Source organism: Pseudomonas sp. TE4620, from assembly GCF_056279045.1.
This window is the reverse complement of sequence record NZ_JBWBQO010000001.1, coordinates 1-57,671: the sequence shown is the minus strand read 5'-3', so window position 1 is coordinate 57,671 and position 57,671 is coordinate 1. Positions and strand designations below refer to the sequence as shown.

The 57,671-nt window shown below is 62.8% G+C and carries 43 protein-coding genes, 2 tRNA genes, 3 rRNA genes and 2 pseudogenes (1 of these 50 running past the window's edge); 22 read left to right on the top strand and 28 right to left on the bottom strand.

All coding sequences use genetic code 11. The annotated features are described in order from the left end of the window. Positions 1–974 carry the 3' portion of an MFS transporter gene (locus ACZ9A3_RS00250; protein WP_476252025.1) on the top strand. The gene continues 244 nt to the left of window position 1, outside the view, so 974 of the gene's 1,218 nt are visible here — the last part of the coding sequence; its start codon lies beyond the left edge, outside the window; the stop codon is at positions 972–974. A 32-nt stretch (positions 975–1,006) separates the two neighbouring features. Here the strand turns inward: ACZ9A3_RS00250 and ACZ9A3_RS00245 are convergent, their stop codons facing one another. Together ACZ9A3_RS00245 and ACZ9A3_RS00240 are read right to left on the bottom strand one after the other, a co-directional pair. Then, positions 1,007–1,555, bottom strand: a complete 549-nt coding sequence (locus tag ACZ9A3_RS00245; RefSeq protein WP_045195885.1) for a DJ-1 family glyoxalase III — start codon at positions 1,553–1,555, stop codon at positions 1,007–1,009. 39 nt (positions 1,556–1,594) lie between these two features. Then, a complete protein-coding gene (locus tag ACZ9A3_RS00240; RefSeq protein WP_213602496.1) occupies positions 1,595–2,074 on the bottom strand; it encodes a GNAT family N-acetyltransferase in 480 nt (159 codons plus the stop codon). Positions 2,075–2,282: 208 nt separating this feature from the next. Here ACZ9A3_RS00240 and ACZ9A3_RS00235 point away from each other — a divergent pair, with 208 nt between their 5' ends. Both ACZ9A3_RS00235 and trmA read left to right on the top strand, forming a co-directional pair. After that, positions 2,283–3,578, top strand: coding sequence for an NCS2 family permease (locus tag ACZ9A3_RS00235; protein WP_045195880.1), 1,296 nt, complete (start codon positions 2,283–2,285; stop codon positions 3,576–3,578). Beyond that, on the top strand, positions 3,575–4,660 hold the full coding sequence (trmA, locus tag ACZ9A3_RS00230) for a tRNA (uridine(54)-C5)-methyltransferase TrmA (RefSeq protein WP_045195878.1): 1,086 nt from the start codon (positions 3,575–3,577) through the stop codon (positions 4,658–4,660). The genes ACZ9A3_RS00235 and trmA overlap by 4 nt, the downstream gene beginning before the upstream one ends. A gap of 41 nt (positions 4,661–4,701) precedes the next feature. Here the strand turns inward: trmA and ACZ9A3_RS00225 are convergent, their stop codons facing one another. After that, the gene (locus ACZ9A3_RS00225) at positions 4,702–5,874 is read right to left on the bottom strand and encodes an alkaline phosphatase family protein (RefSeq protein WP_476252024.1); all 1,173 of its coding nucleotides are present in this window, start codon (positions 5,872–5,874) and stop codon (positions 4,702–4,704) included. A 171-nt stretch (positions 5,875–6,045) separates the two neighbouring features. On the opposite strand from ACZ9A3_RS00225, the gene ACZ9A3_RS00220 reads away from it, so the two are divergent. Then, a complete protein-coding gene (locus tag ACZ9A3_RS00220) occupies positions 6,046–6,906 on the top strand; it encodes a shikimate dehydrogenase (RefSeq protein WP_476252023.1) in 861 nt (286 codons plus the stop codon). A 59-nt stretch (positions 6,907–6,965) separates the two neighbouring features. Here the strand turns inward: ACZ9A3_RS00220 and ACZ9A3_RS00215 are convergent, their stop codons facing one another. Together ACZ9A3_RS00215 and quiC are read right to left on the bottom strand one after the other, a co-directional pair. After that, positions 6,966–7,634 (bottom strand): TetR/AcrR family transcriptional regulator, encoded by a 669-nt coding sequence (locus ACZ9A3_RS00215; RefSeq protein WP_045195875.1) that lies wholly within the window; start codon positions 7,632–7,634, stop codon positions 6,966–6,968. A 77-nt stretch (positions 7,635–7,711) separates the two neighbouring features. Further along, the gene (gene quiC / locus ACZ9A3_RS00210) at positions 7,712–9,622 is read right to left on the bottom strand and encodes a 3-dehydroshikimate dehydratase QuiC (RefSeq protein WP_093387831.1); all 1,911 of its coding nucleotides are present in this window, start codon (positions 9,620–9,622) and stop codon (positions 7,712–7,714) included. Positions 9,623–9,831: 209 nt separating this feature from the next. Here quiC and ACZ9A3_RS00205 point away from each other — a divergent pair, with 209 nt between their 5' ends. Further along, positions 9,832–11,172: an MFS transporter gene (locus ACZ9A3_RS00205; protein WP_045195868.1), complete on the top strand. Its 1,341-nt coding sequence runs from the start codon at positions 9,832–9,834 to the stop codon at positions 11,170–11,172. On the opposite strand, the gene ACZ9A3_RS00200 is transcribed toward ACZ9A3_RS00205, so the two are convergent. The 3 genes from ACZ9A3_RS00200 to ACZ9A3_RS00190 all read right to left on the bottom strand — a co-directional run bounded on the left by ACZ9A3_RS00200 (position 11,169) and on the right by ACZ9A3_RS00190 (position 13,760). Beyond that, positions 11,169–12,047, bottom strand: a complete 879-nt coding sequence (locus ACZ9A3_RS00200; protein WP_045195866.1) for a DMT family transporter — start codon at positions 12,045–12,047, stop codon at positions 11,169–11,171. The two genes, ACZ9A3_RS00205 and ACZ9A3_RS00200, sit on opposite strands and share 4 nt — an antisense overlap. Positions 12,048–12,065: 18 nt before the next feature. Next, complete coding sequence (locus tag ACZ9A3_RS00195) at positions 12,066–12,872, bottom strand: sugar phosphate isomerase/epimerase family protein (protein WP_195885636.1); 807 nt, start codon at positions 12,870–12,872, stop codon at positions 12,066–12,068. A gap of 111 nt (positions 12,873–12,983) precedes the next feature. Beyond that, a complete protein-coding gene (locus ACZ9A3_RS00190) occupies positions 12,984–13,760 on the bottom strand; it encodes an IclR family transcriptional regulator (protein ID WP_476252022.1) in 777 nt (258 codons plus the stop codon). Between the two features lie 171 nt (positions 13,761–13,931). Between ACZ9A3_RS00190 and ACZ9A3_RS00185 the strand changes: the two genes are divergently transcribed. From ACZ9A3_RS00185 to ACZ9A3_RS00175, 3 genes are all read left to right on the top strand, one after another. Then, positions 13,932–15,644: an FAD-dependent oxidoreductase gene (locus tag ACZ9A3_RS00185; protein ID WP_476252021.1), complete on the top strand. Its 1,713-nt coding sequence runs from the start codon at positions 13,932–13,934 to the stop codon at positions 15,642–15,644. A gap of 107 nt (positions 15,645–15,751) precedes the next feature. Beyond that, on the top strand, positions 15,752–16,264 hold the full coding sequence (locus ACZ9A3_RS00180; RefSeq protein WP_476252020.1) for a hypothetical protein: 513 nt from the start codon (positions 15,752–15,754) through the stop codon (positions 16,262–16,264). Between the two features lie 9 nt (positions 16,265–16,273). After that, the gene (locus tag ACZ9A3_RS00175) at positions 16,274–18,502 is read left to right on the top strand and encodes a hypothetical protein (protein ID WP_476252019.1); all 2,229 of its coding nucleotides are present in this window, start codon (positions 16,274–16,276) and stop codon (positions 18,500–18,502) included. A gap of 55 nt (positions 18,503–18,557) precedes the next feature. Here ACZ9A3_RS00175 and pcaG read toward each other — a convergent pair whose 3' ends face one another. After that, the gene (gene pcaG / locus ACZ9A3_RS00170) at positions 18,558–19,163 is read right to left on the bottom strand and encodes a protocatechuate 3,4-dioxygenase subunit alpha (protein ID WP_476252018.1); all 606 of its coding nucleotides are present in this window, start codon (positions 19,161–19,163) and stop codon (positions 18,558–18,560) included. Between the two features lie 15 nt (positions 19,164–19,178). After that, positions 19,179–19,898, bottom strand: coding sequence for a protocatechuate 3,4-dioxygenase subunit beta (pcaH, locus tag ACZ9A3_RS00165; protein ID WP_045195856.1), 720 nt, complete (start codon positions 19,896–19,898; stop codon positions 19,179–19,181). 200 nt (positions 19,899–20,098) lie between these two features. Here pcaH and ypfJ point away from each other — a divergent pair, with 200 nt between their 5' ends. From ypfJ to ACZ9A3_RS00150, 3 genes and pseudogenes are all read left to right on the top strand, one after another. Next, on the top strand, positions 20,099–20,983 hold the full coding sequence (gene ypfJ, locus ACZ9A3_RS00160; RefSeq protein ID WP_093387823.1) for a KPN_02809 family neutral zinc metallopeptidase: 885 nt from the start codon (positions 20,099–20,101) through the stop codon (positions 20,981–20,983). Positions 20,984–21,181: 198 nt separating this feature from the next. Then, positions 21,182–22,246, top strand: a pseudogene (locus ACZ9A3_RS00155) (methyl-accepting chemotaxis protein); the annotation flags it as partial. Beyond that, positions 22,238–23,101 carry a methyl-accepting chemotaxis protein gene (locus ACZ9A3_RS00150; protein WP_371128692.1) on the top strand — a complete coding sequence of 288 codons (864 nt, stop codon included), beginning with the start codon at positions 22,238–22,240 and terminating at the stop codon, positions 23,099–23,101. The pseudogene ACZ9A3_RS00155 and the gene ACZ9A3_RS00150, both read left to right, overlap by 9 nt. A gap of 69 nt (positions 23,102–23,170) precedes the next feature. Here ACZ9A3_RS00150 and ggt read toward each other — a convergent pair whose 3' ends face one another. The 3 genes and pseudogenes from ggt to mdaB all read right to left on the bottom strand — a co-directional run bounded on the left by ggt (position 23,171) and on the right by mdaB (position 26,511). Next, on the bottom strand, positions 23,171–24,838 hold the full coding sequence (ggt, locus tag ACZ9A3_RS00145) for a gamma-glutamyltransferase (protein WP_476252017.1): 1,668 nt from the start codon (positions 24,836–24,838) through the stop codon (positions 23,171–23,173). 117 nt (positions 24,839–24,955) lie between these two features. After that, a pseudogene (locus tag ACZ9A3_RS00140) lies at positions 24,956–25,853 on the bottom strand (LysR substrate-binding domain-containing protein). Between the two features lie 67 nt (positions 25,854–25,920). Continuing rightward, entirely contained in the window at positions 25,921–26,511 is a 591-nt protein-coding gene (mdaB, locus tag ACZ9A3_RS00135) for an NADPH:quinone oxidoreductase MdaB (protein ID WP_045195845.1), read from the bottom strand. A 191-nt stretch (positions 26,512–26,702) separates the two neighbouring features. Between mdaB and ACZ9A3_RS00130 the strand changes: the two genes are divergently transcribed. Further along, positions 26,703–27,017: a putative quinol monooxygenase gene (locus ACZ9A3_RS00130; RefSeq protein WP_093387814.1), complete on the top strand. Its 315-nt coding sequence runs from the start codon at positions 26,703–26,705 to the stop codon at positions 27,015–27,017. Here ACZ9A3_RS00130 and ACZ9A3_RS00125 read toward each other — a convergent pair. Then, positions 27,007–27,771: a sulfite exporter TauE/SafE family protein gene (locus tag ACZ9A3_RS00125; RefSeq protein ID WP_045195841.1), complete on the bottom strand. Its 765-nt coding sequence runs from the start codon at positions 27,769–27,771 to the stop codon at positions 27,007–27,009. The genes ACZ9A3_RS00130 and ACZ9A3_RS00125 overlap by 11 nt on opposite strands. 77 nt (positions 27,772–27,848) lie before the next feature. Here ACZ9A3_RS00125 and ACZ9A3_RS00120 point away from each other — a divergent pair, with 77 nt between their 5' ends. From ACZ9A3_RS00120 to ACZ9A3_RS00090, 7 genes are read left to right on the top strand one after another with little or no spacing between them, the layout of a single operon-like run. Next, positions 27,849–28,781, top strand: a complete 933-nt coding sequence (locus tag ACZ9A3_RS00120) for a LysR substrate-binding domain-containing protein (protein WP_476252016.1) — start codon at positions 27,849–27,851, stop codon at positions 28,779–28,781. A gap of 47 nt (positions 28,782–28,828) precedes the next feature. After that, positions 28,829–29,434: a CDP-alcohol phosphatidyltransferase family protein gene (locus tag ACZ9A3_RS00115; protein WP_045195837.1), complete on the top strand. Its 606-nt coding sequence runs from the start codon at positions 28,829–28,831 to the stop codon at positions 29,432–29,434. Between the two features lie 30 nt (positions 29,435–29,464). After that, entirely contained in the window at positions 29,465–31,219 is a 1,755-nt protein-coding gene (locus ACZ9A3_RS00110; RefSeq protein ID WP_476252015.1) for a bifunctional alpha/beta hydrolase/class I SAM-dependent methyltransferase, read from the top strand. Continuing rightward, positions 31,219–32,538, top strand: coding sequence for a phosphatase PAP2/dual specificity phosphatase family protein (locus ACZ9A3_RS00105; protein WP_476252014.1), 1,320 nt, complete (start codon positions 31,219–31,221; stop codon positions 32,536–32,538). The genes ACZ9A3_RS00110 and ACZ9A3_RS00105 overlap by 1 nt, the downstream gene beginning before the upstream one ends. Next, the gene (locus tag ACZ9A3_RS00100; RefSeq protein WP_476252013.1) at positions 32,535–32,993 is read left to right on the top strand and encodes a hypothetical protein; all 459 of its coding nucleotides are present in this window, start codon (positions 32,535–32,537) and stop codon (positions 32,991–32,993) included. Before ACZ9A3_RS00105 ends, ACZ9A3_RS00100 begins: the two co-directional genes overlap by 4 nt. Before the next feature lie 11 nt (positions 32,994–33,004). Beyond that, the gene (locus tag ACZ9A3_RS00095; protein WP_093387795.1) at positions 33,005–33,628 is read left to right on the top strand and encodes a lysophospholipid acyltransferase family protein; all 624 of its coding nucleotides are present in this window, start codon (positions 33,005–33,007) and stop codon (positions 33,626–33,628) included. Position 33,629: 1 nt separating this feature from the next. Further along, entirely contained in the window at positions 33,630–34,562 is a 933-nt protein-coding gene (locus ACZ9A3_RS00090; protein ID WP_045195828.1) for a phosphatidate cytidylyltransferase, read from the top strand. A gap of 3 nt (positions 34,563–34,565) precedes the next feature. Here ACZ9A3_RS00090 and ACZ9A3_RS00085 read toward each other — a convergent pair whose 3' ends face one another. Then, a complete protein-coding gene (locus tag ACZ9A3_RS00085) occupies positions 34,566–35,324 on the bottom strand; it encodes a sulfite exporter TauE/SafE family protein (RefSeq protein ID WP_045196566.1) in 759 nt (252 codons plus the stop codon). A 102-nt stretch (positions 35,325–35,426) separates the two neighbouring features. Here ACZ9A3_RS00085 and ACZ9A3_RS00080 point away from each other — a divergent pair, with 102 nt between their 5' ends. Then, positions 35,427–36,335 (top strand): LysR family transcriptional regulator, encoded by a 909-nt coding sequence (locus ACZ9A3_RS00080; RefSeq protein ID WP_476252012.1) that lies wholly within the window; start codon positions 35,427–35,429, stop codon positions 36,333–36,335. Positions 36,336–36,440: 105 nt separating this feature from the next. Then, positions 36,441–36,785, top strand: a complete 345-nt coding sequence (locus ACZ9A3_RS00075; protein WP_045195824.1) for a cupin domain-containing protein — start codon at positions 36,441–36,443, stop codon at positions 36,783–36,785. A gap of 101 nt (positions 36,786–36,886) precedes the next feature. Here ACZ9A3_RS00075 and mmsB read toward each other — a convergent pair whose 3' ends face one another. Continuing rightward, positions 36,887–37,774 carry a 3-hydroxyisobutyrate dehydrogenase gene (mmsB, locus tag ACZ9A3_RS00070; protein WP_045195822.1) on the bottom strand — a complete coding sequence of 296 codons (888 nt, stop codon included), beginning with the start codon at positions 37,772–37,774 and terminating at the stop codon, positions 36,887–36,889. Positions 37,775–37,784: 10 nt separating this feature from the next. Beyond that, a complete protein-coding gene (locus ACZ9A3_RS00065; protein WP_093387789.1) occupies positions 37,785–39,311 on the bottom strand; it encodes a CoA-acylating methylmalonate-semialdehyde dehydrogenase in 1,527 nt (508 codons plus the stop codon). Positions 39,312–39,447: 136 nt separating this feature from the next. Here ACZ9A3_RS00065 and ACZ9A3_RS00060 point away from each other — a divergent pair, with 136 nt between their 5' ends. Next, on the top strand, positions 39,448–40,395 hold the full coding sequence (locus ACZ9A3_RS00060) for a LysR family transcriptional regulator (protein WP_045195818.1): 948 nt from the start codon (positions 39,448–39,450) through the stop codon (positions 40,393–40,395). Here ACZ9A3_RS00060 and yfiB read toward each other — a convergent pair whose 3' ends face one another. The 11 genes from yfiB to ACZ9A3_RS00005 all read right to left on the bottom strand — a co-directional run bounded on the left by yfiB (position 40,396) and on the right by ACZ9A3_RS00005 (position 57,369). After that, positions 40,396–40,887, bottom strand: a complete 492-nt coding sequence (gene yfiB / locus ACZ9A3_RS00055; RefSeq protein ID WP_371128691.1) for an outer membrane lipoprotein YfiB — start codon at positions 40,885–40,887, stop codon at positions 40,396–40,398. It lies immediately after the preceding gene. A 12-nt stretch (positions 40,888–40,899) separates the two neighbouring features. After that, a complete protein-coding gene (gene dgcN, locus ACZ9A3_RS00050; RefSeq protein WP_045195816.1) occupies positions 40,900–42,171 on the bottom strand; it encodes a diguanylate cyclase DgcN/YfiN in 1,272 nt (423 codons plus the stop codon). Beyond that, positions 42,168–42,743, bottom strand: coding sequence for a regulatory sequestration protein YfiR (gene yfiR / locus ACZ9A3_RS00045; protein ID WP_045195814.1), 576 nt, complete (start codon positions 42,741–42,743; stop codon positions 42,168–42,170). Before yfiR ends, dgcN begins: the two co-directional genes overlap by 4 nt. Before the next feature lie 113 nt (positions 42,744–42,856). Beyond that, positions 42,857–44,938: an exodeoxyribonuclease V subunit alpha gene (recD, locus tag ACZ9A3_RS00040; RefSeq protein WP_258596298.1), complete on the bottom strand. Its 2,082-nt coding sequence runs from the start codon at positions 44,936–44,938 to the stop codon at positions 42,857–42,859. Further along, positions 44,935–48,624, bottom strand: a complete 3,690-nt coding sequence (recB, locus tag ACZ9A3_RS00035) for an exodeoxyribonuclease V subunit beta (RefSeq protein WP_476252011.1) — start codon at positions 48,622–48,624, stop codon at positions 44,935–44,937. Before recB ends, recD begins: the two co-directional genes overlap by 4 nt. Continuing rightward, positions 48,621–52,100, bottom strand: coding sequence for an exodeoxyribonuclease V subunit gamma (recC, locus tag ACZ9A3_RS00030; RefSeq protein ID WP_476252010.1), 3,480 nt, complete (start codon positions 52,098–52,100; stop codon positions 48,621–48,623). Before recC ends, recB begins: the two co-directional genes overlap by 4 nt. Positions 52,101–52,227: 127 nt before the next feature. Then, positions 52,228–52,343 (bottom strand): 5S ribosomal RNA (gene rrf / locus ACZ9A3_RS00025). A 136-nt stretch (positions 52,344–52,479) separates the two neighbouring features. After that, positions 52,480–55,370 (bottom strand): 23S ribosomal RNA (locus ACZ9A3_RS00020). 214 nt (positions 55,371–55,584) lie between these two features. After that, positions 55,585–55,660: transfer RNA gene (locus ACZ9A3_RS00015), tRNA-Ala, on the bottom strand. A 29-nt stretch (positions 55,661–55,689) separates the two neighbouring features. Further along, a tRNA-Ile gene (locus ACZ9A3_RS00010) sits at positions 55,690–55,766 on the bottom strand. A gap of 66 nt (positions 55,767–55,832) precedes the next feature. Beyond that, a 16S ribosomal RNA gene (locus ACZ9A3_RS00005) occupies positions 55,833–57,369 on the bottom strand. Together the 16S, 23S and 5S rRNA genes with 2 tRNA genes alongside form the textbook arrangement of a ribosomal RNA operon. Positions 57,370–57,671: the final 302 nt, after the last annotated feature.

Here is a 57,671-nt window from a genome sequence, read left to right as displayed (position 1 = left end):
TGTGCCAGAGTGCCCAGGCCATGATCGCCCTGGTGCTGGTGGTCGCCAGCAGCACCCACAGCGTCAGCCGCGAACTGATCTTCCTGCTGGCGTTCTTGCTCGGTAGCGCACGCTCCTTTGAAATGCCGGCGACCCAGGCGCTGCTGCCCAATGTGGTGCCCTCCGAGCTGTTTCCACGTGCCGTGGCTGCTTCTGCCTCGGCGATGCAGGCGGCGACCATCGTCGCGCCGGCGGTGGGCGGTTTTCTCTATGCCTTTGGCAGCGTCTGGGTGTACGGGCCGACGGTAGCGTTGTACCTGATTGCCTGCGTGTTGACCCTGGGCCTGGTGTCGCGCCAGCAACCAGGCAACCAGGGCCGCGCCAGCCTCGAATCGTTGATGGCCGGCATTCGCTTTATCCGCAGCCGCCCGGACATCCTCGGGGCGATCTCCCTGGACCTGTTCGCCGTGCTGCTGGGCGGCGCCACCGCGCTGTTGCCGGTGTTTGCCAAGGACATCCTGCTGACCGGCCCCTGGGGCCTGGGCCTGCTGCGCTCGGCGCCGGCGGTGGGCGCCCTGCTGATGTCGCTGTGGCTGGCGCGCTTTCCGGTGGAGCGCAAGGTCGGGCGGGTGATGTTTACCGCTGTCGGCGTGTTCGGGGTGGCGACCATTGCCTTTGGCCTGTCCACTTCGTTCTGGTTTTCCCTCGCCGTGCTGGCGGTGCTGGGCGCCGCCGACATGATCAGCATGGTAATACGCGGTGCCTTCGTGCAGCTGGAAACACCGGATGAAATGCGCGGCCGGGTCAGCGCGGTGAACGGGCTGTTCATCGGCGCCTCGAACCAGCTCGGTGAGTTCGAGTCAGGAGTGACTGCGCACTGGTTCGGCACGGTACCGGCGGTAGTGCTGGGCGGGGTCGGCACGCTGCTGGTGACCGGGGTGTGGATCAAGCTGTTTCCGACCCTGGCTGGGCGCGATCATATGCATAAGCAGTGAGGGCCTGTGGGAGCGGGCTTGCCCCGCGATAGTCACACCCGCAGCTCAGCTGCCACCCGCTTGCGCAGCACCCTGCCCGCCAGTTGCTCGACCAACACCAAGGCAAATTCCAGCGCCGCCGCCGACCCCTGGGCGGTGATGCAATTACCGTCCACCACCACCGGCTGATCGACAAAGCTGCACCCGGACAACCCCTGGCTGACAGCCGGGTCACAGGTCATGCGTCGCTGGCGCAACACACCATAGGCCTGCAGCGCCAACGGCGCTTCGCCGATCGCGGCAAAAAACTTGCCGGCCCTGGCCTGATCCTTGACCTGCTGCGCCAGTGGTTGGTGCGCGGCCATGTGCTGTGCGCCTTTTTCGCCCCCGGGCAAGACCATCAGGTCGAACGGCTGGGCCAGCAGGTCGACCAGCATGCCGTCGGCGGTCAAGCGCGTGCCGCGGGCACAGGTGAGCATCCGCCGGCCTTCGATACTGGCCACCACCACTTCGATCTCGGCGCGGCGCAGCACGTCGATCAGGGTCACGCTCTGCAGGTCATCCACGCCTTCGGCGACTACGATCAGGGCTCTGTGGGTCATCAACTGCTCTCCGCCGGGGTATCCCACAAGCTTAGTCGCTCACAGCAACAGGGTCAGTTGACGCTCGTGGCCCTGGCGTGCGCGGTAGCCGTCGCCGCTGTCGACCCAGCCGCTGGCCAGGTACAGCGCCAGGGCGGCGTGGTTGTCCCGGTCTACAGAAAGCTGCAGGCAACGCACCTCGGGCCACGCCTCGCACACCAGGCCCGGCAACGCCTGCATGAAAAATCGCCCCAGGCCCTGGCCCTGCAAGCGCTGATCGACTTGCAAGGCATTGATCGTCGCCGCATCGGCCCGGGCCCAGGGCGCCAGGAACACCCCGCGCTGAAGCAGCAAGAAGGCCCGCGGCAGGTTGTCCAGCAGCAGCGCCACGCCACGCCGGTCGGGACTGTCGCCACTTTGCAGGGTGTACAAGGCGCTAGCCATATCGCCGGCAAAGCGCAGTTGCTCAGGCCGCACCTGGATGTCGAGCAGTTGCTCGCGCTGGGCCGGGTTAAGGTCGCGGTAGTCGGTCAGGTGCACAGCATGGTCAACTCGGGATGGGGGGAACGGCGCAGAACCTGCAGATATCTGCAGTGTATCGCGACATTAATTACCGCTGCCCGAGCATGCTGGTATGATGCGCGGCTTTTTTCCGACCCAGGGAAAAACCACAGTCTCCCGGTACAGTCTGTGCTTTGCTAACTGGGTCGATACATTCACGGCGCCGGGAGCGCCACGGGGAGCAGGCATGCTGGAAAGGCTGTTTCAACTAAAAGCACACGACACCAATGTCCGCACCGAGATTCTCGCGGGCGTGACCACCTTCCTGGCCATGGCCTACATCCTGTTCGTCAACCCGAGCATTCTCGGCGAGACCGGCATGGACAAGGGCGCGCTGTTCGTCGCCACCTGCCTGGCAGCGGCCATCGGCTCGACCACCATGGGCCTGATCGCCAACTACCCGATCGCTCTGGCACCGGGCATGGGCCTGAACGCCTTCTTCACCTACACCGTGGTCCTGCACATGGGCCACACCTGGCAGGTGGCATTGGGCGCGGTGTTCATCTCGGCGGTGTGCTTCTTCCTGCTGTCGATCTTTCGCATCCGCGAATGGATCGTCAACAGCATCCCGTTGCCGCTGCGTTCGGCAATTGCCGCCGGTATTGGCCTGTTCCTGGCGCTGATCGCCCTGCATAACGCCGGCATCGTCGTCGATAACCAGGCCACCCTGGTGGGCCTCGGTGACCTCAAGAAACCGGCGCCGATCCTCGCCACCCTGGGCTTCTTCCTGATCGTCGCGCTGGAGGCCATGAAGGTCCGCGGCGCGGTGCTGATCGGCATCCTGGCGGTGACCGTGGCCTCGATCGCCCTGGGCGTGACTCCATTCAACGGCGTGGTGTCGATGCCGCCGTCGCTGGCGCCGACCTTCCTGCAGCTGGACATCAAGGGCGCGCTGGACGTCGGCCTGATCAGCGTGATTTTCGCCTTCCTGTTCGTCGACCTGTTCGACAACTCCGGCACCCTGATCGGCGTCGCCAAGCGCGCCGGCCTGATGCGCAAGGACGGCCACATGCCGAAAATGGGCCGGGCGCTGATCGCCGACAGCACCGCGGCGATGGCCGGTTCCCTGCTGGGTACCTCGACCACCACCAGCTACATCGAATCTGCAGCCGGCGTCAGCGCCGGTGGCCGCACCGGCCTGACCGCCATCGTGGTAGCCATTCTGTTCCTGCTGGCGCTGTTCTTCGCACCGCTGGCCGGCAGCGTGCCAGCCTTCGCCACGGCACCGGCGCTGTTGTTCGTCGCCGTGTTGATGGCTTCGGGCCTGGCTGAAATAAACTGGGACGACATTACCGAAGCCGCGCCGGTGGTGGTCACTGCCCTGGCCATGCCGCTGACCTACTCGATCGCCAACGGCATCGCCTTCGGTTTCATTGCCTGGACCGCGATCAAGCTGCTTTCCGGCCGCGCCCGTGACCTCAACGCGGCACTGGTGATCCTCTCGGTCCTGTTCGTCATCAAACTGGGCTGGTTCAACGCATGAGTGCTGTCTTCGACCCTTCGACCTACACCCAGCAGCTCGACGCCAAGGTCGCGCGCCTGCGCGAGCTGCTGGCGCCGTTCGCGGCGCCCGAGCCTGCGGTATTCGACTCGCCGCGCGAGCACTATCGCCTGCGCGCCGAGTTCCGCCTGTGGCGCGAAAACGAGCAGCGCTTCTACGCGATGTTCGCCCCGGGCGAGAAACACACGCCGATCCTGATTGAAGACTTCCCGATTGCCAGTCTGCAGATCAACGACCTGATGCCACGGCTCAAGGCCGCCTGGCAAGCCAGCTCGGCGTTGAGCTTCAAGCTGTTCCAGGTGGAGTTCCTCACCACCCTGGCAGGCGATGCAATGATCACCCTGTGCTATCACCGTCCGCTGGACGAGCACTGGGAGCGCGCCGCGCAGCAACTGGCCAGCGACCTGGGCGTGAGCATCATCGGCCGCTCCAAGGGCAAGCGCGTGGTGATCGGCCGCGATTACGCAGTTGAAGAGCTGCAGATTGCCGGGCGCACCTTCCGCTACCGCCAGCCCGAAGGCGCCTTCACCCAGCCTAACGGCGCGGTCAACCAGAAGATGCTCAACTGGGCCTATGAAGCCCTGGGCGAGCGCCAGGACGATCTGCTCGAGCTGTACTGCGGCAACGGCAACTTCACCCTGCCGCTGGCCACCCGGGTGCGCAAGGTACTGGCCACCGAGATCAGCAAGACCTCGGTCAATGCCGCCCTGCACAACCTCGACGACAACGCTGTGGATAACGTGCGCCTGGTGCGTCTGTCGGCTGAAGAGCTGACCGAAGCGCTGAACGAAGTGCGTCCGTTCCGCCGCCTCGAAGGCATTGACCTTAAGAGCTACCAGTTCGCCAGTGTGTTCGTCGACCCGCCGCGCGCCGGCATGGACCCGGATACCTGCGAGCTGACCCGGCGCTTCGACAACATCCTGTACATCTCCTGCAACCCGCAAACCCTGGCGGCCAACATCGCCCAGTTGCACGACACCCATCGCATCGAGCGCTGTGCGTTGTTTGACCAGTTTCCGTATACCCATCACATGGAGAGCGGGGTGTTGCTGGTTCGCCGTTGAAGCTACCGCGGGTCAAGCCCGCTCCTGCAGGAGCGGGCCCTTCAGCCGAGCCCCGAACACATCAACAACGGCACCAGCTGATCCTCATCGGTCAACGCCCCATGGTGCCCGCGCCATTGGCTGGCGTGCTTTTCCACCTCGCTGCGAATGATCCCGCCCGCCCCGCGCGGGACCACGATCAGATCGCCAATCCGCGCCTCCGCCTGGCTTAGCAGTACATCGCCGAACAGCCCCTTGGCAATCGCCTGGGCCTTGCTCAACACGTGATAGCCCTCCCCCAGGCGATTCTGCCAGCGCTCGTGCACGCGGTCCTGATGGTGCGCGTGGGTGTACAGGTAGCGCGCACGAATATCCCCGGCCATCGCCCGCACGCCCTCCTGCAGCGCCGGGTCCAGATCAAAGTCGCGCACCTGTTCGCTGTCCAGCGCCAGCATGCCGTGGTCGGCAATCACCATCAGCCGCGCCTGCTCAGGCAAGGATTGGGCGATGGCCCGGGCCAGCTGGTCGGCAATCTGCAACTGCTTGAGCCAGCCCTCGGAGCCTGGGCCGAACAGGTGCCCGGCAAAATCCAGGTCGCCGAAATAGGCGAAGCAGAACGCCGGCCCCGGCACGGCCAGGGCGGCATTGACCAGTTCCGGATAGGCATCATAGGCCGGCGCAGGGAGGATCTTGCCGGCCCTGTAAATCGCCCGGGTGAAGTCGGAACTGGCATAGCGCCCGAGCATCACCGTGCTGATGGCGATGCCCTGGGCCGCGGCCTGGCCCCAGGCATCGGCGGGCACGATAAAAGTCTCCGGCGGCGGCGCGCCACTGGCCTGCGCCTCGACCTGCAAGGGCGAGGTGGTCCAGGTCAGTGGCGACAGTTCAGTGTGCTCATCCAGGGCAAAGCCGCAGCCGACGATACCGTGGGCGCCGCTGCCCAGCCCGCAAGCCACCGAGGCCAGGCTGGTCGCCGTGGTGGCTGGAAAGCCTACCTTGAAGTGGCTGTCCGGCTGCATCAGCGAGGCAAGAAACGGCGCATGCCGGGCGTGGGCCTGCAGCAGGTTCCAGCCCAGGCCGTCGATCAGCAGCAGGCAGGTGCTGCGCGAATGGTCGAGGCGAAAGGCATTGCGAAAACCGTGGCCACCCAGGGCCGCGAAAATCGACTGGGTGAGGTTGGCCAGGCCCGGCCAGGTTTCACCCAGCGACTGCAGGTCGTTGATCGGCGTTGCCATGTTGCCCTCCGTGGTCAGGTGCAAAGCAACAGGTGTAGCACAGGCTGTGCGATCAGCGCACAGAAAACACCCCTGCGGCCTTGCGCCCGATTGACCAAATTAACCATTCGGTACATTTTTAAGCGAAGGCACTCCCGCTTCATCACCAAGAATAACAACGGAGTTTTCAACATGGCTTTGGCCTCTTCTTCCGGCATTCTTGCCGGCCTTATCGGCGCGGGCATCCAGGCTTCGCGCACCCCGGCGCTGCACGAGCACGAAGGCGCCGCGCAAGGCCTGAACTACCTGTACCGGCTGATCGACCTGGACCAGCTCAAGCTCGACAGCAGCGCCCTCGAAGAGCTGCTGACCGCGGCCGAGCACATGGGCTTCACCGGCCTGAACATCACCTTCCCGTGCAAGCAGGCGATCCTGCCGCTGCTCAACGAACTGTCACCGCAAGCGCGCGGTATCGGCGCGGTGAACACCGTGGTATTCAAGGACGGCAAACGCATCGGCCACAACACCGACTGCCTGGGTTTTGCCGAGGGCTTTCGCCGTGGCCTGAGCGACGCGCCGCGCCGCCAGGTGGTGCAGATGGGCGCCGGTGGCGCCGGCGCTGCGGTAGCCCACGCGCTGCTGGAAGAAGCGGTCGGGCAACTGAGCGTGTTCGATGTCGAACCGGCCCGTGCCCAGGCCCTTGTGGACAACCTCAACCAGCACTTTGCCGGCAGCCGCGCCAGGGTCGGTCATGACCTGCAAAGCGCCATGGCCAGCGCCGACGGCCTGGTCAACACCACGCCCATGGGCATGGCCAAGCTGCCGGGCATGCCGGTGCCCAAGGCGCTGCTACGGGCGGATCTGTGGGTGGCGGAGATTGTTTACTTTCCGCTGCAAACCGAACTGCTGCGCGAAGCCCGGGCCCTGGGCTGCCGCACCCTGAGCGGGGCGAACATGGCGGTGTTCCAGGCGGTGAAGGCGTTTGAACTGTTCAGCGGGGTGAAGCCTGATGCGGCGCGGATGATCGAGCACTTCAACAGTCTGGGTGACTGAAAAGCATCGCGGGGCAAGCCCGCTCCTACGGTAGGAACGGGCTTGCCCGGCGAAAATACTCAGGCCTGCAAAAATCTAAGCACCGACTCGCAAATCATCTGCCGATGCCGGTCCTTGACCGCCTTGTCCTCGAAGTCCACCTGGAAGATCTCGCCAAAGGTGTGCCGGTTCGACACCCGGTAGAAGCAGAACGAGCTGATCAGCAGGTGCACATCCAGCGCCTCCAGCCCCTGGCGGAATACCCCCTCGCCAGCGCCGCGCTTGAGCACTTCATCCAGCGCCGTGAGTACGGTCTTGTTCATCGAGCGAATCGCCGCCGAGCGCTTCACGTACTCGCCGTGGTGCATGTTCTCGTTGCAGACGATGCGCACGAAATCGACGTTGCGATCATGGTGATCGAAGGTGAATTCCACCAGCCGGCGGATGCCCAGGCGCGGCTCGAGTTCGGCCAGGTGCAGGTTGCTTTCAGTGCTGCGAATATCGCCGTAGAGCTTCTCCAGCACTTCTACGTACAACTGCTCCTTGCTGTTGAAGTAGTAGTAGATCATGCGCTTGGAGGTTTGCGTGCGCTCGGCGATCGCATCGACCCGGGCGCCGGCCAGCCCCTGCTGGACGAACTCGCTGATCGCCGCCTGGAGAATATTCTCGCGGGTCTTTTCCGGATTGTTCTTGCGGCCCTTGCGCGGCGCTTGTTCGGGGGCTGCGCAGAGTGCTGGGGTAGTCGTCATACGGGACTCATGGCCATCGGTTAACCCGGCAATTATGAGCCCCGGGTGCTGAGTAAGGAAGCCTCGGCGCCTGCGCCCTACAACTTGGCCTGGGCCGGCGCGCCGGCGCGGGCCTTGGCCATGGCGGCCAGGCGCACGGCGACGTTGGCCGCGCCATAGCCGCTGTAACCGTTACGCCGCTGCAGCACCTCGAAGAAGAAGCGCTCCTCAAACGGCTCGGTGTACACATGAAACAGCTCACCGCCCTGGGCATCGCGGTCGTAGAGCACGTTGTAGTAAGCCAGTTCGCTGAGGAACTCGTCGTCGAAATCAAAGCGTGCGGCAAGGTCGTCGTAGTAGTTGAGCGGAATGTCGAGCAAAGCCACCCCCGACTCCTTGGCCTGTTTGACCGCAGTAAAAATGTCCTCGCAGTCAAAGGCAATGTGGTGAACGCCGGAACCGCGGTAATGCGACAAGGCATGGGCAATCGCCGTATTACGGTTTTCCGAAATATTCAGCGGCAGGCGGATCGAGCTGCAACGGCTGCGCAAGGCGCGACTCTTGACCAGACCATAAGGGTCGGGCAACACCACTTCGTCGTCGGCAGTAAAGTCCAGCACGCTCTTGTAGAACAGCGCCCAGCTGTCCAGGCCGTCGGCCGGCAAGGCCAGGGCCATATGGTCGATGCGGGTCAGGCCCAGGCTGCTGCCCGCTTGTGGCTGCAGGCTGAAGTCGGTGTCATAGATAGTCCGGCCCTGGGCATCCTGGTCGACCAGGTAGATCAAGCTGCCGTCCGGCGCACGCACCGCCGCCAGCTCGCGCTCGTTGGGGCCGACCAGGCCGCGATAGGGCTGGCCATGGTAGGCCACGGCACGGGCCAGGGCCTGGGCGCTGTCCTTGACCCGGATCGCCGTGGCGCACAGCGACGGGCCATGACTCTCAAAGAAGTTATGGGCGAAGGAATAAGGCTCGGCGTTGAGGATCAGGTTGATGTCGCCCTGGCGCAGCAGGCTGACATTCTTCGAACGGTGCACGCCGGCGCGGGTAAAGCCCAGGCGCTCCAGCCAGTTGCCGAGCTTGGCTCCCAGGGCGTCGTCGACGGCGAACTCGAGAAACTCGACGCCATCGTAGGCGCTGGCACGTGGTGGGGCGAACAGCAGGTCGTCGCTGGCCGGCGCTACGCGGTCTTGCTCAAGGCGCTGGCGGGTCTTTTCTTCCAGGTACAACAGCGAGCGCAGGCCATCGGCGGCATTGGCCCGAGGCGGCGCGGCGCGAAAGCCATCGTTGAAGATCTCCAGCGACAGCGGGCCGCTGTAACCGCTGGCCAGGATCGGCGCGAGAAAACCCGCCAGGTCAAACTCGCCCTGCCCCGGAAAGCAGCGAAAGTGCCGGCTCCACTCCAGCACGTCCATGGCCAGGAGCGGCGCGTCGGCCATCTGCACGAAAAAAATCTTGTCCCCCGGCACCTGGGCGATAGCCCGTGGGTCGCCCTTGAGCGACAAGGTGTGGAAGCTGTCGAGGATCATCCCCAGGCTTGCGTGGTCAGCCGTTTTGACGATGTCCCAGACCTGCTCCCAGGTGTTCACGTGGCGGCCCCAGGCCAGGGCTTCGTAGCCGATGCGCAGGCCACGGGCCCCAGCGCGCTCGGCCAGCAGGCGCAGGTCGTCGATCAGCACCTGGCGCTCACCCAGGGAATCGGCGGCGACATTGCTGCACACCAGCACCAGATCGGTGCCCAGTTCCTGCATCAAATCGAATTTGCGTTCCGCGCGTTCCAGGTTGCGCGCCAGGCGATCGCGGCGGCAGCCCTCGAAATCGCGAAACGGCTGGAACAGGGTAATCGCCAGGCCCAGATCGGCGCAGCGCTGGCGAATTTCGCGCGGGCTGCCGGCGTAGTACAGCAGGTCATTCTCGAAGATCTCGACCCCATCGAAGCCCGCGGCGGCGATGGCTTCGAGTTTTTCTGGCAAAGTACCGCTCAAGGATACGGTGGCGATCGAACGCTGCATTATTCTGGCTCCGATGGGCAGGCAAAAACCGGTGGAGGAATTATTGGTGTTGAGCAAATTTTGCTCAATGCAAAAGGTACGAACTAGTTAGTTTTGTGTTCGATTATCGCCCAATATAGCGTTCAGTCAATTGACCCTTTTTTGACCACAGGCGCACCATTTCGACACCAAGGCTTGACCCATAAACATAAAAATACGGGTAACCCGCGATGATCCACTCTCAATCCACCCGCATGGCCCAGCCCCTGGGTACTACTGCGCACGCCGGCATCGGCGACAAGCTGCGTGGCGCCATGGCCGTCGGCAAGACCCGCTGGGTCATGCTCGCGCTGGTGTTCTTCGCCACCACCTTGAACTACATCGACCGCGCCGCCCTCGGGGTGATGCAGCCGATTCTGGCCAAGGAGATGAGCTGGACGGCGATGGACTACGCCAACATCAACTTCTGGTTCCAGGTCGGTTACGCCATCGGCTTCGTACTGCAAGGCCGGCTGATCGACCGGGTCGGCGTCAAGCGCGTGTTCTTCTGCGCCGTGCTGCTCTGGAGCCTGGCTACCGGCGCCCATGGCCTGGCCACCTCGGCGGTGGGCTTCATGGTCTGCCGGTTCATTCTCGGCCTGACCGAAGCGGCCAACTACCCCGCCTGCGTCAAGACCACCCGCTTATGGTTCCCGGCCGGTGAGCGCGCCGTGGCCACCGGCATTTTCAACGCCGGCACCAACGTCGGCGCCATGTTCACGCCGATGCTGTTGCCGTTGATCCTCACCGTCTGGGGCTGGCAAGCGGCGTTCATCGGCATGGGCGCCCTGGGCCTGGTCTGGGTAGTGTTCTGGGGCCTGAAATACTTCAACCCGGAAGATCACCCGAGCGTCAGCAAAGAAGAACTGGCCTACGTGCAAAGCGAAGTGGAACCGGAACAAGCCCGCGTGCCGTTCTCACGAATCCTGCGCATGCGCGGCACCTGGGCCTTCGCCCTGGCTTACTCGATGACCGCGCCGGTGTTCTGGTTCTACCTGTACTGGCTGCCACCGTTCCTCAACCAGCAATACAGCCTGGGCATCAGCGTCACGCAGATGGGCATCCCGCTGATCGTCATCTACCTGAGCGCGGATTTCGGCAGTGTCGGCGGTGGCATTCTTTCGTCGTTCCTGATCGGCCGCGGCATGGCCCCGGTCAAGGCGCGGCTGCTGTCGATGCTGCTGTTCGCCACCACCATCATCGGCGTGATCTTCGCCGCCGGCGCCAGCAGCCTGTGGGTCGCGGTGCTGGCGATTTCCCTGGCCATCGCCGCGCACCAGGCCTGGACTGCCAACATCTGGAGCCTGGTCATGGACTACACGCCCAAGCACATGATGAGCACGGTGTTCGGTTTCGGCGGCATGTGCGCGGCCATCGGCGGCATGTTCATGACCCAGCTGGTCGGCTACATCCTGACCACCACCAACAACAATTACACCCTGCTGTTCACCATGATCCCGGCCATGTACTTCATCGCCCTGACCTGGATGTACTTCATGGCCCCGCGCAAGGTGCCGAAGGTCGAGGCCTAACGCCGCCGTTGCAACCAGGCGGCGCCCAGGCCGCTGAGGCAGATCAAGGCAATCCCCACCAGCCCGGCCATGTCCGGGCTGTGTCCGAACAACACCAGGCCGAGAACACCGGCGAACACGATCTGACAGTAACTGAACGGCGCCAGCATGGCCGGTGGCGCATGCCGGAACGCCTGGGTCAGGAACAGGTGCGCGGTCATCCCGCAGGTGCCCAGGGCCACGGCCATCAGGCCATGGATGAAGCTTGGGGTCTGCCAGAACATCGGCACCACGGCGCTCATCACCAAGGTGTTGAGCAGGCCGGTGAAGAAGTTGCTGGTGGTCGGGCTGTCGGTGCCGCTGAGCTTACGCGTCAGCAACTGGTAGAAGCAGAAGCACAAGGCCGAGCCAAATGGCAGCAACACCGCCGGGGTAAACAAGGCCCCGCCCGGATGGATGATCACCGTCACCCCGACAAAACTCACCAGCACCGCCACCCATTGCCCGCGCGTGACCTTCTCGCCCAGCAGCGGCAGCGACAGCGCCGTGACCAGCAACGGCGCGAGGAAGTTGACCGCCGTCGCCTCGGCCAGCGGTATGTACTGCAGGGCGGTAGTGAACAACAGGCTGGTGCCCAGCAGGCACAGCGCGCGCAAGGTCTGCAGCCCCGGTCGCCGGGTGCGCAACACGCGCAGGCCCGACTGCGGCAGGAAGATCACCATCATCAGCAGGGTGTGCACCAGGTAGCGCGCCCACACCACCCAGAGAATCGGATAGAACCCCGCCAGGTACTTCGACAAGGCGTCGTGGCTGGCGAACAGAAAGGTCGCCAGCACCACCAGGGCAATGCCCTTGAGCGGTTGGCTGACAGCGTCGAGCGCAGTAGGACGGGGCATCGATAAAAGCTCGCAGGTTCAGAGTTGACGGAGCAACTGACAGGTCTTGTCCAGGGCCATCTGTGCCCGTTGCAAGGCGCTCAGGCCCTGGTCGCGAACAGGAATTTCCAGGCTCAGCGCAATGTTCTGCGGCAGGCTACGCAACAAGCCGGGCAAATCGCAATTGCCATCGCCGGGAAACCGCCGCTCGTTGCGCGCCTGACGCAAGATCTCGGCCATATCGTGCGGACGCGGCCCGGCCACGTCGCACAACTGTGCATAGCGTAGCCGCGAGGCCGGCACCTGGCGCAACTCATCCAGCGACGAGCCGGAGCGGTCAAAGTGAAAGGCATCGACCAGCACCCCGCCATTGTCGCGCCCGGCCTGCTCGACGATGCGCCAGGCCTGGGTGAGGTTCTTGGCGTCGGTCCAGGGCATGAACTCCAGGTGCGGATGCAGGCCGTAATCTGCGGCCAGGTCGCAGAGGGCCGCAAAATTGTCGCTCTGGCGTTGCTCGTCAGGATCGTTGCCGGCCACCAGCAGCTCGCTGGCGCCGAACTCGGCGCCGACCGCCAGCAGGGCTTCGAAGTCGGCCACGCAGGTCTCGGGCTTGAGCCGCAAAATCTCCACATCCAGCACCTGGATGCCGGTATCGCGCAGGCGCGCGGCGGTCTGCCGGCGCAGGCCGGCGTCGGCCACCAGCGGGAAGTGATGCTCCTCGGCCGTGGCCGGTTCCAGGCGCAGGCCGACATGGCTGTAGCCTGCGCGGGCAGCAACCTCGACCATGTCGACAGGCGACAGCTCGAGTACCGTCAGGGCGGCAAGGGACATCACACGTTGGCTCATTGTTGTTTTCTCGGCGAATTGAATTTGGAAATATTTAGAACTTAGTTCCAATTTCAATGCAAGCGAAAAAACGGATCGCGAGTGCAGGAGCGGGCTTGACCCGTGATGCTTCTAGACAAACAACTCAGAAGCAGGACTTGCCGCCGACAACTCCGCCACCGCCACCAGCAACACCGGCGCCAGCTCGTGCATGCGTGCCTCGCTCATCCGCGCACTGGGCCCGGCAACGCTGAGCACGCCAACCGCATGGCCATCCAGCGGGTGCCGCACCACCGCCGCCAGCGCCGACATCCCCACTGCCGAACTCTCCACCACCCAGGCATAGCCATGCTCGCGGGCAACACGCAGGCGTTCGAGCAGCTCGGCATTGGACTTCGGTGCGTTGGGGCCGAACTGCGCCGGGTCGGCGATGCCTTGGCGCTCCACCAGCAACAAGGCCTGGGCATCGCTCAGGCTCGACAGCCACGCATGCCCGGAGGCGGTGTAGAACAACGGCGCATCACGGCCCATGTCCGGGTCGTAGCGCAAGCCGGAGCGGGCGCCTTGGGCCTTGGCGATCCAGGTCTGGCGTTCGCCGTCGATCACCCCCAGGCGCACCAGCTCGCCGGTCTGCTGGGCCAGTTGATCAAGAATCGGCTGGACGATATCGGCGCCACTGCTGGCCAGATAGCGAAAACCCATGGCCACCAGGCGGGTGCTCAGGTGATAGCGGCTGCTCTCGGCGTTCTGGCGCACATAGCCCAGGCGCATCAGCTCGGCGAGCATGCGATGGGTGGCGCTCTTGGGGATGTCCAGCTCTTCGGCCAGGGTCTGCAGGGGCAGCCCGCGCGGGTCGCTGGTGAGGCGTTCGAGAAGGCTGAACGCGCGTTCGATCTGACTGCCGGCCATGGTCATGGTCCCTGAAATTTGTGCCGATTCTAAAGAGCCCCGGCGAAAGCGCAAATCACTGTCCGATCTTCGCCCACTTTGTCGTGGCACGCCTTGGCTGGGCGACAGATCAAACCATAAAATATGGAATACAGTTCCAAAATATAACAAACTGCCTGGAGGATACTGCTCATGTCCGTCGATACCCCGCTGGTCGAATGCGATGTACTGGTCATCGGCTCCGGCGCCGCCGGGCTGGCCGCCGCCGTGACCGCCGCCTGGCATGGCCAGAAGGTCATCGTGGTCGAAAAGGACCCGGTGTTCGGCGGCGCCACGGCCTGGTCCGGTGGCTGGATGTGGGTACCGTGCAACCCGCTGGCGCAGCGCGCCGGGATCATCGAGCAGCGCTCGCAGCCGCGCACTTATCTGGAGCATGAACTGGGCGAACGTTTCGATGGGCCGATGATCGATGCGTTTCTCGACGCGGCGCCCAACATGGTGTCGTTCTTCGAGCGCCATACCGCCCTGCAATTTGCCGACGGCAATGGCATCGCCGACATTCACGGTAATACCCCTGGCGCCGGCACCGGCGGGCGTTCGGTAATTGCCGCCCCCTACGATGGCCGCCAGCTGGGCAAAAAGCTGCTCAAGCGCCTGCGCAAAACCATGCGCGAAACCTCGTTCATGGGCATGCCGATCATGGCCGGCAAGGACCTCGGCGCCTTCCTCAGCCTCACCCGTTCCTGGCGCTCGCTGCTGCATGTGAGCAAGCGTTTGAGCCGCCACCTGCTCGATCTGGCAACCCGCGGCCGGGCCCTGCAACTGGTCAACGGCGTAGCCCTGGTCGCTCGGCTGGCCAAGTCGGCTGAAGACCTTGGCGTGTTGCTCTGGGAATCGGCAGCGGCTCGGCAGTTGCTCCGCGAGCATGGCCGGGTCAGCGGTGCGCTGATTGAAACCGCGCGCGGGCCGATCCAAATAAATGCGCGCAAGGCCGTGGTGCTGGCCGCCGGCGGCTTTGCCAACGACATCGAACGGCGCAAGGCGCTGTTCCCGCGTACACCCACCGGCCACGAACACCTGGCGCTGCCGCCGCTGGGCGCCAATGGTGACGGCCTGCGCCTGGGCAAAAGCGTTGGCGGCCAGGTGGCTGACGACCTGCACAGCCCGGTGGCCTGGGCGCCGGTATCGCGGGTGCCTTACAAGGACGGCAGCAGCGGGCATTTCCCGCACATCATCGAACGGGCCAAGCCCGGCATCATCGGCGTGCTCGCCGACGGCAAGCGCTTCGTCAACGAGGCCGACGGCTACTACGACTATGTCAGCGCCATGGTCGCCAAGGCGCCGGGGGACAAGGTCGAATCGTGGCTGATCTGCAGCCATGCCTTCCAGCGCCGTTATGGCCTGGGCATTTCACGGCCGTTTCCGTTGCCGCTGCAGCCGTTGATCAAATCCGGCTACCTGAAGACCGGCGACAGTATCGAAGCCCTGGCGCGGGCCTGCGGCATTGACCCTCAAGGCCTGGTGGCAACGGTCGCCGAGTACAACCGGCATGCCCGCAACGGCGAAGACCCGCACTTCGGCCGCGGCTCCACCCCTTACAACCGCAAACAGGGCGATGCCCTGCACGGACCAAATCCGTGCGTGGCGCCGATCGAGAACGGGCCGTTCTATGCGGTAAAGGTCGAACCGGGCTGTTTCGGCACCTTCGCCGGGCTCAGGACCAACACCCACGCGCAGGTGCTGGATGAAAAGCGTGAGGTGATTGCCGGGTTGTATGCGGTGGGCACCGACATGGCCAGCATCATGGGCGGGCACTATCCGGCGGGCGGGATCAACCTGGGGCCGGCGGCGACGTTCGGCTATATCGCCGGGCGGCATATTGCCGGGGTGACAGACTACGAGTAAGGCGTACCTTGCAGCATTGCATCACAGGGAAAGCAGACAGGCTGCTCACGATTATCCGCCACGCGAATACTTCACGGCTCCGGCGACCGTTCAAAAGGAATTGAACCGTGAACAACCTGACCCTGCCCGATGGCGACGCAAAGCCAATCGATCAACTGTTTTCCTGTACCACTGCCCGCGTTGACTTGTGGCGTGAACTCAACGCCCTGTGTCGCCGCTGGCGCAACTGCAAAGATCAGCCCGCTAGCGCGAAGGTCCAGCAGCAATGCCTTGCCCAACTCGAGCAGCTTGCGCAATTGGAGGCTTACCAGGCCTACCCGGGCCCTCGCCTGCTGGCCCTGCTGGTCGAACGCGTAGCAGCGGGCAATGGCATCGGAGCCCTGCATCTGGCTCAGCGCATCAGCAGTTCGCTGCTCGACCGCAGTTACAAGCAAGACGCAAACGACTGGGAGGCCAGCGAGGACCTGCCCGACGCACCCGCGCCCCGTAGTTTCGCCGCTGCGTCCGCACATCGTCCGTATTTCGAAACTCTGATTGTCAGCCCCGCGCCAATCTCGACATGGCCGCAGCACCTTCAGGCCATTCGCCAGTTGCGCCGCCACCAGGACCCCTTCATCTAAGAGCCCGTCATGACCGGCTCCTTTGAGGATGCGTTGCTCGCGGTGATACTCAACGTCAACCTGCAAGCGGTGGTGATCTACGAAGGTTTCGCTTTTACATCGAGCTGTCGCGCCGCCTGGGTGCGTGAGCTGCTGGCGCCACACCTGGGCAACAGCCCGGACGGCGAAGACTCCACGAACCTGGCCTTGCCACTGGCCCGAGCGATCAAGTCCATCAGGCCAGAGCTCGATATCCTGCTGCTCAGCGATCGTCAGGTTGAGCGAATTGCCGGTGATGAAGACTACGCGTTCATCAGCCGGGTGTTCTACGAAGTCGAGGAGCCGCTGGAGATCCACCTGAGCCTGCTGCAAGGCGTTGCAAAGCGCTATGAAACGCCGTTTTTCAACAACCTGAAACACTATGCTCAACGTCCTATCGGCACCTTCCATGCGCTGCCCATTGCCCGCGGAAAATCGATATTCAAGTCGAACTGGATCCGCGACATGGGCGAATTCTATGGCATCAACCTGTTTCTGGCCGAAAGCTCCGCCACCACGGGCGGGCTCGACAGCCTGCTAGAGCCCACAGGTAACATCAAAAAGGCCCAGGACCGGGCAGCCCATGCGTTCGGCGCACAGCAGGCGTTTTTCGTCACCAATGGCACCTCGACCTCGAACAAGATCGTTGAACAAGCCCTGCTTGCGCCCGGTGACATTGTCATTGTCGATCGTAACTGCCACAAGCCACACCACTACGCCATGGTGCTGACCGGCGCCTATCCGCTGTATGTCGAAGCCTACCCGCTGCCCCGATACTCGATGTACGGCGCAGTGCCACTGAGCGCTATCAAGCAAGCGCTACTCGACCTGAAAAAAGAAGGAAAACTGCATCGGGTCAAACTGCTGGTGTTGACCAACTGCACCTTCGATGGGCATGTCTACAACACCTTCCGGGTCATGGAAGAATGCCTGGCAATCAAACCGGACCTGGCCTTTCTCTGGGATGAAGCCTGGTTCGGTTTTGCACGCTTTTCACCCCTGCTGCGTCGTCGAACCGGCATGGGCGCCGCCGCACAACTCAAGCAGGCGCTCAGTTGCCCGCAGTACCGGCACGCCTTCGAATGCCAGCGCGAACGACTGCAAGCGCTTGCTGCCGATGACCCTGCGCTGCTGCAGGAGCACCTGCTGATGGACCCGGACACCACCCGCGTGCGCGTCTACCAGACCAACTCCACCCATAAGTCTATGTCGGCGCTGCGCCAGGGCTCGATGATCCTGGTCGACGATCAGGACTTCCATCACGTCGAAGCATCGTTCCGCGAGGCGGTATTTACCCACACGTCCACCTCCCCCAATCAGCAAATCATTGCGTCCCTGGATGTTGCCCGCCGGCAAATGGAGCTGGAAGGCTATGAACTGGTGATGTCGGCAACCCAGTTGGCCTTCGACATCCGTCGGGAGGTCGGCCGCCACCCACTGATATCCAAGTATTTCAAGATACTCACGATCGAGGACCTGGTGCCAACGGTCTATCGGGCTTCAGGGCTGCAGGATTACCTGGCCAAGGGCACTGCGTGGTCCACCGTCGTCGATGCCCTGAACACCGATGAAGTCGCCCTGGACCCTACCCGCCTGACGCTGGTCTGTGGCCATGCAGGCTTTGACGGCACCACGTTCAAGAATTTGCTGACCAACCGCTACGATGTCCAGTTGAACAAAACCTCTCGCAACAGCGTGCTGCTGCAAACCAACATCAACAACACTCGCAGTGACGTGGCACACCTGATCCGGGTGCTGGTACGTATCAGCCGCGAACTGGAGGACCGCCTGGGCACCAGTGACGACAACCTGCGTGAAGCCTTTAATGCACGCGTCACGTCACTTATGGAAGATGTGCCGGACCTGCCCGACTTCAGCCATTTCTACCCCGCTTTTCGTGAGTCGGCGAACAGCAGTACGGCAGAAGGAGACATTCGCAGTGCTTACTACAAAGCCTATGACAGTGCAGCGTGCGAGCATCTTCGTCTGTTCGACAAAACCATCGACGAACGCCTGGAAAACGGCCCGCCGTTGATTTCAGCAAACTTCGTGATCCCTTATCCGCCGGGGTTTCCGATCCTGGTACCGGGCCAGGTAATCACTGCTGAAACGCTCTCGTTCATGCGCAAGCTCGACGTGAAAGAGATTCATGGCTACAACGCCGATGAAGGCTTGAAACTGCTGAAGTCCGAATCCATTGGCGTTACGACACCACGCTGATCCGAACAAAAAGCCCGCCAATGGCGGGCTTTGCTCATGTCACTCAATGGCGCATTCAAAAATCGAAGAACACCGTCTCGCCTTCACCCTGAATGCGGATATCAAAGCGATACGCCAGCTTGCCGTCCACTTCACAGCGGGTCGCCACCAAGGTCTCGCGCCGCTGCGGCTGCTCGATCAGGTTGAGCACCGGGCACTGGGCATTGGCCTGGGCTTCGTCATCGAAGTACAGGCGCGTCTGCAGGTGGATATTGATACCCCGGGCAAACAGGCTGACGTTGATGTGCGGCGCCATCGGCACGCCGGCGGCGTTCTTGGCCACGCCCGGCTTGATGGTGTGCAGGGTCCACCCACCGGCATCAAAGGTGGTGGCGGTACGGCCAAAGCTGTTGAAGGGTTTTTCCAGGTTGAAATCGCCCTGGTAATTGCCGTTGTGGTCGGCCTGCCAGAACTCCAGGAACGAGTCGCGCACCAGATGACCGTTGCCGTCATAGACGTTGCCGAACACCAGGATGTGTTCGCCCGGCGCGTCGGCTTGCGCCATGCAGTTCCAGATTTCCTGGTCGCGGGTCGGGTTGCCGGCGGCCTCCAGGGCCAGGCCGATATGCACGTAGGGGCCGGCGGTCTGCGAAGGGGTTTCCGGCAGCAGTTCGATAGGCATGGGGGGGGCGCCTCCTCAGCAGTTTTCGAAGTGGGTCTTGCGCTGTCCGCGCAACACGATGTCAAAGCGATAGGCCAGGCAATCCATGGGGTTGGCATTGCTCATGTCCAGCCGGGCGATCAGGCTCTGCACCGCGTCAGGGTTGGCAATCGACTTGACGATCGGGCACATCGGGATCAACGGATCGCCTTCGAAATACAGCTGGGTGATCAGCCGCGTGGCAATCGACGGACCGCTGATCGACACATGGATATGCGCCGGGCGCCAGTCGTTGGGGCCATTGCGCCATGGGTACGGGCCCGGCTTGATGGTGCGGAAGCTGTAATAACCTTCACTGTCGGTCAGCGCACGGCCGACACCGCCGAAGTTGGGATCCAGCGGCGCCAGGTAGCGGTCGTTCTTGTGCCGGTAGCGGCCACCGGCGTTGGCCTGCCAGATCTCTACCAGGGTGTGCGGGATTGGTTTGCCGTGCTGGTCGCAGACGCGCCCGGCAAGGACGATGCGCTCACCGATCGGCAGGCCGCCGTTATTGAAGTTGAGCAGCAGGTCATGATCGTTAGGGCCGAATTTCAGGTGGGAGAAATCCGGACCGGTGCTTTCGCTGATCGACTGCGGGATGCTCACCAGGGCCTGGCGCGGCGAGCGCGCGACGGAGGTCTTGTAATCTGGGGTCAAGGCTTTCGGGTGCCAGTTGCGATCACGGATAGCGAAGCGACTGTTGTCTTGTGCAGACATGCCGTTCTCCTGTCTTGGAATTATTGGAGGGCCTGGACGTGGCAGGCGAGCTTGCAGTTTCCGGTATGCAGGGTCCGGCGAATACTGAAAAGAACAGCGCCATTCATAACCAAATGGTTATGTATAAATCAGGAATCTGACAGAGCCCCGCGCCGTGAACTAATCTTTGTCCTCATGTTTCCAAGCTCCGGAGAGCACTCATGCAATGGCGAAAAGGCAGGCGTAGCGACAATGTGGTCGATGCCCGTGGCGAGGGCGGTGGCGGCATGCGCTTCGGCGGTGGCAAGGGCCTGAGCATCGGCGCGATCCTGTTGATTGTCGGGATTGGCTGGATCACCGGCCAGGACCCGCTGCAGATCCTCGGCCAGCTGGCCGGGCAGATGGGCCAGCAACAGACCGCGCCAGTGACCACCGGCACCGGCAAGGCACCACCGGCCAATGACGAGCAGGCGGAATTCGTAAGGTCGGTGCTGGGCGACACCGAAGACACCTGGAAGGCCATCTTTGCCCAGGCCGGCCGCCAGTATAAAGACCCCAACCTGATCCTCTTCAGCGGCCAGATCAACTCAGCCTGCGGCTTTGCCTCTTCGGCAGTCGGGCCGTTCTATTGCCCGGCCGACCAGAAGGTCTACCTGGACATGAGCTTTTTCCGTGAAATGGAACAGCGCTTCTCGGCCGCCGGCGATTTTGCCCAGGCTTACGTGATCGCCCACGAAGTCGGCCACCATGTGCAAACCCTGCTGGGCGTTTCGGCCAAGGTCCAGGCCGCACGCCAGCGCGGTGAGCGCATGGAAGGCGACAACGGTTTGCTGGTACGCCAGGAACTGCAGGCCGACTGCCTGGCCGGGGTCTGGGCCTACCAGGCGCAAAAACGCCTGAACTGGCTGGAACCGGGCGATATCGAAGAAGCCCTGAACGCCGCCAACGCCATCGGTGACGACCGCCTGCAGCAGCAGGGCCAGGGCCGCGTAGTACCGGATTCGTTCACCCACGGCACCTCGCAACAGCGCCAGCGCTGGTTCAAGACCGGCTTCGCCAAGGGCGATATCAACCAGTGCGACACCTTCGGCGCACGCTCGCTCTGAGCCATTTTGCGGCCGCCTGAAGCCTCGGGCTGGCCGCAGAAATCCCCTGTTACCTACCGCTGATCATTTTTGCTGAAAAAGCGTTTCAGCTCCGGCGCAAGCCGCCGATAAACCCTGCTCAGAACATCGGCTGGCCATCAATAACAACAACCTTCCACCGATTCGGATCAAGAAGCACAACGTTCCTGGAGGGATTGCATGAATAGCTGGTTTGCCAACATCAGCGTCAACCTGAAACTCGGCCTGGGCTTTGGCCTGGTGCTGTTGCTGACCGGCCTGCTGGCCCTGACCGGCTGGAACAGCCTGGGCAGCCTGATCGATCGCAGCAACTGGATGAGCGACATTACCCAGCTCAACAGTGACCTGACCAACCTGCGCATCACCCGCCTGCAGTACATGCTGACCAATGGCGACGACGCCGCGGCCGGCAACGTCCAGGTCAAGCTCAATGCCTTCAGCGAGCAGCAGCAAAAACTGCTCAAGAGCTTCAAGAGCCCGGAGAACATCAAGCTGCTCCAGGAGCTGGGCCAGACCATCAGCGAATACCAGGTGTCGATCAACAAGATGCGCGCCGGTTACAAGACCAGCCTGGCCGCACGCGACTCGATGAACCAGGCCGCAGCCCGCGCTATCGAACTGATCGAAGCGATCAACCGCGACGTGCTGGCCCTGCCCGAGGGTGACGCCAGCCGCCTGGAGCAGTTCCGCACCATCACCCAGGCCAAGGAGCAACTGCTGCTGGTTCGCCTGGCCGTGCGCAGCTACATCGCCGACATCAGCAGCGAGACCGAGCAACTGGCCCTGCGTCAGCTCGATACCGCCCTGGCCGAAATCGCCGGCCTGAACCGCCAGATGCCAGGCGAAGCGACGCGCATCAAGCAGTTTGAATCCGCAGTGATGGCCTACCGTGACGCTGTACGCCAGTTCCGCGACGCCACTGCCGATATCGCCGTAGCGCGTCAGGAAATGACCGTTCAAGGCGCCGATATCGTCAAGACCAGCGACGCCCTGTACCAGATCCAGCTGGACCGCCGCGACAGCGAGAGCACCCAGGCCCGCTCCCTGCAGCTGACGGCCACCTTGCTGGCACTGCTGGTCGGCATCCTGGCTGCGGTAATCATCACCCGTCAGATCACTCGCCCGTTGCGTGAAACCCTGGCCGTGGTCGAGAAGATCGCCGCCGGCGACCTGACCCATAACATGCGCGTCACCCGCCGTGACGAACTGGGCGTGTTGCAGCAAGGCATCCAGCGCATGGGCTCGACCCTGCGTGACCTGATCACCGGCATCCGCGACGGCGTCACCCAGATCGCCAGCGCTGCCGAAGAACTCTCGGCTGTTACCGAAGAGACCAGCGCCGGGGTCAACAGCCAGAAAGTTGAAACCGACCAGGTCGCCACCGCCATGCACGAAATGGCCGCCACCGTGCAGGAAGTTGCGCGCAATGCCGAGCATGCTTCCGAGGCTGCCACCGAAGCCGATGGTCAGGCCCGTGCCGGTGACCAGGTTGTCGCCGAAGCGATCAGCCAGATCGAACGCCTGGCCGAAGAGGTGCACCGCTCCACCGAGGCCATGGGCCTGCTGCAACAGGAAAGCCAGAAGATCGGCAGCGTCATGGACGTGATCAAGTCGGTGGCCGAGCAAACCAACCTGCTGGCCCTCAACGCGGCCATCGAAGCGGCCCGCGCCGGTGAAGCAGGGCGTGGTTTTGCCGTGGTCGCCGACGAAGTTCGCGGCCTGGCCCAGCGTACGCAGAAGTCCACCGAAGAGATCGAAGAGCTGGTCGCCGGCCTGCAGAGCGGTACCCAGCAGGTGGCCAATGTCATGCTTGGCAGCCGCAACCTGACCGACAGCAGCGTCGAGCTGACCCGCAAGGCCGGTGCTTCGCTGGAAAGCATCACGCGTACGGTGTCGAACATTCAGTCGATGAACCAGCAGATTGCGGCGGCGGCGGAGCAACAGAGCGCAGTGGCCGAACAGATCAGCCGCAGCATTCTCAATGTTCGCGATGTGTCCGAGCAGACCGCCGCGGCCAGTGACGAGACCGCGGCGTCGAGTGTTGAACTGGCGCGGCTGGGCAACCAGTTGCAGACCATGGTCAGCCACTTCCGCGTTTAAACGCATCGCGGGTCAAGCCCGCTCCTACAGGTTTGTAGGAGCGGGCTTGACCCGCGATCAACTCAACACCTATTTAACGATCTGCCCTACCCCCCGCCCACGCGGATCGGAAGCGGTTTCCAGCGCCGTGCCATTAACCCGGATCGCCTGGATGTCGCCCATCTCCCAACCCTGATCTTCCAGGGTGTAGCCCATCTTCTTCAGCTCTTCAGCAACCTTGCCGTTAAGCGGTGCAAAAGCATCGAAATAAATCGTGTCCTTGGGCAGCAACTGGTGATGCACGCGCTGCGCAGCCACGGCTTTTTCCAGCGGCAGGTTGTAGTCATAGAGGTTGTTCAACACCTGGAAGATCGAGGTAAAAATCCGCGAACCACCGGGGGTACCCAGTACCAGGGTGACATTGCCATCGCGGGTCACCAGGCTCGGGCTCATCGACGACAGCATGCGCTTGCCCGGCTCGATCGCGTTGGCGTCGCCACCGACCACCCCAAAGGCGTTGGCCACGCCCGGCTTGGAGCTGAAGTCGTCCATTTCGTCGTTGAGCAAAAAGCCTGCGCCCTTGACCACCACACCGCTGCCGTAGTCCCAGTTCAGGGTGTAGGTGTTGCTGACCGCATTACCGTCCTTGTCGACGATGGAGAAGTGCGTGGTCTGGTGTGGTTCAAGGCCAGGGCGGACTTTCTCGGTGTCCGAGATGGCCGTCGGGTTGACCTCCTGGGCGCGCTTGGCGATGTAGTCCTTGGCGATCAGTTGCCCGACCGGCACCTTGGAGAACGCCGGGTCGCCAAGGTAGTCGGCGCGGTCGGCGAACACGCGTTTTTCGATCTCGGCCAGCAGGTGGATATAGCGCGCCGAGTTCAGCTCGACGCCCTTGAAGTCGGCGGCGCGCGCTTCCTTGATGCCCAGCAGCTGGGCCAGGGCGATGCCGCCCGAACTTGGCAGCGGCGCGGTATAGACCGTGTTGCCGCGCCAGTCGATCTTCATCGGCTCGCGCCAGACGGCTTTGTAGTCCTTAAGGTCGTCCTTGCTGATCAGGCCCTTGTCGGCCTGCATCTGCGCCACCAGCAGGTCGGCGGTCTTGCCCTGGTAGAACTCGCTGACACCCTTGTCGGCAATGCGCTCCAGGGTTTGCGCCAGCTCCGGCTGCTTGAAAGTCTCGCCGACTTTCATGCTGCCGAAATAGTCGTTGAAGTTGGTGCTGTCCTTGAACAGGCCCAGGGCGTCTTCGCGGTACTGGTACTGTTTGGAGGCGACCTTGAAGCCGTTCTTGGCATAACCGACCGCCGGGGTCAGCAGTTCGGCCCACGGCAGCTTGCCGAATTTCTGATGCGCCTCCCACAGCCCCATCACCGTACCGGGCACACCGGCAGCGCGGGAACCGACCAGGCTGAGGTTCTCGATGATCTCGCCCTTGTCGTCCAGGTACATGTTGCGGCTGGCGGCCTTCGGCGCGGTTTCGCGGTAGTCGAGGAAGTAGGCCTTGCCGTCGACATACAGGGTCATGAAACCACCACCACCGATGTTGCCCGCCTCGGGGTAGGTGACCGCCAGGGTGAAGGCGGTGGCCACGGCCGCATCCACCGCGTTGCCGCCTTTTTTCAGGATATCGGCGGCGACCTGTGCACCATATTGATCGGGTGCCGCAACTGCACCGCCCTCCAGGGTAACCGCGTAAGCCGCGTTACTGGCGAGGATCGCGGCGCCGAGGGCCAGGGATCGGAACATCACAACGCGCATGAGAGCTTCCTTAGTGTTGTTTTCGTTGAACAGCCATTAAGGCTGATGTCAGACGAGTTATCAAACACCGTAGGAGTTTTCGCCGCGCATAGGCAGAAGCTGTCGCAGATGGACGCTTCAGCAGGCGTAGATCGCCAGCTTGTTCTGAATGAAATCGAGAAAGCACTGGATGCGCAGCGCCAGCTGGGTGTTGCGGTAGTACACCGCATTGATCGGCTGGCGATAGCCGCTGTTGTGCTCGGCCAGGAGCACCTGCAGGCGCCCGCTGCGGATGTCTTCATGGGTCATGAAGTGCGACAGGCAGACGATGCCCTCACCGGCCAAGGCCAGTTCGCGCAGGGTTTCACCGCTGGAGGCCGACAGCGCCGGGCGGATCAGCAGGCGGTCGCCTTCGGCATGGCGCAGCGGCCAGTGGTTGAGGGTTTCGGTCTGGGTAAAGCCAAGCAGCGCGTGGCCTTGCAGGTCTTCAACCCGCTCGGGCGTGCCATGCCGGGCCAGGTACTCGGGGCTGGCCAGCAGGTTCAACGGGCTGCAACCGAGGGCGCGGGCATGCAGGCTGGAGTCGGCCAGCTCGCCGATGCGAATGGCGACGTCGGTGCTCTGCTCGATCAGGTCGATGATCAGGTCGCTGGTGTTGAGCTCCAGTTGGATCTGCGGGTACAGCGCGCGAAACTCACCGACCCAGGGCACGATGGCGTGGAGCATGAACGGCAGCGCGGCGTTGATGCGCAAGCGCCCGGACGGCGTCTGGTGGTGCACCGACAGGTGCTCTTCGAGCTCGTCCATCTGCTGCAGGATCGACTTGGCCCGCTCGAAGAAAAACCGCCCTTCTCTCGGTCAGGTCCATGCGCCGGGTGGTGCGGTTGATCAGGGTGGTGCCGAGCTTGGTTTCCAGGCGCGACAGGGTGCGGCTGATCGCCGACGGCGTCTGCCCGCCCTGCTCGGCGGCCGCGGAAATCGAGCCGCACTCGATCACCGAGACGAACACCTGCAATTCATCGGACCTGGCTTTCACGGCTGTACCCCGGGGTTGGCAACAGCCGTGATAGATAGCCGCTTGGCGCGGCTTGCGCAAGGCTTCATCAGGCCTGGGTCTGGAAAACCTCGGCCAGGTGCTGCTCGTAGGCGGCCACAGCGGCCTCGACGTTGGGGCGCTTCATCACATCCACCGCAAGGTAAGTCGGCAGGCCGCTCATGCCGAGGAACTGGTTGGCCTTGTGGAACGGGAAGTACACCGCGTCCACGCCCTTGCCTTCGAAGAAGTCGGCCGGGTCGTCAAACGCCTGCTGCGGTGCGTTCCAGGTCAGCGACAGCATGTACTGTTTGCCCTGGATCAGGCCACCGCTGCCGTACTTTTGCGACGCATCGGAACGGGTGCGGCCGTCGTTGGCGTAGAGGCTGCCATGGCCAGCAGTGAAGACTTCGTCCAGGTACTGCTTGACGGTCCAGGGGGCGCCCATCCACCAGCCGGGCATCTGATAGATGATGACGTCGGCCCAGAGAAATTTCTGCACTTCTTCGGCGTTGTCGTAGCCGCCATCGATGTAGGTGGTTTTCACATCGAACCCTGCGCGGTCCAGGAAGGCCAGCGCGGCTTCGTGCAGGGTTTCGTTCAGGCGGCCATCGGAGTGGGCGAACTTCTTGCCACCGTTGAGCAACAGGACTTTTTTCATGGGGTGCCTCATCTATGTTCGATCAGGGGCAAAGAAGCCTGTGACCGAGTAAATTTGATGGCGGCAGATTAGAGGCAGGCCTCGCGGGGAAACAGCCGTGCCGGGGCAAAATACATTTGCCTAAAAAGCACGAATCAAACGCTTATTGTTGCCATAGAATCGTTTCACTTCTTCCATTCAGAGGCATCTCCATGAGCGAGCAGTACGGTTTCATCCTCAAAGCCAAGACCCGACCGCAAATGTCCGAAGCCTTCGAAACGCTGTTTCGCGCCTACGTCGAGCCCAGCCGCCAGGAGCCGGGCTGCATCGAATACCACATGCTGCGCGACCAGCAGGACCCAAGCCTGTTTGTGTTCTACGAGATCTGGGCCAGCAAGGCCGCGCTGGATGTGCATTCGGCCCTGCCGCACATGGCGGCGTTCTTCGAAAAACGTATGGACTACCTGGAGCGCGACTTCGATATTCAGCTGATCGAAATGCTCAGCCCCTCCTCGGCTAGCCGTTGAGCAACAGGTGGGTGCCGAGCAGCGCCAGGCCGATAAAGAAGCAGCGCTTGAACAGCACCGCACTAATGCGCTGACGCAGCCACTGGCCGCCAAGCATGCCCAGCAGCGCCGGCGCCAGCACCAGCATTGACGCGCCCAGGGCCTGGGCGCCGAGCGCATCCTGGCCGGCCAGGCCGATTGCCAGGGCCAGGGTCGAGACGCTGAATGACAGGCCCAGGGCCTGGACCATTTCCTCGCGACTCAGGCCCAGGCTTTGCAGATAAGGCACTGCGGGAATCACAAAGACTCCGGTGGCCGCCGTGATCACCCCGGTGATCAGCCCGCAAAACGGTCCGATCCAGGACTCATGCGCAGGCGCAAGCCTCATCCCGCGGCCGCACAGGCCGTACAACGCATACACCAGCAACGCCCCTCCCAAGGCATGTGCCGCCCAGGCGCCACTGTTGATGCCCAGCCAGGCGCTACCGAGCAAGGTGCCGATAAAGATCAGCGCCAGCATCGGCCACAGCCGTTTCAGCAAGGCGCGCAGGTGCCCGCCAAAGGCCAGTTGCCAGAGGTTGGTCAGGGTCGAAGGCACAATCAGCAAGGCCGCTGCCTGCGCCGGAGACATAGCCATGCCGAGCAGGCCCATGGCGATGGTCGGCAGGCCAAGGCCGATCACACCCTTGACCGCACCGGCCAGCACGAAGGTGACAATGACCAGCAGCGACAGCGCTGGACCGATATCCTGATAGAAGCTAAAGAAGGTAGTCATGGCACTATCCTGCACCCTGCCACCCAGGCTGAAAATCTGCCATATACTCAGTCAGACTATTGCCCAGGAAGAGGCTGATGCATTTCGACCTGATTGACCTGCGCCTGTTCCAGCACACCCTGGAGTGCGGCAACATCACCGCCGGCGCCCAGCGCAGCCACCTGTCGCTGCCCGCCGCCAGCGCGCGCATCCGCGCCATGGAAAGTTCGCTGGGTACGCCGCTGCTTGAACGCAACCGTCGCGGGGTGCAGGCCACGCCTGCCGGGCAGGCGCTGCTGCAGCATGCGCGGCTGATCGCCCAGCAGGTCGAGCGCCTGCAGTTCGACCTCGGGCAATACGCCCAGGGCCTGCAGGGCCAGGTGCGACTGTTGTGCAATACCGCAGCGCTGACCGAATACCTGCCGGAATTGCTCGCCGGGTTTCTCCGGCAATACCCGGCCATCGATATCGACATCCACGAACTGCCGAGCCTGCGCATCGTCCAGGCCATCACCCAGGGTGTGGCCGATATCGGCATCATCTCCAGCGCGGTGGCCAGCGAACACCTGCAAACCCTGGCGTTTCGCGACGACCCGCTGATGCTGATCATGCCGCCCGCCCACCCGCTGGCCGCCACCCCCAACCTGCGCTTTGCCGACACCCTCGGCCACGGCTACGTTGGCCTGCAAGCCGACAGCGCCCTGGCCCTGCACCTTGAAGAACAAGCCCTGCATCTGGGCCGGCGCCTGCAGGTGCGGGTGCGCGCCGAAGGGTTTGACGGGGTGATCCGCATGGTCGCCCACGGCGCTGGCCTGGGCATCGTGCCGATGGCCGCGGTGCAGCGCTGGCAGGGGCTATTGCCGTTGCACAGCCTGGCGCTGAGCGAGCCCTGGGCAAAACGCCAGCTGCGCCTGTGCAGCCGGGATTTTGCCAGCCTGCCCGGGCATGCCCTGGCTTTGATCGACTGCCTGAGTGCCAGCGCTATTGCTCCGGCAGGGGCAATCCACCGACAATCGCCCCCGCGGACCTAGCTGTTGCTGCACTGATCGCCAACCGAGTCGTAAAAGGGAGTTTCACCGTGCCGTCGATCTACCAGCTCAAACCCCGCTTCCAGGCGCTGTTGCGCCCGACGGTCGAGCGCCTGTACCAACGCGGCGTCACTGCCAACCAGGTAACCCTGAGCGCCGCCGTGGTTTCCGTTCTGCTCGGCCTGTTGCTGGCCTGGCTGCCACACCTCACCTGGCTGTTCGCCCTGGTGCCGGTATGGATGCTGCTGCGCATGGCCCTCAATGCCATCGACGGCATGCTCGCCCGCGAATTCGGCCAGCAATCGAAGCTCGGCGCCTACTACAACGAACTCTGCGACCTGGTCGCCGACAGCGCCCTGTACCTGCCCTTCGCGCTGCTGCCGGGGGTGTCGTCGGCGCTGGTGGTGATCGTCGTGCTGGCGGCGCTGATCAGCGAATACGCCGGGGTCATGGGCCCGTTGGTCGGCGCTGAACGCCGCTACGACGGCCCGATGGGCAAAAGCGACCGGGCCTTTGCCTTCGGCGTGCTCGGTGCCGGCGTTGCCAGCGGCCTGTTGCCGGCCAGCTGGCTCAACGGCGTGCTGCTGGTGATCTTGCTGCTCTCGCTCTATACCCTCTACAACCGGGTCAGCCGCGGTCTGGCGCAAACCCGCTGAAGCACTTTGTGCCAGATAAGGATATTTGCCATGCGCAACGCGCAATCGCTGCACTTCACCACCCACGACGGCGTCGAACTGCATTACCGCCACTGGCCCGCCGAGGTCGCTGACGACCAGCCACGGCGTGCCGTGGTGTTGTTCCACCGCGGCCACGAACACGGCGGGCGCATGGCCCATCTGGCCGATGAGCTGCAACTGCCCGACCACGACTTCTTCGCCTGGGACGCCCGTGGCCACGGCCAGTCGCCCGGCGCCCGTGGCGACAGCCCAAGCTTTGCCTGCAGCGTGCGCGACGTGCAGACTTTCATCGAGCACATCGCCCGCGAGCACGGCATCGCCGAAGAAGACATGGCGGTGCTGGCGCAAAGCGTCGGCGCCGTACTGATCGCCACCTGGGCCCACGACTACGCGCCCAAGGTACGCTGCCTGGTACTGGCCTCGCCGGCCTTCAAGGTCAAGCTCTACGTGCCGTTCGCCCGCCCGGGGCTGAAGCTGATGCGCGCCTGGCGCGGCAACTTCTTCGTCAACAGCTACGTCAAGCCGCGCCTGCTCAGCCACGACCCCGAGCGCATCGCCTCGTACGAAAGCGACCCGCTGATCAGCCGGCCGATTTCGGTGACCATGCTGCTTGGCCTGTATGAAGCCGCCGACCGCGTGGTGGCCGATGCCCAGGCGATTCAGGTGCCGACCCAGCTGTTGATTTCCGGCGCCGATTTCGTGGTCAAGCGCAAACCCCAGGAGCAGTTCTTCGAACGCCTGGGCAGCGTGCACAAAGAGAAACACATCCTCCCCGGATTCTTCCACGACACCCTTGGCGAGCGTGACCGCAGCCATGCCCTGGCGCGGATCCGGCGGTTTATCGAGCACTGCTTCAGCCTGGCGCCGCAGCGCCCTTCTCTGCTCGCTGCCGACCAACTGGGCGCCAGCTGCGCCGAAGCCGAAAGCCTGGCCGCGCCGCTGCCGCGCAACTCGCCGGCCGATCTTTACTGGCGCGCCACCCGCGCCGGCCTGCGGCTGGGCAAGGGTTTGTCGGACGGGGTCAAGCGGGGCTTTGACACCGGCTTCGACTCGGGCAGCACGCTGGACTACATCTACCGCAACCAGCCCACCGGCAAGGGCGCGATCGGGCGCATGATCGACCAGAACTACCTCAACGCCATCGGCTGGCGCGGCATCCGCCAGCGCAAACTGCATGTCGAAGAGCTGCTGCGCCTGGCCATCGAACGCCTGCGCGAACAGGGCAAGCCGGTGGATATCGTCGATATCGCTGCCGGCCATGGCCGCTACATCCTCGAAGCGTTGCAGGGCCTGGAACGCAAGCCGGAGTCGATCCTGCTGCGCGACTACAGCGAGCTCAATGTCCAGCAGGGCAGCGCGCTGATCGCCGAAAAGGGCCTGGCCGACATTGCCCGCTTCGTCCAGGGTGATGCCTTCGATGCCCAGAGCCTGGCCAGCCTCGATCCACGCCCGACCCTGGCGGTGGTTTCGGGCCTGTATGAGCTGTTCGCCAGCAACCAGATGGTTGGCGACTCCCTGAGCGGCCTGGCCCAGGCGGTGGAGCCCGGTGGTTACCTGGTGTACACCGGCCAGCCCTGGCACCCGCAGCTGGAGATGATCGCCCGCGCCCTGACCAGCCACCGCGCCGGCCAGGCCTGGGTGATGCGCCGGCGCAGCCAGGTGGAAATGGACCAACTGGTCGAGGCGGCCGGCTTTCGCAAGGTCTGCCAGCGTATTGATGAGTGGGGCATCTTCAGCGTCAGCCTGGCCCAGCGGGTCGTTTGATGAGCACGGCAAGCGAGCCAGGCTTGATCAAGCGCGGGGTGCTCTGGCTGCTGTTGCTGGGGCCGTTGTTCTTTCTCAGCTACGGCCTGACCAACACCTACACCGCCGGGCGCAGCGACGTCGGCAGCCTGGTGTTCGCCTGGGAAGGCCATATCCCGCTGTGGCCCTGGACCATCATCCCCTACTGGTCGATCGACCTGCTTTACGGGCTGTCGTTCCTGTTGCCGCTAAGTCGCCTGGAGATGGACCGCCACGCCCTGCGCCTGCTCAGTGCGCAAGTCATCTGCATCCTCGGGTTTCTGCTCTGGCCGTTGCGTTTTACCGTCGAGCGGCCCGCGCTGGATGGCCTGTTCGGCTGGCTGTTCGATGTGCTGATGGGCTTTGACAAACCCTTCAACCAGGCGCCATCACTACACATCGCCTTGCTGGTGATCATCTGGGCGATGTTTGCCCGGCATATCCACGCCAGGCTGCCGCGCTTGCTGGTGCATGGCTGGATGGCGTTGATCGGCGTGTCGGTGCTGACCACCTGGCAACACCACTTTATCGACCTGCCCAGCGGCGCGCTGGTGGGGGTGCTGTGTTGCTGGCTGTGGCCGGTTGCGGGTCAGCCGGTACTGCGCCCTATGCAACTTGCCCGTGATCCGCAGCGCTGGCGCCTGGCCTTGCGTTACTTCGCCGGCGCCGCCCTGCTGGGTGGTCTGGCGTTGTACCTTGCAGGCGTTGCCCTGTGGTTGTTGTGGCCGGCGGTGGCGCTGCTGGTGGTGGCACTCAACTACGCGCAACTGGGCGCCGAAGGTTTTCAGAAAGGCGCCGACGGCCAGCTGTCGTACGCCACGCGCTGGCTGCTGGCGCCCTACCTGATCGGCGCCTGGCTCAATTCGCGCTGGTGGACCCGGCGCCATCCGCAAGCGGATGAAGTTTGCGACGGCGTGTACCTGGGGCGGATTCCGGGCAAGGGGCAAGCGGCGCAGTTCGCCGCCATCGTCGACCTGTGCGCCGAACTACCCGCCTCGGTTGCCCCGGGCCAGGCTTATCGTGCGCTGCCCAGCCTCGACCTGGTGGTGCCCACGGCCGAGCGCTGCCGGGAAGCGGCGGCGGCCATCGAACAGCTGCGTGCCCAGGGCCCGGTGCTGGTCTGTTGCGCGCTCGGTTATTCGCGAAGCGCCAGCGCCGTAGCCGCCTGGCTGGTGCTCAGCGGCCGTTGCGCCGATGCCGGGCAAGCGCAACAGCGCATCAGCCAGGCTCGCCCTGGGGTGGTCCTGCACCCGCAGCACCTGCGGGTAATCGAACGCCTGCAAACGGAGCCTTGCCTGTGAGCGAAGAAATCCACCTGGCCGTGGTTGCCAGCCTGCTCAAGCGCGGCCGCCAGGTCGAGCGCCTGGCCGACGGCATCAGCCTGCTGGCGGTGCTGCTTGGCCTGGCGGCGCTGCTGATCGGCTCGCCTGCCCCGGGATACTGCGCAGTACTGAGCGGCCTGTTGTTGCTGGCAGGCTTGCTGCAAAAGTTCTTTGCCATGCGCGTCGCGCTGGACGCCGACCTGTTTGCGCACCTGGCCACGCGCAGCGATCAGCTTGGGCAACACACCCAGGCGCTGGACCAGTCGTTGTTCAGCCTGGGCCTGAAAGCCAACCCGGCCGATAACCGCGACTGGCAGGCACGCGGCCTGGCGACGCTGGGCCTGCTGCGCAAACAACTGCTGTGCTTTGCCGTACAGGCCGTGCTGGCGCTGGTCGGCATTTTGCTTTTGCCCTTGCTTCATTTCGCCGGATAAGGACCTTGCCCATGCTTGCTGCCCTCACCGCCTTTGCCATCACCTCGGTCGCCCGCCTGATCACCGGCGCCCGCGCCTTGTGGCTGGGCTGCACGCCGCAACCGGTGCAACGGCTGTACTACGCCAACCACAGCAGCCACGGCGACTTCGTGCTGATCTGGGCCTCGCTGCCCCAGCCGCTGCGCCAGCACACGCGGCCGGTGGCCGGTGCCGATTACTGGCAAAAACCCGGCATTCGTCAATTCCTGATCAAGCGGGTGTTCAATGGCGTGCTGATCGATCGCCAGCACAACGACGCCCAAAGCAATCCCCTGCAACCTATCCAGGATGCGCTGGCCCAGGGCGATTCGCTGATCTTCTTCCCCGAAGGCACGCGCAACCTCAGCGACGAGCCGTTGCTGGCGTTCAAGAGCGGCCTGTTCCACCTGGCCAGCGCCCACCCGCAGGTCGAGGTGATCCCGGTGTGGATCGCCAACCTCAACCGGGTCATGCCCAAGGGCCGCGCCCTGCCGCTGCCCTTGCTGTGCACCCTGAGCTTTGGTGAGCCGCTGCACCTGCAAGCGGACGAAAGCAAGCACGCGTTTCTCGACCGGGCCCGCCAGGCCCTGTTGGCCCTGGCCCCGAAGGAATCCTGAGATGGACAACAACACCCTTTCGCTGTTCGCCGGCATCGGCGGCCTGCTGCTGCTCGCCAGCCTGATCGGCCGCCTGCTCAAATGGCGCGCCGGCCCCGCCCCCCACGCGGTAATCGACAACCTCAACGCGCGGATCAACGCCTGGTGGGTGATGGTCCTGGTCATCGGCCTGGCGTTTCTGTTCGGCAAGCTGGGCGTGATCCTGCTGTTCTACTGTGTGTCGTTCTACGCCTTGCGTGAATTCCTCACCCTGACACCCACCCGGCGCAGCGACTACCCGGCACTGGTCGCGGCCTTTTACGTCGCCCTGCCGGTGCAGTACCTGTTGATCGCCATGGACTGGTACGGGCTGTTCAGCATTTTCATCCCGGTCTACCTGTTCCTGCTGCTGCCGATTCTCGCCAGCTTCGGCGGCGACACCACGCGCTTTCTCGAGCGTGCCTCGAAGGTGCAGTGGGGCTTGATGATCGCGGTCTACTGCCTGTCTTCGGTACCGGCCTTGATGACCCTGGACATCCCCGGATACGAAGGCCGCAACCTGCTGCTGATCGCCTGGCTGATCCTCGTGGTGCAGATCTCCGATGTGCTGCAGTACGTCTGCGGCAAGCTGTTCGGCAAGCACAAGGTGGCGCCGAAGCTGTCGCCGTCAAAGACCGTCGAAGGCCTGGTTGGCGGCGTGGCCCTGGCCACCCTGATTGGCGCCACCCTGTGCTGGATCACGCCGTTCAGCTTCTGGCAGGCGGCGCTGATGGCCTTGACCGTCAACCTCATGGGCTTTGCCGGCGGCCTGGTGATGTCGGCGATCAAGCGCGATCGCGGCGTCAAGGACTGGGGCCACATGATCGAAGGCCACGGCGGCATGCTCGACCGCATGGACTCGGTATGCTTCGCCGCGCCGGTGTTCTTCCACTTCGTGCGTTACTGGTGGGCGTAAGCGTTATACCAACAGATCGTAGGACAGCTTGCCGATCAGTATCAGCAGCAACACCAGGAACAGCGCGCGCACGAAGGGTACGCCCTTGCGCACCGCCAGCCAGGTGCCAGTCAGCGCGCCAAGGATGTTGAAGGCGGCCATGGGAATGGCGATCAGGTAGAGCACGTTGCCGGTGGGAATGAAGAACATCAGTGCGGCGACGTTGGTGGCGATGTTCACCAGTTTCGCCGACGCCGAGGCATGCAGGAAGTCGAAGGCGAAGCAGCGAATGAACAGGAAGATCAGAAAGCTGCCAGTGCCCGGTCCGAACAGGCCATCGTAAAAACCGATGGCGCCGCCGATGACGATCGCCAGCAATTTTTCGCGGGTGCCGATGCGCATCGGTTTGTGCAGGGCACCGAAGTCCTTTTTCCAGAAGGTGTAGATCGCCATCAGCACGATCAACACCAGTACCGCCGGGCGCATCAGCCCTTGCGGCACCAGCGATACCGTGGCGGCGCCGACGAAGGCCATGGCAAAGGCCGCACAGGCCGCCGGAACCACCAGCCCCCAGTCGATCACCACCTTGCGCACGAACGAGCGGGCGGCAAACGCCGTGCCGCAGGCCGAGGCAACCTTGTTGGTGCCCAGCAAGGCAGCCGGGGGCGATGCTGGCAGCACGTTGAACAGCGCCGGAATCTGGATCAACCCGCCACCACCGACTGCCGCATCGATCAGCCCGGCGGCAAAGGCAAACACGCAAAGCACAACGATATCGACCATGGGTTTCAGGCTCTGGCAGTCAAAGAAGGGCGCGCCAAGGTTAACCAACGGCCGGGTTTTGTGTTGCAATGCCATATTGCAAAAACTGCAACGAGGTAGTGCATGGCCCTGGATATGCTCGCGGAGCTGGAAGCCTTCGCAATGGTTGCCCGCAAGCGCAGCTTCGTCGCTGCGGCACGCGCTCTGGGGCGCTCGCCCAGTGCTGTAACCCGCGCTGTGCAGGCCCTTGAGGAAAACGCCGGGGCCAAGCTGTTCAACCGCTCGGCCAATGCCGTGAGCCTTACCGAGGCCGGCGAGCGCCTGCTGCCCTATGCCGACAAAATGCTTGATCTGCAACGCGAGGCCGATGAGGAGCTGGCCGGGCTCAGCGGCCTGGCCTCCGGCTGGGTGCGGTTCTGCGCCCCCGAATCACTGGCGCCGGTATTGCCTGGCCTGATTGCGCGATATGGCGAACGCTACCCGCAGGTGAACGTCGATGTGATCTTCAGCGACGAGCCGATCGACCCGGCCAAGAGCAAACTGGACTTCGCCATTCGTGGCGCCTTTGCCCAGGACAGCGAACTGATCGGTTATCCGCTGTGGCGCTACTCGCGCTCCTTGTATGCCAGCCCTGCCTACCTGCAAAAACACGGCATGCCCGCCTCAATCGAGGCGCTGGAAACACACGCGCTGATCCTGCATACCGCGCCGCGGATCCTCAAGGAATGGCAGTTTCGCAGCGCCGGCCAGGCCGTCAGCCTGCGGGTGCATCCAAAGTTTCGCTTCAGCTCCGGGATCGCGGTATTCCAGGCCGCCCTGGCCGGCGTCGGCATCGCCCGCCTGGCCGACTGGCTGGCCGAACCCGAGGTGCAGGCCGGGCGCTTGCAGCGGGTTTGTGCCGAGTACCGGCTGACCGCCAGCAACGGCGACAGCCCACAAATGCACGCGGTGTACCCGGCCGGCAGCTTGCCGCAGCGAGTCAAGGCGCTGCTGGAAGTGATCCGCGGTTTTGGTGACAGCCTCGAGCGCTAATCGAAGGTTTGCGCTCCCAGACAGCCAAAGGTCGAGACCAGACATCTGCCCGGCGCCGATCGCGCCTATGGTGATGGACCTTTGAGTCATCCTCTGGAGCCTGGAATGTCCGATTTCATCACCGTGCTGCGCGAGACCTGCCCTACCCCCGTGCTGGATGCGACCAAGTGGCAACGCATCGGCGGCGACCCGCACACCGTCAACCTCAACGCCTATGTGTCGGCCGATGGCAGCAAGATCATGGGCACCTGGATCTGTACGCCGGGCAAGTTCCAGGTCCATTACGAGAAGTGGGAGTATTGCCACTTCCTCGACGGCTACTGCGTGATCACCCCGGAAGGTGAGCAGCCGGTACATTTGAAGGCCGGTGACGTGTTCGTCATCGAACCTGGGATGAAAGGCACCTGGGAGGTGGTGGAGACGGTGCGCAAGTACTTCGTTTTTGCCTGACCGTTGGGGCCGCCTTGGCAGCCCATCGCTGGCAAGGCCAGCCCCCACAGAATGATGTGTGCGCAGTACCTGTGGGAGCCAGCCTTGCTGGCGATGCTCTTTTACTCGGGCTTGCGATAACCTTCGACAATCGCCGAGAAATCCTTGCCACCCTCGCCGCGCAAACTCATGGCCTGGTACAGCTGCTGGGCCACCGCGCCGAGAATCACCGGCTGGTGCGCCTGACGCGCGGCTTCTGTCGCCAGGCCCAGGTCCTTGAGCATCAGCTCGGCACCAAAGCCACCGGTATAGCCGCGCGATGCCGGGGCCGTGTCGATGATGCCCGGCCACGGGTTGTAGGTGTCCGAACTCCAGCAACGGCCGGTCGAGCTGTTGATGATCCCGGCCAGCACCTTGGTGTCGATCCCCAGCGCGTTGCCCAACGCCATGGCTTCGGACACGCCGATCATCGAGATACCCAGTAGCAGGTTGTTGCAGATCTTGGCGATTTGCCCGGTGCCGACCTCACCGCAATGGACGATGTTGCGCCCCATCTGCGCCAGCACCGGCTGCAAGGTGGCGAACAGCGTGTCGCTGGCGCCGACCATGAAGGTCAGGGTGCCGGCTGCGGCACCGCCGGTACCACCGGACACCGGCGCATCGGCAAGGTCAACGCCCTGTTTGGCCGCTGCGGCCGCTACGTCACGGGCGGTCTGCGGGTCGATGGTGCTGCAGTCGACCACCGGGGTCCCGGCCTTTACCCCGGCCAGCACGCCATCTTCGTTGAGGTACACGCCGCGCACATGGGCGGCGGCCGGCAGCATGGTGATCACCAGTTCGCTCTGCTGCGCGGCATCGCGCGGCGAGCTGCTGATCTGCCCGCCGAGCTCGGCAAGCTCTGCCAGCACGGTCTTGTTCAGGTCGAACAGGTTCAGCTGATGCCCGGCCTTGATCAGGTTGCGGGCCATGGGCGCGCCCATGTTGCCAAGGCCGATGAATGCAATGCGCATGATGAGCTCCTTAGCGCAGGCTGATGGTGGTGTTCACGCCATCGTTGACGCTGTCATCATCAAACCAGCGGCTGGTGACGGTCTTGGTCTGAGTGTAGAACTGCACCACTTGTTTGCCGTACGGGCCCAGATCGCCGAGCTTGGAGCCGCGCGAGCCGGTGAAGCTGAAGAACGGTACCGGCACCGGGATCGGGATGTTGATGCCGACCTGGCCGACGTCGATCTCGTTCTGGAACTTGCGCGCCGCCGCGCCGCTCTGGGTGAACAGGCCAGTGCCGTTGCCGAAGGGGTTGCGGTTGACCAGGGCGATGGCTTCGTCGAGGGTGTCGACTTCCAGCACCACCAGCACCGGGCCGAAGATTTCCTGGGTGTAGATCTGCATGTCGGTGGTCACCCCGGAGAACAGGGTCGGGCCGACGAAGTTGCCCTGCTCGTAGCCCGGCACGCTGACCTCGCGGCCGTCGAGCTCGAGCGTGGCGCCTTCCTTGATACCACTTTCGATCAGGCCCAGCACCCGCTCCTTGGCGCGCTTGGAAATCAGCGGGCCGACATCGGTGCCCGGCTCGCTGCCAGCGTTGACCTTGAGTTTGCAAGCCAGCTCCTTGAGCTCCGGCAGCCACTCGCGGGCCTTGCCCACCAGCACCGCCACCGAGGTGGCCATGCAGCGCTGGCCGGCCGCGCCGAAACCGGCACCAACCAGGGCATTGAGGGTTTGCGTGCGATTGGCGTCCGGCAGCACCACGGCGTGGTTCTTGGCGCCCATCATCGATTGCACGCGCTTGCCGTGCTGCCCCGCCAGGTTGTAGACGTGGGTGCCAACCTCGGTGGAGCCAACGAAAGAGATCGCCTTGATATCGGTATGGGTGCACAGCGCATCGACCACCTGCTTGCCACCATGGACGACGTTGAGCACGCCGGCCGGCACACCGGCTTCGACCGCCAGCTCCACCAGCAGCATGGTCGACAGCGGGTCCTGTTCGGACGGTTTGAGCACGAAGGTGTTGCCGCAGACGATGGCCATCGGGAACATCCACAGCGGGATCATCGCCGGGAAGTTGAACGGGGTGATACCGGCGCAGACGCCGATCGGCTGGCGCAGGGTGTAGGTGTCGACGCCACCGGCAACGTTTTCGGCGAACTCGCCCATCTGCAAGGTGCCGATGCTGCAGGCATGCTCGACCACTTCCAGGCCGCGGAAGATATCGCCTTCGGCGTCGGCAATGGTCTTACCCTGTTCAGCGCTGAGGACTACGGCGATGCGCTTGGAGTGTTCGCGGATCAGCGCCTGCAGCTTGAGCATGATGCGCATGCGCGCGCCGATCGGGGTGTCGCGCCAGGTCTTGAACGCACGCTGGCCGGCGGCGATGGCGGCGTCGACTTCTTCGGCGGTGGCGAAGGGGACGCGGGCCAGCACTTGCTGGGTGGCCGGGTTGACCACGTCGCGCCATTCGCTGGTTTTCGATTCGACCCATTGGCCGTCGATCAGCAGCTTGACCTGCTCGACCTTGGTCTGGCCGGGAGTAAGGGATGCGTTCATGTGCGTTCTCCTGAAATTGTTGTTAGGGAGAGATCGACGCCACCGGGTCAGCCACGGCGAGCGCTTGGGTCCAGGGCTTTTTTGGAGTATAGATGTGCAAACATCTAATAAGAACGCACATAAAAGCCGGACCAACATGCAAAAAAACATCACCTCCCTGGGGTCGCTGAACTGGGATGACCTGAAGTTTTTCCTTGAAGTGGCGCGTACCCGCAAGGCCAGTAGCGCGGCCAAACGCCTGGGCGTCGACTACACCACGGTGTCGCGGCGGATCAGTTCGCTGGAAGTGGCGCTGGGCACTCTGTTGTTCGAAAAGTCGCGGACCAACGGCTTTGTCCTCACCGCCGAAGGCCAGCGCCTGCTCAGCTATGCCGAATCCATCGAAAGCACCCTGCACATGGCTTGCGAGCAGGTTTCCGGCTCCGGCGTGGCGTTGTCGGGGCATGTACGCATGGGCTGCACCGAAGGATTTGGCAGCTTCTTCGTCACCCCGCAACTGAGCCATTTCGTTGATGCCTACCCGGCGATCTCGGTGGACATCCTGCCGCTGCCGCACTTCATCAGCCTGTCCAAGCGCGAGGCCGACATCGTCATCGCCCTCGAGCGCCCGGAACACGGGCCCTACGTGTGCTGCAAGCTGTGCGATTACCGCCTGCGCCTGTACGCCACCCAGGAATATCTGGACAGCCACGAGCCGATCACCCGCAGCAGCGACCTGGCCCGCCATCAGTTCATCAGTTATGTCGACGACCTGGCCTTCAGTTCCGAGCTCCTGTACCTGGCCAACCTGATTCCGGCCGCCAGCGCCAATCTGCGCAGTACCAGCGTGATCGCCCAGTATGTAGCGGCGCAGCAGGGCCGTGGCCTGGCGATCCTGCCGTGTTTTCTGGCCGCACAAGACCCGCGCCTGGTGGCGATTCTGCCGGAGGAGGTAGAGATTACCCGGCAGTTCTGGATGTACTGCCGGGAGGATTTGAGGAAGTTGAAGCGGATCACCCTGTTGTGGGATTACATCCGCGATGTCACCGAGCGCAACACCCCGCTGCTGATGGGCGAGTCGCGCGCGATGAGCTTTGCCGACTGATCAGTCGGAGGCGACCACGATCGACACCCGGCGGTTTTCCAGGCGTCCGGCGCGGGTGTCGTTGCTGGCCACCGGCTCGCTGCTGCCCAGGCCGCGGGTTTCGACGTTTTCCGGGCGCATGCCGACGCCGACCAGCACATTGGCCACGCTCTGTGCGCGGCGCTTGGACAGTTGTTCGTTGTAGGCCGCGCGGCCCGAGGCATCGGTATGGCCGTCGACCCGCACGCGCTGGATGTTCACCGACAGCAGCGACTTGCCGATGCGCTCGACAATCGTCCGGCTCTGGGCGTTGAGGGTGTCGACATCGCTGCCGAACAGCACTTTGCTCGACAGGCCGAACTCCCAGCCTTCATCGGTGAGCTGAAAGCCCTCCTGCTTGAGCAGGGCAATCTGTTCGGCGGTCAACCCTTTGGGTGGCACGCTCTGGCAGCCGCCCAGGGCGAACAACGCCAGGGCCAGGCAGATAAAATGAAAACGTAGTCGTTGGCTCAAATGAATCACGGTTCAGCTCCTGTTTTTTACATGATGAGCAGAGCGCTCCGGCTCTGCCATTTGCCCCTGGCCACGCAAGTTGCGCTTGGCCTGATACATCGCCGCATCAGCGGCATTGAGGAGGTCGGAAGGATTACCGCCGTCGTCGGGAAAATAGGCAATACCGATGCTCAGCGACGTGACGATGATCTGCCCTTCGCTCAGGCGGATTGGCAGTTTCATGCTGGCGGCAATCTTCTCGGCGATGCGCCGGGCGTCTTCGTGCGCGTGCAGTGGCGCCAGCAGCACGGCGAATTCGTCACCGCCCAGGCGAGCCACCAGATCATTTTCACGAAGCTGCGCACGCACCCGGGTGGCCACGCTGATCAGCACTTCATCGCCAGCGGCGTGGCCAAAGTTGTCGTTGACCTCCTTGAAGTTGTCGCTGTCGAGAAACAGCAAGGCCAGGTGTTCATTGTGCTTTTGCGCATTGCGCAGAGTGCGGCTCAGGCGGCCTTCGAAAAACGCCCGGTTCGGCAAGCCGGTGAGGCTGTCGTGGCTGGCCTGGTGGGCCAGGCTTTCGTTCTCGCTCTGCAAGTGGCTCTGCCACGACTCCAGCTCGTCAAGCAAGGCGTTGAAGTCGTTGCCCAGCTCGTTGAGCTCGGCGATCTGCGCCGGTGGCACGCGGCGGTCGAAACTGCGCTCGCGGCGCGCGGCGTGGGCGACATTGGCCAGGCTGCGCAGCGGCCCGACGATGTCGCCGAACATTCGCCGCGACAGGTACAGCGCACTGAAGGCACTAAGCGCCGTGCACAACAGGATCCCGGCCAGGCCGCTGAGCAGGAAGCGCACCAGGCTGCCGCCCTGCCCCACCAGTTCGATACGCCCGACCTGCTGGCCCTGGTGCAGCACCGGCAGAATGATCGGCTCTTCCAGCAGGCTGCGGGCGATCAGTTGCTCGGTCTGCGCCAGCAGGCCGCTGTCATTGCGCTGCCAGCGCGCCAGCAGCTCGCCATTGTCGTCGAACACCTTGACGTCGGCGACTTCTTCCGTGGTGGCAATCAACGCCAGCGCTTCGTTGGCCGCTCCGGCGTCGTTGAATACCACTGCCGCTTCCACGGTGTAATTGATCGAACGGGCAATCAGGTGCAGGTTGTGATTGGCGTAAACGCGCAAGGCCAGCACGCCGAGCAGGGTCAGCGAGACCCCGGCAAGGCCGACGGCAAGCAGCGCCACGCTCAGGTGGCGGCGGCCAAGCACGGCACGCAGGGTCGGGCGCTCGCGCCCCTTGCCAAAGCCGATCATGGTTGCGCCGCCCGCCGCCGCGAGAGCTGCAGCACGCTGGGGTGGATGCGCACGCCGCTGCGCGCCACCGAGTCGAGGTTGACGTCGAACGCTACCTGGCGATCGCCGACCCGCAGGCAGAACAGGCTGCCGACTGTGCACGGGTCATCGGCCTCGCTCATGCTCAGCACCGGATGACCGCTCAACGCCGTGAACAACCGGCTACGTTCGTCCTGGCTGAGCTTGCCGATATAGATCGCATCGCACTCATTGGCGATGCGCGGGTCGCTGGCCAGCAAGCGGCGCACCAGCACCGGGCGACCGGTGGCCTGGGTGGTGCCTTTGACCAGATCGTCGGCATATTCGGTCGGGCCGATCAGGCACAGGCGCAGTTGTGCCGGCTCAACCGGCCAGCGTGCGTAACTGAGGATACCCAGCACAACCTGGGTGACTGCCTTGGCTCGCTGCTCGGCCAGGTTCGACGTGACCTCAGCCTCGGCACCGGCCTGCGCGGCGAACAGCAACAGCATCGCGGCCAGCAGCGAACGCGTCAGGCTCGTCACACGTCCCGATGTCGGGGCGGCCACATTCATGAGGGAAATCTCTTAAAACCACGCAGGATGATGCCGCAACGATAGCACAGAGGCCGATTTTCCAGCGAGGGAGCACCTCCCCGGCGATCCGGTAATAGGCCGAATCGCCGTGCTTAAACCTGCTCCAGCATCAGCCCCGAGATACGTTTGACCTTACGCCGCACCGCGTCTTCAAACACACCCTGGCGTGGCTCAATCAAACTAAAGCAGGTCTTGGCCCGGGTGATACCGGTGTAGATCAACTCCTTGGTCAAAACCGGGTTCAGGGCGTCTGGAAGCACCAGCGCGGTGTGGGTGAACTCCGAGCCCTGGGACTTGTGCACGGTCATGGCGAACACGGTTTCGACTTCATTGAGCCGGCTCGGCAAGACGAAACGCACGCCGCCGTGCCCGTCGTTGCGGGCAAAAGCCACGCGCAGTACCTGTTGCCCCTCATGCTGCTCATCGGGCAGGCGCAGGGCGATGCCGATATCACCGTTCATCAAACCCAGGCTGTAGTCGTTGCGGGTCATCAGTACCGGGCGGCCTTCATACCAGGGCTGCTCACTGTCGATCAGCCCCGCCGCGCCGAGCACCCGGCTGACCCGCTGGTTCAGGCCTTCGACACCCCAGGCCCCCTTGCGCACGGCACACAGCAACTGAAAGGTCTCGAAGCCCTGCAACACCTGCATGGCCCAGGTTTCCCAGCGTGGATCATCCACCGGCGTACCAGGTTGCGGGCGCTGCTGGCGAAGGGTCTGCAGGTAGCTGCGATAACCCTGGGGGCCATCACTGCCACGGCCCAGGCCTTCGAGTAGCAAGCGATCGAAGTTGCGGTCCTGCTCACCGCGCAGGGTCAGGGCAAACACATCGTCCTGTTTCTGGTTGAGCAGGGCCCGGGCCTGATCGGCCTCCTGGCGGTTGACCAGGCGTGCCAGCTGGCCAATGCCGCTGCCTTCGCCAAAGCGCCGCGAGTAGCGCAGCATCACCACTTGCTGCGCCAGCGGATACTGCCCGGCGCTGCCCGGCAGCAGTTCGCTGCCCGCCAGGGTTTCACCACTGACCTGCTCCAGCCAGGCCTGGGTCTCGGGGCTGTAGCGCCCGGCCTCGGCATCGCGGCACAGGTCACCGAGTACCGCGCCGGCTTCCACCGAAGCAAGCTGGTCCTTGTCGCCCAGCAGCACCAGGCGCGCATGGGGCGGCAAGGCGCCAAGCAGGTTGGCCATCATCTCCAGGTCGATCATCGAGGCTTCGTCGACCACCAGCACATCCAGCGGCAGCGGGTTGCCGGCATGGTGCCGGAAATGCCGTGAGCCCGGGCGGCTGCCGAGCAGACGGTGAACAGTGGAGACGTCGGTGGGAATGTTGTCTCGGACCTCGGCAGCCACCGCCAGGCGCTCGACCTGCTGGCCGATGGACTCGGTCAGACGCGCGGCGGCCTTGCCGGTGGGTGCCGCCAGGCGAATGCGCAGCGGTCGCCCCGCCTCCACCGCAGGCGCCTGCAACAGGGCCAGCAAACGCACCACCGTGGTGGTTTTACCGGTACCCGGGCCGCCGGTAATGATGCTGAAGGCGCTGCGGGTGGCCAGGGCACAGGCCAGCTTTTGCCAGTCCACCTGAGCGCCAGGAACGCCACCCTCGAACAGTTGCGCCAGCCGCGCCGAGAGGTCCGCCGGGGTTGGCTCGACCTGCTGCAGGCGCTCGCGCAAGGCGTTGTCGATACGCCGCTCGTAGGCCCAGTAACGGCGCAGGTACAGGCGCTGGCCATTGAGCACCAGCGGGCGGGCGCTGTCTTCGCTGTTGCTGCCATGGGCCACCAACCGGCTGCGGCCCAGTTGCTGCAGCCAGGTGTCGAGGGTCAGGCGCTCGAGCAGTTGCGAGGGCAACAGCAATGGCCCGGCCAGGGCGTCCCCCTCCGGCGGCAGCGACAGGGCAAAATCCGGCTCGGCCAAAGTTTCACCCAGGTCGAGGCAGACATGCCCGTGGCCCAGCTGATGACTGGCCAGGGCCGCCGCCAGCAGCACCAAGGGCTCGCCGCCAGGGTCGCGCTCACCGAGGAAACTCACAAAGGCCCGGTCCAGGGCACGCAACCAGCCACGCTCGACCCAGCGATCAAGCAAGGCCAGCAGGTCTGCGCCCTTGCTCAGCGGCTGCAGTGCCGCCAGGTGGCCGGCATCCAGCGGCGTCGGCAACAGGTCGTCGAGGCTACGGCTCATGGGGCGTCTCCGAAAAACAGGTCGTGTTGCTGCGGGGCGCTGACGCCGCGGAACAGCGCATCGAGCTGCTCGATCAGCTCACGCGGTGGCTTGACGAAATACAGGCCGCGAGAAGCCGAATCGACGCCACGCAGGAAGATGAACAGTGCCCCGCCGACATGCAGGTCGTAGTCATAACCCGGCAGCCGCGCGCGCAACTGGCGATGCAGGGCCAGCAGGTAGAGCACGTATTGCAGGTCATAGCGGTGGCTGAGGATCGCGCCTTCCATGGCCAGTTCGCTGTAGGCCAGGTCATCAGGCCCCAGCCAGTTGGATTTGTAGTCCGCCACGTAATAACGGCCGTCGTGTTCGAAGGCCAGGTCGATAAAACCCTTGAACATGCCATTGAGCAGCGCCGGTTGCGCAGCCAGGCGCGCGACGCCCTGATGGGTGTATTCGCACACCAGCTGGTCGAGCCGGCCGACATCGACCTTGTGGCTGGCGAACCAGAACTCCATTTCGATCTGGTACTGGCTTAGCTGGCTCAAGGACAACGGTGAGCTATCAGGTGCCAGGGCCATGGGCTGTGCAAGCAGTTGCTGCAACCACTGGCTGAGGGTCGGGATCCAGCCGGTCCAGTCGCGGCGGTTGCAGCGCTGGCCGACGGTGCGGGTCAATTGCTCGGGGTCGGCGCTGACCTGGGCGAACCCTTCGTGCCCGGCCCACTCAAGCAAGCCGTGGAGGAAGGTGCCGGGGTTCGGCCCGCGCGGGAAGCGGTGGATGTCGCCACTACCGGGCATCACTTCACGCAGCTGCTGCGCGTCAGGCCGCTCGTCATCGAGCAGTTGTTGCGCCTGAGAGCTGTCGGCTGCCAGGGTCATGGCCTCTTCGCCGATGCGCAAAGCACTGTAGGAGGCGATCCACCAGTTCTCCGCAGCCCGGCGTTTGGGCTGGCGTGCAGGCAGCAGTTCGGCCTGGTTGCGCGGGGCGCTGTAGGCCTGTTCATCCGGCGCTGGCAACTCGATGCTGGCGATGGCCGGGCAGCCGGACTGCAAGGCCTGCAGCCAATCACCCAGTTGGGTCGAAGCCGCCAGGGGCGTGCCGCCACCCAACAGGTAACCCAGGGCCGAGCGATGCAGGGTCGAGGCCTTGCCGGTGCCACGCTTGAGGTCGGCAACACCGAGCCAGCAAGCATGCTGGGCGCGGGTCAAGGCCACGTACAGCAGGCGCAGGTCTTCGGCCAGGCGCTCGTCGTCAGCCAGGGCGATCTGTTCGGCATCAGGGGTCAGGGTCAGGTGCGCCTGGCCTTCGCCGTCGTGCCAGGCCAGGGGCAAGCGCGAGCCATCGACCGGCTTGCTGGTGCAGATGAAGGGCAGGAACACCAGGGGGTATTCCAGGCCTTTGGATTTGTGGATGGTTACCACCTTGACCAGTTGTTCGTCGCTTTCCAGGCGCAGGATCTGCTCTTCGCCAGCCTGACCCGAGCTGGCCAGGTGCTCGCCCAGGTGGCGAATCAACGCCTGCTCGCCATCCAGCTCGGTGGCCGCCTGTTGCAGCAGTTCGGCAAGGTGCAGCAGGTTGGTCAGCACCCGCTCGCCATCACTGCGGGCCATCAACACTTGAGGCAAGTCGAAATCGTGCAGCAGGCGCCGCAGCATCGGCAGCACACCCTGGCTACGCCAGATCAGCCGGTACTGGCGAAACTGCATGACCCAGCGCTCCCATACCCGCTCATCCTGGTTCAATTGCGCCAGGGCGCTGAGCGGCAGGTTGAGGGTGATGCTGGCAAGTGCCGCCTTGAGCAGGCGCTCGGCATCCGGCTCGGCGCAGGCCTTGAGCCAGGCCAGCAAGTCATGGGCCTCCTGGGCGGCGAATACCGAATCCTTGTCGGAGAGGTACACACTGCGCACATCGCGAGCCGCCAGTTCGCCGCGAATCAGCTGCGCCTCACGGCCATCGCGCACCAGGATGGCGATATCCGAAGGCAGGCAGCCACGCAGCGACTGATCGGCTTGCATGAAACCGCTGCGCCCCTGCTGTCCGCCATTGAGCAAGGCGACGATCTGGCTGGCACAGCTGGCAGCCTGCTGCTGCCGGTAAACGGCGCCGGAAACCGGTTCTTCACTGCTCAGTTGCCAGAGGTTGAGTGCTGGCACCGGCACGCCATCGACCTGCAATTGCTCGCTGCGGCCCTTGGCCTTGACCTCGAGAAACGGCACCGGGTTGTCATTGCCGTCACGGAACAAGAAGGCGCCACGGCCCGACTCACGCACTTCAGCCTGCATGAACACATGGTTGACCGCCGTGACCATGGCCTGGCTGGAGCGGTAGTTGGTATCCAGGCTGTGCAGGCGCCCGGCCGTGGCCCGGCGTGCCCCCAGGTAAGTGAAGATGTCGGCGCCGCGGAAGGCATAGATCGCCTGCTTGGGGTCGCCGATCAGGAACAGGCCGGTGTCGCGGACGTTCTCTTCAATCCGGTAGATGCGCTGGAAGATCCGGTACTGCACCGGGTCGGTGTCCTGGAATTCGTCGATCAGCGCCACCGGGAACTGCTCGCGAATCAGCCCGGCCAGGCGCTCGCCGGCGTCACCGTGCAGCGCATGGTCGAGGCGCAGGAGCATGTCGTCGAAGCCCATTTCGGCGCGGCGGCGCTTTTCCTGCTCGAAGCGGGCGCCAACCCAGGCCGCAGCGTGCTCAAGCAGACAGGCATCAGGCGTGGGCAGGCCCTGAAGCTGGTCGCGCAGCGCCTCCATTGCCTGCAATGCCGGGTGCGCTGGCGGTTCGCCCTTCCAGGCTTCGGCCATGCCGGCGCGGGTAAAGCGGCTGAAGCCGGTGCCCAGGTCCAGCTCCAGTGCCTGGTGGTCTTCGGCCCAGGCCTTGAGCTTCTCGCACCAGGGCTCGAAATAGCGTGCCTGCATCTTGCGCCCATCGACCTGCTTGGCGGCCAGGCCGTCCCGGCAGATCTGCAGCAACTCGTCGGACCATTGCGCCCAGGGTGCCTTGAGCGTTTGCAGCAACTCGGTACGCTGTTGCAGCACCGCCTCGATCAGGGCCTGGGGCTCTTCTTCGTCGCTCTCGATGCGCTGGCGGCCGAACAGCGCGCGCACCCGTGGCAACAATGCTTCGGGGCTGACCCAATGGGCCCGCACCCAGGCCAGCGCATCGCCCTGCATGCTGTAGCAGAAGCGCCGCCAGTAGTCGCGCATGACCTGGCCGAGCAGGTCGCTGTGGTCGGTTTCCAGAGTCTGGGTAAACAGGCTGCCGCTGTCGAAAGCGTGCTCGCGCAGCATGCGTTGGCACCAACTGTGGATGGTCGACACCGCGGCTTCGTCCATCCATTGCGCGGCCACGTCCAGGCGATTGGCGCACGCTGCCCACAGCGCCGGCTCATAGTCATCGCGCAGTTGCTCAAGCAAAGGGTCGGCTTCACTCAACTCGCCACGAAAATAGCGCGCAGCTTCTGCCAGGCGAGTACGAATGCGTTCGCGCAACTCCTTGGTGGCGGCGTCGGTAAAGGTCACGACAAGAATCTGCGGCGGCAGCAGCTCGCGGCCAAAGCCCTGCTCGCCGCCATGGCCGAGCACCAGGCGCAGGTACAGCGCCGAGATAGTGAAAGTCTTGCCGGTACCGGCGCTGGCTTCGATAAGCTGGCTGCCGTGCAGGGGAAAGGTCAGGGCCAGGGGGGCAGGGGCAACTCCAAGGCTCATCGAGCACTCTCCTCTTTGCCCAGCGTCTGCCAGGGCGCTTCGAACATGGGGCGGTACAGGGCCTCGCACCAGCCTTCGAATTCTTCACTGGCACTGAGTGCAGCAAAATCGCTGAACTGCCGGGCCAGCGCGGTGCTTTCGCTGCGCTCGCCAAAGCTGTTCTGGCCATCGCCGTCGTAGGCCTTGGCCGCTGCGGCCAGGGCTTTGTCGGCATCGCTCTGGGCCAGCCAGGCAAAAGCGGTTTTCACCGCCGCCGGCAGCGGTGCGTTCATGCCCGTTTGCCGGGCCAGTAACAGGTCGCCCAGCAGTTCAGCGGCACGGGCTTGTTCGAGCGGCGCCAACAACAGCGTAACGTCGGTGGCGACCACGGCGCTGTGCAGCTTCAGGTCCACCGCACAGGCGGCCAGGTGCATGACCCAGGTTGGCGTCAGCCGGTGCCACTTGAGGGTGCGGCCACTGCTGATGCCATTGGGCAAGGTGGTGATGCTTAGCAAGGACTCGTCTTCGCGCTGGTAGACCCGGCCCAACCAGCCTTCAAGCTTGAGCTGGCGATACTCGAAGCGGATCGGCACGGCGTTATCCACAGGCAACGGCCACTGCTGCAGCAGCTGTTGATAACGCTGCAGCAGGTCGGGCAACGGCTCGATCAGTTCGGCCTGCAGGCATTCACCGAAACCTGCCAGCGGCAGCAGCCCGTAGCCCTGCAGGCGCCTTGCCTGGGTGGTCAACGCCCGCTCGCTGTCTTGCGGGTCGGCCAGGGCTGCTGCCAGCAGGCTTTCACTCAGGCTGTAGCGCTGCAGGGCATCGAGCACGAATGGCTCTTCATCGGCCAGGGGCGCTTCCACCGACTCGAAGAACACCTTCAAACGCTGGCTGAAGAAGTGCCGTACCGGATGGCGGAGGAAGTCTTGCAGCAAGGTCAGGGTCAGCGGTTCATCGCTGCTGTAAGCCGGCAGCTCATCCTCAGGCTTGAGCTGCTGTTCGCCAGGCAGATGCAGGGAGCGCCACTCACGGGCATAGCTGAACAGGCTGCTGCCCTTGTGAAAGTAGCGGGCGCTGAACGGCTGCAACGGATGCTCCACGGTCAGCGCATGCAACAACTGCTCACCGGCGTTGAGCTTGCCGCCCACCTCGGCACCGGCCAGGCGCCAACCTGCCGCCAGATGATCGCGTAGCTGGCCGATCAGCACCGAGGCCGGGCGTTCGCTGTTGTCGCGAATGCTGCGCCCGACCCAACTGACGTACAACTGATCACGGGCCGACAGCAGCGCTTCGAGCAACAGGTAGCGATCGTCCTCGCGCCGCGAGCGATCACCTGGACGGTAGTCACTGCCCATCAGGTCAAAGTCCAGCGGCGGCTGCGCACGCGGATAGTCGCCATCGTTCATACCCAGCAGACAGACCACCTTGAACGGGATCGCGCGCATGGGCATCAAGGTGCAGAAGTTCACCGAACCTGCGAGAAAGCGCTGGGACAGCCGACCCTGGTCGAGCTCGGCCAACCAGGCTTCACGGACCACTGTGAGCGGCAGCAAGTCTTGCAGGCCGACCGACTCGCAGGTCTGCAACCAGTTTTCTCGCAGGGTCTGCAGTTGCACCAGCAGGTAGTCGTCATGCTCGGTTTCGGCGAGGAAGAACACTTGCAGCAAGGCATGCAGGCGCTCGCCCCACTCGGCAGCCGTCGCCGCCTGGGAGAGCTGCTCGTGGGCAATTTCCAGGGCATCGAGCAGGGCCACCAACGGGCCGATCAAGGCGGCATCCAGGCCGCCAATCTCATCGAACGGCTCGATCCCGTCGCAGCCTTCGCCGACACCGACGGCGTAACCCAGCAGCATGCGTCGCAAGCCGAATCGCCAGCTGTTCTGTTCAAGGTCCGCCGGTAAACCGAGACCGGCGCGTTGCTCGGCGTTCAGCCCCCAGCGAATGCCCGCGCCTTCGATCCAACGGTGCAAGGTCGGCAGGTCGCTTTCCTTGATCGCGAAGCGCGCGCGCAAGGCCGGCACATCGAGCAGATCGAGGATCTCGCTGACGGCGAAACGACTGTCGGGCAACTTCAGCAGGTGCTCCAGGGCGATCAGCAACGGGTCGCGGCCACGCTGGCCCTGGTCGGTCAGGGTGAAGGGGATGAAACGCGGGTCGTTGCGGTCGAGCTGGCCGAACACGGCGCGGATGTGCGGCGCGTAGGTGTTGATGTCCGGGAGCATGACGATGATGTCGCGGGGGCGCAGCGCCGCATCGGCGCTGAAGCGGGCGAGCAACTGGTCGTGGAGGATTTCCACTTCACGTTGCGGGCTGTGGCCGATATGAAAACGCACCGAGCGATCTTTGCCAGGGTCGACGTCAGGCCACAGCTCGCGGGTTTCGGCCAGCGGGCGCAACTCGAGAATGTCGTCCTGCAACTGGTTGAGCAGGGTCTTGGGCTCGCTTTCGCTGAACAGGTCGATACGCCCGTCGCTGAAGGCTGCGCGGTAACTGCCAGGGTCGTCGTAGCTGTCGAGCAGGTTGATGTAGTCGCGGCCCTGCTTGCCCCAGGCAGCCAGCAAGGGATGAGCGTGCTGGTGCAGGGTTTCGGCGTCGATCAGGCTGGGCATGCCCTGCTTGCGTTGCTGGCGCTTGTACTGATGGCGCAGCAGGTCCTTGTCGGCGACGATGTCGGCCCAATGGTGACGGCAGGGGTTGTGCACGCAGAGCAGCACCTGGCTGAAACGCGCCAGGCCGGCGAGGGCTTCCAGCGCCTGGGCAGGCAACGACGAAATACCAAAAACGATAACCCGGGACGGCAGGCCAGCGGGCGCCTGCTCCAGGCTGTTGATCCGTTCGATGAAGCGCTGGTGCACACCGGCGCGGCTCTGGGCCATGCCCTCTTCGCCGACATCCAGCAACAAGGCGCGCCACAGCTCGGCCTGCCAGCAGTTGGCGGGCGGCAGCGGCTTGGATTCGCCACGGGCGGTATTGAGCACATGACGGCCAGCGGCCCAGTCCTTGAGCCAGTCGGCGCGATACACCTGGTACTGGTCGAACAGGTCGGCCAGGCGCTCGGCCAGCTGGTAGCGCTTGCGCAGGTCGCTGTCGTCGGTGAGAAAGCGCTGCAAGGGCTCGAAGTGCGGCTTGTCGATGACCTCTGGTAGCAGGCGCATCAAGCGCCAGGTCAGCGGCGCCTTGTCGAGCAGCGACACCTCGGGGATTTCTTCGCGGCCCAGCACCTTGCGGTACAGCTGCCACATGAAACTGCCGGGTAGCTGCACCTCGACCGCCGCAGCGATGCCGCAGCCGCCCTGGTCGTCATCTTCAGGATCTTCGGCCAGGGCCAGCTTCAACCACTGGGCGATGCCGTTGCTCTGCACCAGGGCGATTTCGTTTTCCAACGGTGCCAGCGGGTAACGCCGCATCCAGCTCACCACCAGGCTGCGCAGTTCATCCAGGCGGTTGCCGTGAACCACCATGAAACCTGGTAGGAGTGGGTTTGTGTGCGGCATTGGGCATCCTTGAGGCTGTGCGGGCAGAGGGAAACCTTATCATGCTCGGCGAGCCTGACTGTGTTGTGCAACAGCCAGAAAGACAAAACCCCTACCTGCATGCGCAGATAGGGGTTTCGGAATTTAATCTTGACGATGACCTACTCTCACATGGGGAAACCCCACACTACCATCGGCGATGCATCGTTTCACTGCTGAGTTCGGGATGGGATCAGGTGGTTCCAATGCTCTATGGTCGTCAAGAAATTCTGTTGCCAGAAGGTCTTGTTCAGACACTCCAGCGAATCGGGTATGTGATGTTTGTGAGTTACAAATCTTCGGCTGTGCAGTCTTCACAACACCGCAATCTGGTCTTCGACGCAAATTGCTTGGGTGTTATATGGTCAAGCCTCACGGGCAATTAGTATTGGTTAGCTCAACGCCTCACAGCGCTTACACACCCAACCTATCAACGTCGTAGTCTTCGACGGCCCTTCAGGGAGCTCAAGGCTCCAGTGAGATCTCATCTTGAGGCAAGTTTCCCGCTTAGATGCTTTCAGCGGTTATCTCTTCCGAACATAGCTACCCGGCAATGCCACTGGCGTGACAACCGGAACACCAGAGGTTCGTCCACTCCGGTCCTCTCGTACTAGGAGCAGCCCCTCTCAAATCTCAAACGTCCACGGCAGATAGGGACCGAACTGTCTCACGACGTTCTAAACCCAGCTCGCGTACCACTTTAAATGGCGAACAGCCATACCCTTGGGACCGGCTTCAGCCCCAGGATGTGATGAGCCGACATCGAGGTGCCAAACACCGCCGTCGATATGAACTCTTGGGCGGTATCAGCCTGTTATCCCCGGAGTACCTTTTATCCGTTGAGCGATGGCCCTTCCATACAGAACCACCGGATCACTAAGACCTACTTTCGTACCTGCTCGACGTGTCTGTCTCGCAGTCAAGCGCGCTTTTGCCTTTATACTCTACGACCGATTTCCGACCGGTCTGAGCGCACCTTCGTACTCCTCCGTTACTCTTTAGGAGGAGACCGCCCCAGTCAAACTACCCACCATACACTGTCCTCGATCCGGATAACGGACCTGAGTTAGAACCTCAAAGTTGCCAGGGTGGTATTTCAAGGATGGCTCCACGCGAACTGGCGTCCACGCTTCAAAGCCTCCCACCTATCCTACACAAGCAAATTCAAAGTCCAGTGCAAAGCTATAGTAAAGGTTCACGGGGTCTTTCCGTCTAGCCGCGGATACACTGCATCTTCACAGCGATTTCAATTTCACTGAGTCTCGGGTGGAGACAGCGCCGCCATCGTTACGCCATTCGTGCAGGTCGGAACTTACCCGACAAGGAATTTCGCTACCTTAGGACCGTTATAGTTACGGCCGCCGTTTACCGGGGCTTCGATCAAGAGCTTCGCGTTAGCTAACCCCATCAATTAACCTTCCGGCACCGGGCAGGCGTCACACCCTATACGTCCACTTTCGTGTTTGCAGAGTGCTGTGTTTTTAATAAACAGTCGCAGCGGCCTGGTATCTTCGACCGGCATGGGCTTACGGAGCAAGTCCTTCACCCTCACCGGCGCACCTTCTCCCGAAGTTACGGTGCCATTTTGCCTAGTTCCTTCACCCGAGTTCTCTCAAGCGCCTTGGTATTCTCTACCCAACCACCTGTGTCGGTTTGGGGTACGGTTCCTGGTTATCTGAAGCTTAGAAGCTTTTCTTGGAAGCATGGCATCAACCACTTCGTCGCCTAATGGCAACTCGTCATCAGCTCTCGGCCTTAAGATCCCGGATTTACCTAAGATCTCAGCCTACCACCTTAAACTTGGACAACCAACGCCAAGCTGGCCTAGCCTTCTCCGTCCCTCCATCGCAATAACCAGAAGTACAGGAATATTAACCTGTTTTCCATCGACTACGCTTTTCAGCCTCGCCTTAGGGACCGACTAACCCTGCGTCGATTAACGTTGCGCAGGAAACCTTGGTCTTTCGGCGTGGGAGTTTTTCACTCCCATTGTCGTTACTCATGTCAGCATTCGCACTTCTGATACCTCCAGCAAGCTTCTCAACTCACCTTCACAGGCTTACAGAACGCTCCTCTACCGCATCACCTAAGTGATACCCGTAGCTTCGGTGTATGGTTTGAGCCCCGTTACATCTTCCGCGCAGGCCGACTCGACTAGTGAGCTATTACGCTTTCTTTAAAGGGTGGCTGCTTCTAAGCCAACCTCCTAGCTGTCTAAGCCTTCCCACATCGTTTCCCACTTAACCATAACTTTGGGACCTTAGCTGACGGTCTGGGTTGTTTCCCTTTTCACGACGGACGTTAGCACCCGCCGTGTGTCTCCCATGCTCGGCACTTGTAGGTATTCGGAGTTTGCATCGGTTTGGTAAGTCGGGATGACCCCCTAGCCGAAACAGTGCTCTACCCCCTACAGTGATACATGAGGCGCTACCTAAATAGCTTTCGAGGAGAACCAGCTATCTCCGAGCTTGATTAGCCTTTCACTCCGATCCACAGGTCATCCGCTAACTTTTCAACGGTAGTCGGTTCGGTCCTCCAGTCAGTGTTACCTAACCTTCAACCTGCCCATGGATAGATCGCCCGGTTTCGGGTCTATACCCAGCGACTAAACGCCCTATTAAGACTCGCTTTCGCTACGCCTCCCCTATTCGGTTAAGCTCGCCACTGAATATAAGTCGCTGACCCATTATACAAAAGGTACGCAGTCACCTAACAAAGTAGGCTCCCACTGCTTGTACGCATACGGTTTCAGGATCTATTTCACTCCCCTCTCCGGGGTTCTTTTCGCCTTTCCCTCACGGTACTGGTTCACTATCGGTCAGTCAGTAGTATTTAGCCTTGGAGGATGGTCCCCCCATATTCAGACAAAGTTTCTCGTGCTCCGTCCTACTCGATTTCATGACTAAGAGATTTTCGCGTACAGGGCTATCACCCACTATGGCCGCACTTTCCAGAGCGTTCCGCTAATCTCAAAGCCACTTAAGGGCTAGTCCCCGTTCGCTCGCCACTACTAAGGGAATCTCGGTTGATTTCTTTTCCTCAGGGTACTTAGATGTTTCAGTTCCCCTGGTTCGCCTCTTGCACCTATGTATTCAGTACAAGATACTCAGCTTATGCTGAGTGGGTTCCCCCATTCAGAGATCTCCGGATCAAAGTCTGTTTGCCGACTCCCCGAAGCTTATCGCAGGCTACCACGTCTTTCATCGCCTCTGACTGCCAAGGCATCCACCGTATGCGCTTCTTCACTTGACCATATAACCCCAAGCAATCTGGTTATACTGTGAAGACAACATTCGCCGAAAACTTGTAATTACTCACAAATTTTACCTTAGCCTGAACACACACCAGTGAAAGTGCTGTCCAGTCTATCTTTCTATCACATACCCAAATTTTTAAAGAACGATTCTGAAAAAGTTCAGAAATCAATATTCGATACGAATATTCATTTCTAAGCTTTGACGTAAGGTGGTGGAGCCAAGCGGGATCGAACCGCTGACCTCCTGCGTGCAAGGCAGGCGCTCTCCCAGCTGAGCTATGGCCCCGTATTGCTACAGGCTGCACCACATGTAATTGGTGGGTCTGGGCAGATTCGAACTGCCGACCTCACCCTTATCAGGGGTGCGCTCTAACCAACTGAGCTACAGACCCAATCGTCTTCTTCAATGAATCAAGCAATTCGTGTGGGAGCTCATAAGACAGCTGATGTCTGTCGATTAAGGAGGTGATCCAGCCGCAGGTTCCCCTACGGCTACCTTGTTACGACTTCACCCCAGTCATGAATCACACCGTGGTAACCGTCCTCCCGAAGGTTAGACTAGCTACTTCTGGTGCAACCCACTCCCATGGTGTGACGGGCGGTGTGTACAAGGCCCGGGAACGTATTCACCGCGACATTCTGATTCGCGATTACTAGCGATTCCGACTTCACGCAGTCGAGTTGCAGACTGCGATCCGGACTACGATCGGTTTTGTGAGATTAGCTCCACCTCGCGGCTTGGCAACCCTCTGTACCGACCATTGTAGCACGTGTGTAGCCCAGGCCGTAAGGGCCATGATGACTTGACGTCATCCCCACCTTCCTCCGGTTTGTCACCGGCAGTCTCCTTAGAGTGCCCACCATAACGTGCTGGTAACTAAGGACAAGGGTTGCGCTCGTTACGGGACTTAACCCAACATCTCACGACACGAGCTGACGACAGCCATGCAGCACCTGTGTCAGAGTTCCCGAAGGCACCAATCCATCTCTGGAAAGTTCTCTGCATGTCAAGGCCTGGTAAGGTTCTTCGCGTTGCTTCGAATTAAACCACATGCTCCACCGCTTGTGCGGGCCCCCGTCAATTCATTTGAGTTTTAACCTTGCGGCCGTACTCCCCAGGCGGTCAACTTAATGCGTTAGCTGCGCCACTAAAATCTCAAGGATTCCAACGGCTAGTTGACATCGTTTACGGCGTGGACTACCAGGGTATCTAATCCTGTTTGCTCCCCACGCTTTCGCACCTCAGTGTCAGTATGAGCCCAGGTGGTCGCCTTCGCCACTGGTGTTCCTTCCTATATCTACGCATTTCACCGCTACACAGGAAATTCCACCACCCTCTGCCCTACTCTAGCTCGCCAGTTTTGGATGCAGTTCCCAGGTTGAGCCCGGGGATTTCACATCCAACTTAACGAACCACCTACGCGCGCTTTACGCCCAGTAATTCCGATTAACGCTTGCACCCTCTGTATTACCGCGGCTGCTGGCACAGAGTTAGCCGGTGCTTATTCTGTCGGTAACGTCAAAATACTCACGTATTAGGTAAGTACCCTTCCTCCCAACTTAAAGTGCTTTACAATCCGAAGACCTTCTTCACACACGCGGCATGGCTGGATCAGGCTTTCGCCCATTGTCCAATATTCCCCACTGCTGCCTCCCGTAGGAGTCTGGACCGTGTCTCAGTTCCAGTGTGACTGATCATCCTCTCAGACCAGTTACGGATCGTCGCCTTGGTGAGCCATTACCTCACCAACTAGCTAATCCGACCTAGGCTCATCTGATAGCGCAAGGCCCGAAGGTCCCCTGCTTTCTCCCGTAGGACGTATGCGGTATTAGCGTTCCTTTCGAAACGTTGTCCCCCACTACCAGGCAGATTCCTAGGTATTACTCACCCGTCCGCCGCTGAATCGAAGAGCAAGCTCTTCTCATCCGCTCGACTTGCATGTGTTAGGCCTGCCGCCAGCGTTCAATCTGAGCCATGATCAAACTCTTCAGTTCAATACTGCTTGGGTTTTGAGAAAACCCTAAACTTGGCTCAGCAATCTCAAATGACTTACTTTCAAATCTTTCGATTTTCGTGTAGCCACTTGTGATGCTGATAATCTTTTTGACTATCAGTCTGAGCTCACAAGCACCCACACGAATTGCTTGATTCAGTTGTTAAAGAGCGGTTGGTTAAGAGCTTTTCGTCTCAACCGAGGCGCGCATTCTACGCTTCCCTCAGAGCCTGTCAAGCGTTTATTTTGAAGTTTTTCGTTTCACTTCAACCACTTGACTCGCTGCGATCTCTCGTAGCGGGA

Excerpts from the sequence above, each read along its gene's own strand:
- ACZ9A3_RS00245 (WP_045195885.1), bottom strand. The coding sequence starts at position 1,555 with ATGACCCACAGAGCCCTGATCGTAGTCGCCGAAGGCGTGGATGACCTG.
- ACZ9A3_RS00235 (WP_045195880.1), top strand. The coding sequence starts at position 2,283 with ATGCTGGAAAGGCTGTTTCAACTAAAAGCACACGACACCAATGTCCGC.
- trmA (WP_045195878.1), top strand. The coding sequence starts at position 3,575 with ATGAGTGCTGTCTTCGACCCTTCGACCTACACCCAGCAGCTCGACGCC.
- ACZ9A3_RS00225 (WP_476252024.1), bottom strand. The coding sequence starts at position 5,874 with ATGGCAACGCCGATCAACGACCTGCAGTCGCTGGGTGAAACCTGGCCG.
- ACZ9A3_RS00220 (WP_476252023.1), top strand. The coding sequence starts at position 6,046 with ATGGCTTTGGCCTCTTCTTCCGGCATTCTTGCCGGCCTTATCGGCGCG.
- ACZ9A3_RS00215 (WP_045195875.1), bottom strand. The coding sequence starts at position 7,634 with ATGACGACTACCCCAGCACTCTGCGCAGCCCCCGAACAAGCGCCGCGC.
- quiC (WP_093387831.1), bottom strand. The coding sequence starts at position 9,622 with ATGCAGCGTTCGATCGCCACCGTATCCTTGAGCGGTACTTTGCCAGAA.
- ACZ9A3_RS00205 (WP_045195868.1), top strand. The coding sequence starts at position 9,832 with ATGATCCACTCTCAATCCACCCGCATGGCCCAGCCCCTGGGTACTACT.
- ACZ9A3_RS00200 (WP_045195866.1), bottom strand. The coding sequence starts at position 12,047 with ATGCCCCGTCCTACTGCGCTCGACGCTGTCAGCCAACCGCTCAAGGGC.
- ACZ9A3_RS00195 (WP_195885636.1), bottom strand. The coding sequence starts at position 12,872 with ATGAGCCAACGTGTGATGTCCCTTGCCGCCCTGACGGTACTCGAGCTG.
- ACZ9A3_RS00190 (WP_476252022.1), bottom strand. The coding sequence starts at position 13,760 with ATGGCCGGCAGTCAGATCGAACGCGCGTTCAGCCTTCTCGAACGCCTC.
- ACZ9A3_RS00185 (WP_476252021.1), top strand. The coding sequence starts at position 13,932 with ATGTCCGTCGATACCCCGCTGGTCGAATGCGATGTACTGGTCATCGGC.
- ACZ9A3_RS00175 (WP_476252019.1), top strand. The coding sequence starts at position 16,274 with ATGACCGGCTCCTTTGAGGATGCGTTGCTCGCGGTGATACTCAACGTC.
- pcaG (WP_476252018.1), bottom strand. The coding sequence starts at position 19,163 with ATGCCTATCGAACTGCTGCCGGAAACCCCTTCGCAGACCGCCGGCCCC.
- pcaH (WP_045195856.1), bottom strand. The coding sequence starts at position 19,898 with ATGTCTGCACAAGACAACAGTCGCTTCGCTATCCGTGATCGCAACTGG.
- ypfJ (WP_093387823.1), top strand. The coding sequence starts at position 20,099 with ATGCAATGGCGAAAAGGCAGGCGTAGCGACAATGTGGTCGATGCCCGT.
- ACZ9A3_RS00150 (WP_371128692.1), top strand. The coding sequence starts at position 22,238 with ATGGGCTCGACCCTGCGTGACCTGATCACCGGCATCCGCGACGGCGTC.
- ggt (WP_476252017.1), bottom strand. The coding sequence starts at position 24,838 with ATGCGCGTTGTGATGTTCCGATCCCTGGCCCTCGGCGCCGCGATCCTC.
- mdaB (WP_045195845.1), bottom strand. The coding sequence starts at position 26,511 with ATGAAAAAAGTCCTGTTGCTCAACGGTGGCAAGAAGTTCGCCCACTCC.
- ACZ9A3_RS00130 (WP_093387814.1), top strand. The coding sequence starts at position 26,703 with ATGAGCGAGCAGTACGGTTTCATCCTCAAAGCCAAGACCCGACCGCAA.
- ACZ9A3_RS00125 (WP_045195841.1), bottom strand. The coding sequence starts at position 27,771 with ATGACTACCTTCTTTAGCTTCTATCAGGATATCGGTCCAGCGCTGTCG.
- ACZ9A3_RS00120 (WP_476252016.1), top strand. The coding sequence starts at position 27,849 with ATGCATTTCGACCTGATTGACCTGCGCCTGTTCCAGCACACCCTGGAG.
- ACZ9A3_RS00110 (WP_476252015.1), top strand. The coding sequence starts at position 29,465 with ATGCGCAACGCGCAATCGCTGCACTTCACCACCCACGACGGCGTCGAA.
- ACZ9A3_RS00105 (WP_476252014.1), top strand. The coding sequence starts at position 31,219 with ATGAGCACGGCAAGCGAGCCAGGCTTGATCAAGCGCGGGGTGCTCTGG.
- ACZ9A3_RS00095 (WP_093387795.1), top strand. The coding sequence starts at position 33,005 with ATGCTTGCTGCCCTCACCGCCTTTGCCATCACCTCGGTCGCCCGCCTG.
- ACZ9A3_RS00090 (WP_045195828.1), top strand. The coding sequence starts at position 33,630 with ATGGACAACAACACCCTTTCGCTGTTCGCCGGCATCGGCGGCCTGCTG.
- ACZ9A3_RS00085 (WP_045196566.1), bottom strand. The coding sequence starts at position 35,324 with ATGGTCGATATCGTTGTGCTTTGCGTGTTTGCCTTTGCCGCCGGGCTG.
- ACZ9A3_RS00080 (WP_476252012.1), top strand. The coding sequence starts at position 35,427 with ATGGCCCTGGATATGCTCGCGGAGCTGGAAGCCTTCGCAATGGTTGCC.
- ACZ9A3_RS00075 (WP_045195824.1), top strand. The coding sequence starts at position 36,441 with ATGTCCGATTTCATCACCGTGCTGCGCGAGACCTGCCCTACCCCCGTG.
- mmsB (WP_045195822.1), bottom strand. The coding sequence starts at position 37,774 with ATGCGCATTGCATTCATCGGCCTTGGCAACATGGGCGCGCCCATGGCC.
- ACZ9A3_RS00065 (WP_093387789.1), bottom strand. The coding sequence starts at position 39,311 with ATGAACGCATCCCTTACTCCCGGCCAGACCAAGGTCGAGCAGGTCAAG.
- ACZ9A3_RS00060 (WP_045195818.1), top strand. The coding sequence starts at position 39,448 with ATGCAAAAAAACATCACCTCCCTGGGGTCGCTGAACTGGGATGACCTG.
- dgcN (WP_045195816.1), bottom strand. The coding sequence starts at position 42,171 with ATGATCGGCTTTGGCAAGGGGCGCGAGCGCCCGACCCTGCGTGCCGTG.
- yfiR (WP_045195814.1), bottom strand. The coding sequence starts at position 42,743 with ATGAATGTGGCCGCCCCGACATCGGGACGTGTGACGAGCCTGACGCGT.
- recD (WP_258596298.1), bottom strand. The coding sequence starts at position 44,938 with ATGAGCCGTAGCCTCGACGACCTGTTGCCGACGCCGCTGGATGCCGGC.
- recB (WP_476252011.1), bottom strand. The coding sequence starts at position 48,624 with ATGAGCCTTGGAGTTGCCCCTGCCCCCCTGGCCCTGACCTTTCCCCTG.
- recC (WP_476252010.1), bottom strand. The coding sequence starts at position 52,100 with ATGCCGCACACAAACCCACTCCTACCAGGTTTCATGGTGGTTCACGGC.